The 55,842-nt window shown below is 29.3% G+C and carries 60 protein-coding genes and 1 other RNA gene; 52 read left to right on the forward strand and 9 right to left on the reverse strand.

Annotated features, from left to right (window positions below):
* The first annotated feature begins 615 nt into the window (after positions 1 to 615).
* The 13 genes from LJD34_RS05605 (at position 616) to LJD34_RS05665 (ending at position 11,131) form a co-directional block, all read left to right on the forward strand.
* A complete protein-coding gene (locus LJD34_RS05605; protein WP_317989751.1) occupies positions 616 to 744 on the forward strand; it encodes a glycoside hydrolase family 125 protein in 129 nt (42 codons plus the stop codon).
* A 54-nt stretch (positions 745 to 798) separates the two neighbouring features.
* The gene (locus tag LJD34_RS05610; RefSeq protein ID WP_227359407.1) at positions 799 to 1,254 is read left to right on the forward strand and encodes a glycoside hydrolase family 125 protein; all 456 of its coding nucleotides are present in this window, start codon (positions 799 to 801) and stop codon (positions 1,252 to 1,254) included.
* Between the two features lie 366 nt (positions 1,255 to 1,620).
* Entirely contained in the window at positions 1,621 to 3,093 is a 1,473-nt protein-coding gene (locus LJD34_RS05615; RefSeq protein ID WP_227359388.1) for an anthranilate synthase component I family protein, read from the forward strand.
* Positions 3,077 to 3,655: an anthranilate synthase component II gene (locus LJD34_RS05620; RefSeq protein WP_227359389.1), complete on the forward strand. Its 579-nt coding sequence runs from the start codon at positions 3,077 to 3,079 to the stop codon at positions 3,653 to 3,655. Before LJD34_RS05615 ends, LJD34_RS05620 begins: the two co-directional genes overlap by 17 nt.
* Complete coding sequence (trpD, locus tag LJD34_RS05625; protein WP_227359390.1) at positions 3,648 to 4,655, forward strand: anthranilate phosphoribosyltransferase; 1,008 nt, start codon at positions 3,648 to 3,650, stop codon at positions 4,653 to 4,655. The genes LJD34_RS05620 and trpD overlap by 8 nt, the downstream gene beginning before the upstream one ends.
* A gap of 11 nt (positions 4,656 to 4,666) precedes the next feature.
* Positions 4,667 to 5,458 carry an indole-3-glycerol phosphate synthase TrpC gene (trpC, locus tag LJD34_RS05630; protein ID WP_119363772.1) on the forward strand — a complete coding sequence of 264 codons (792 nt, stop codon included), beginning with the start codon at positions 4,667 to 4,669 and terminating at the stop codon, positions 5,456 to 5,458.
* Positions 5,445 to 6,038, forward strand: coding sequence for a phosphoribosylanthranilate isomerase (locus tag LJD34_RS05635; protein WP_175301621.1), 594 nt, complete (start codon positions 5,445 to 5,447; stop codon positions 6,036 to 6,038). Before trpC ends, LJD34_RS05635 begins: the two co-directional genes overlap by 14 nt.
* Positions 6,028 to 7,209: a tryptophan synthase subunit beta gene (gene trpB, locus LJD34_RS05640; RefSeq protein WP_032090617.1), complete on the forward strand. Its 1,182-nt coding sequence runs from the start codon at positions 6,028 to 6,030 to the stop codon at positions 7,207 to 7,209. The genes LJD34_RS05635 and trpB overlap by 11 nt, the downstream gene beginning before the upstream one ends.
* Positions 7,202 to 7,975, forward strand: coding sequence for a tryptophan synthase subunit alpha (trpA, locus tag LJD34_RS05645; protein ID WP_227359391.1), 774 nt, complete (start codon positions 7,202 to 7,204; stop codon positions 7,973 to 7,975). The genes trpB and trpA overlap by 8 nt, the downstream gene beginning before the upstream one ends.
* 115 nt (positions 7,976 to 8,090) lie before the next feature.
* Positions 8,091 to 8,534: a stage V sporulation protein AC gene (gene spoVAC / locus LJD34_RS05650; protein ID WP_032090615.1), complete on the forward strand. Its 444-nt coding sequence runs from the start codon at positions 8,091 to 8,093 to the stop codon at positions 8,532 to 8,534.
* The gene (locus LJD34_RS05655; RefSeq protein WP_147579459.1) at positions 8,512 to 9,516 is read left to right on the forward strand and encodes a stage V sporulation protein AD; all 1,005 of its coding nucleotides are present in this window, start codon (positions 8,512 to 8,514) and stop codon (positions 9,514 to 9,516) included. The genes spoVAC and LJD34_RS05655 overlap by 23 nt, the downstream gene beginning before the upstream one ends.
* Positions 9,513 to 9,863 carry a stage V sporulation protein AE gene (spoVAE, locus tag LJD34_RS05660; protein ID WP_032090613.1) on the forward strand — a complete coding sequence of 117 codons (351 nt, stop codon included), beginning with the start codon at positions 9,513 to 9,515 and terminating at the stop codon, positions 9,861 to 9,863. The genes LJD34_RS05655 and spoVAE overlap by 4 nt, the downstream gene beginning before the upstream one ends.
* Positions 9,860 to 11,131: a spore germination protein gene (locus tag LJD34_RS05665; protein ID WP_227359392.1), complete on the forward strand. Its 1,272-nt coding sequence runs from the start codon at positions 9,860 to 9,862 to the stop codon at positions 11,129 to 11,131. The genes spoVAE and LJD34_RS05665 overlap by 4 nt, the downstream gene beginning before the upstream one ends.
* A 68-nt stretch (positions 11,132 to 11,199) precedes the next feature.
* On the opposite strand, the gene LJD34_RS05670 is transcribed toward LJD34_RS05665, so the two are convergent.
* Positions 11,200 to 12,021: a hypothetical protein gene (locus LJD34_RS05670; protein ID WP_227359393.1), complete on the reverse strand. Its 822-nt coding sequence runs from the start codon at positions 12,019 to 12,021 to the stop codon at positions 11,200 to 11,202.
* A gap of 93 nt (positions 12,022 to 12,114) precedes the next feature.
* On the opposite strand from LJD34_RS05670, the gene LJD34_RS05675 reads away from it, so the two are divergent.
* The 24 genes from LJD34_RS05675 (at position 12,115) to LJD34_RS05790 (ending at position 30,120) form a co-directional block, all read left to right on the forward strand.
* Positions 12,115 to 12,843, forward strand: a complete 729-nt coding sequence (locus tag LJD34_RS05675) for a segregation and condensation protein A (protein ID WP_032090610.1) — start codon at positions 12,115 to 12,117, stop codon at positions 12,841 to 12,843.
* Positions 12,843 to 13,421: an SMC-Scp complex subunit ScpB gene (gene scpB / locus LJD34_RS05680; RefSeq protein WP_227359394.1), complete on the forward strand. Its 579-nt coding sequence runs from the start codon at positions 12,843 to 12,845 to the stop codon at positions 13,419 to 13,421. The genes LJD34_RS05675 and scpB overlap by 1 nt, the downstream gene beginning before the upstream one ends.
* A complete protein-coding gene (locus tag LJD34_RS05685; protein ID WP_022001848.1) occupies positions 13,408 to 13,923 on the forward strand; it encodes a DUF5662 family protein in 516 nt (171 codons plus the stop codon). The genes scpB and LJD34_RS05685 overlap by 14 nt, the downstream gene beginning before the upstream one ends.
* Positions 13,924 to 13,994: 71 nt before the next feature.
* On the forward strand, positions 13,995 to 14,885 hold the full coding sequence (locus LJD34_RS05690) for a LysR family transcriptional regulator (protein WP_227359395.1): 891 nt from the start codon (positions 13,995 to 13,997) through the stop codon (positions 14,883 to 14,885).
* 131 nt (positions 14,886 to 15,016) lie between these two features.
* The gene (locus LJD34_RS05695) at positions 15,017 to 16,234 is read left to right on the forward strand and encodes an iron-containing alcohol dehydrogenase (RefSeq protein WP_022001846.1); all 1,218 of its coding nucleotides are present in this window, start codon (positions 15,017 to 15,019) and stop codon (positions 16,232 to 16,234) included.
* A gap of 144 nt (positions 16,235 to 16,378) precedes the next feature.
* Complete coding sequence (locus LJD34_RS05700; protein WP_167693747.1) at positions 16,379 to 16,552, forward strand: hypothetical protein; 174 nt, start codon at positions 16,379 to 16,381, stop codon at positions 16,550 to 16,552.
* Positions 16,553 to 16,610: 58 nt separating this feature from the next.
* Positions 16,611 to 17,963, forward strand: a complete 1,353-nt coding sequence (locus tag LJD34_RS05705; RefSeq protein ID WP_147579460.1) for an MATE family efflux transporter — start codon at positions 16,611 to 16,613, stop codon at positions 17,961 to 17,963.
* A gap of 11 nt (positions 17,964 to 17,974) precedes the next feature.
* Complete coding sequence (locus LJD34_RS05710; RefSeq protein WP_022001844.1) at positions 17,975 to 18,394, forward strand: PPC domain-containing DNA-binding protein; 420 nt, start codon at positions 17,975 to 17,977, stop codon at positions 18,392 to 18,394.
* Between the two features lie 11 nt (positions 18,395 to 18,405).
* Complete coding sequence (locus LJD34_RS05715) at positions 18,406 to 19,326, forward strand: aldo/keto reductase (protein WP_032090605.1); 921 nt, start codon at positions 18,406 to 18,408, stop codon at positions 19,324 to 19,326.
* A gap of 95 nt (positions 19,327 to 19,421) precedes the next feature.
* On the forward strand, positions 19,422 to 20,567 hold the full coding sequence (locus LJD34_RS05720) for a DUF2812 domain-containing protein (RefSeq protein ID WP_227359396.1): 1,146 nt from the start codon (positions 19,422 to 19,424) through the stop codon (positions 20,565 to 20,567).
* Between the two features lie 154 nt (positions 20,568 to 20,721).
* The gene (locus LJD34_RS05725; protein WP_227359397.1) at positions 20,722 to 21,114 is read left to right on the forward strand and encodes a hypothetical protein; all 393 of its coding nucleotides are present in this window, start codon (positions 20,722 to 20,724) and stop codon (positions 21,112 to 21,114) included.
* Positions 21,115 to 21,193: 79 nt separating this feature from the next.
* Entirely contained in the window at positions 21,194 to 21,475 is a 282-nt protein-coding gene (locus LJD34_RS05730) for a hypothetical protein (RefSeq protein ID WP_227359398.1), read from the forward strand.
* Between the two features lie 78 nt (positions 21,476 to 21,553).
* Positions 21,554 to 22,471: a calcium/sodium antiporter gene (locus LJD34_RS05735; protein ID WP_227359399.1), complete on the forward strand. Its 918-nt coding sequence runs from the start codon at positions 21,554 to 21,556 to the stop codon at positions 22,469 to 22,471.
* 37 nt (positions 22,472 to 22,508) lie between these two features.
* Positions 22,509 to 23,507, forward strand: coding sequence for a D-alanyl-D-alanine carboxypeptidase family protein (locus tag LJD34_RS05740; RefSeq protein WP_227359400.1), 999 nt, complete (start codon positions 22,509 to 22,511; stop codon positions 23,505 to 23,507).
* Positions 23,500 to 24,054 carry a hypothetical protein gene (locus LJD34_RS05745; RefSeq protein ID WP_147579465.1) on the forward strand — a complete coding sequence of 185 codons (555 nt, stop codon included), beginning with the start codon at positions 23,500 to 23,502 and terminating at the stop codon, positions 24,052 to 24,054. Before LJD34_RS05740 ends, LJD34_RS05745 begins: the two co-directional genes overlap by 8 nt.
* Entirely contained in the window at positions 24,047 to 24,550 is a 504-nt protein-coding gene (locus LJD34_RS05750) for a hypothetical protein (RefSeq protein WP_052010927.1), read from the forward strand. The genes LJD34_RS05745 and LJD34_RS05750 overlap by 8 nt, the downstream gene beginning before the upstream one ends.
* Positions 24,551 to 24,585: 35 nt before the next feature.
* A complete protein-coding gene (spoIVA, locus tag LJD34_RS05755; RefSeq protein ID WP_022001834.1) occupies positions 24,586 to 26,058 on the forward strand; it encodes a stage IV sporulation protein A in 1,473 nt (490 codons plus the stop codon).
* 90 nt (positions 26,059 to 26,148) lie between these two features.
* Positions 26,149 to 26,421 carry an HU family DNA-binding protein gene (locus tag LJD34_RS05760; protein WP_022001833.1) on the forward strand — a complete coding sequence of 91 codons (273 nt, stop codon included), beginning with the start codon at positions 26,149 to 26,151 and terminating at the stop codon, positions 26,419 to 26,421.
* 59 nt (positions 26,422 to 26,480) lie between these two features.
* Positions 26,481 to 27,194, forward strand: a complete 714-nt coding sequence (locus LJD34_RS05765) for a zinc metallopeptidase (RefSeq protein WP_022001832.1) — start codon at positions 26,481 to 26,483, stop codon at positions 27,192 to 27,194.
* A gap of 62 nt (positions 27,195 to 27,256) precedes the next feature.
* A complete protein-coding gene (locus LJD34_RS05770) occupies positions 27,257 to 27,739 on the forward strand; it encodes a hypothetical protein (protein ID WP_032090598.1) in 483 nt (160 codons plus the stop codon).
* 6 nt (positions 27,740 to 27,745) lie between these two features.
* Positions 27,746 to 28,333: a DnaD domain-containing protein gene (locus LJD34_RS05775; RefSeq protein WP_175301856.1), complete on the forward strand. Its 588-nt coding sequence runs from the start codon at positions 27,746 to 27,748 to the stop codon at positions 28,331 to 28,333.
* Entirely contained in the window at positions 28,326 to 28,967 is a 642-nt protein-coding gene (nth, locus tag LJD34_RS05780) for an endonuclease III (RefSeq protein ID WP_032090596.1), read from the forward strand. The genes LJD34_RS05775 and nth overlap by 8 nt, the downstream gene beginning before the upstream one ends.
* Before the next feature lie 2 nt (positions 28,968 to 28,969).
* Positions 28,970 to 29,608 (forward strand): lactate utilization protein, encoded by a 639-nt coding sequence (locus tag LJD34_RS05785; protein ID WP_227359401.1) that lies wholly within the window; start codon positions 28,970 to 28,972, stop codon positions 29,606 to 29,608.
* 11 nt (positions 29,609 to 29,619) lie between these two features.
* On the forward strand, positions 29,620 to 30,120 hold the full coding sequence (locus LJD34_RS05790; protein WP_022001827.1) for a hypothetical protein: 501 nt from the start codon (positions 29,620 to 29,622) through the stop codon (positions 30,118 to 30,120).
* A gap of 29 nt (positions 30,121 to 30,149) precedes the next feature.
* Here the strand turns inward: LJD34_RS05790 and LJD34_RS05795 are convergent, their stop codons facing one another.
* From LJD34_RS05795 to recU, 5 genes are all read right to left on the reverse strand, one after another.
* Positions 30,150 to 31,601, reverse strand: coding sequence for a C69 family dipeptidase (locus tag LJD34_RS05795; protein ID WP_022001826.1), 1,452 nt, complete (start codon positions 31,599 to 31,601; stop codon positions 30,150 to 30,152).
* Positions 31,602 to 31,656: 55 nt separating this feature from the next.
* Positions 31,657 to 33,258, reverse strand: a complete 1,602-nt coding sequence (locus LJD34_RS05800; RefSeq protein ID WP_022001825.1) for a sensor domain-containing diguanylate cyclase — start codon at positions 33,256 to 33,258, stop codon at positions 31,657 to 31,659.
* Between the two features lie 77 nt (positions 33,259 to 33,335).
* The gene (locus tag LJD34_RS05805) at positions 33,336 to 35,993 is read right to left on the reverse strand and encodes a transglycosylase domain-containing protein (RefSeq protein WP_022001824.1); all 2,658 of its coding nucleotides are present in this window, start codon (positions 35,991 to 35,993) and stop codon (positions 33,336 to 33,338) included.
* Between the two features lie 93 nt (positions 35,994 to 36,086).
* On the reverse strand, positions 36,087 to 38,354 hold the full coding sequence (locus LJD34_RS05810; protein ID WP_022001823.1) for a transglycosylase domain-containing protein: 2,268 nt from the start codon (positions 38,352 to 38,354) through the stop codon (positions 36,087 to 36,089).
* On the reverse strand, positions 38,351 to 38,938 hold the full coding sequence (gene recU / locus LJD34_RS05815; protein WP_022001822.1) for a Holliday junction resolvase RecU: 588 nt from the start codon (positions 38,936 to 38,938) through the stop codon (positions 38,351 to 38,353). Before recU ends, LJD34_RS05810 begins: the two co-directional genes overlap by 4 nt.
* Positions 38,939 to 39,077: 139 nt before the next feature.
* Here recU and LJD34_RS05820 point away from each other — a divergent pair, with 139 nt between their 5' ends.
* The 10 genes from LJD34_RS05820 (at position 39,078) to LJD34_RS05865 (ending at position 48,202) form a co-directional block, all read left to right on the forward strand.
* Positions 39,078 to 39,410 carry a DivIVA domain-containing protein gene (locus LJD34_RS05820; RefSeq protein WP_022001821.1) on the forward strand — a complete coding sequence of 111 codons (333 nt, stop codon included), beginning with the start codon at positions 39,078 to 39,080 and terminating at the stop codon, positions 39,408 to 39,410.
* A gap of 2 nt (positions 39,411 to 39,412) precedes the next feature.
* An RNA gene (gene rnpB, locus LJD34_RS05825) (RNase P RNA component class B) lies at positions 39,413 to 39,737 on the forward strand.
* A 57-nt stretch (positions 39,738 to 39,794) separates the two neighbouring features.
* Entirely contained in the window at positions 39,795 to 41,198 is a 1,404-nt protein-coding gene (locus LJD34_RS05830) for a TrkH family potassium uptake protein (RefSeq protein ID WP_119363748.1), read from the forward strand.
* Between the two features lie 4 nt (positions 41,199 to 41,202).
* Positions 41,203 to 41,862, forward strand: coding sequence for a potassium channel family protein (locus LJD34_RS05835; RefSeq protein WP_022001819.1), 660 nt, complete (start codon positions 41,203 to 41,205; stop codon positions 41,860 to 41,862).
* Between the two features lie 9 nt (positions 41,863 to 41,871).
* Positions 41,872 to 42,411, forward strand: a complete 540-nt coding sequence (locus tag LJD34_RS05840; protein WP_032090589.1) for a TetR/AcrR family transcriptional regulator C-terminal domain-containing protein — start codon at positions 41,872 to 41,874, stop codon at positions 42,409 to 42,411.
* A 227-nt stretch (positions 42,412 to 42,638) separates the two neighbouring features.
* Entirely contained in the window at positions 42,639 to 43,979 is a 1,341-nt protein-coding gene (locus LJD34_RS05845) for a dicarboxylate/amino acid:cation symporter (RefSeq protein WP_227359402.1), read from the forward strand.
* A 493-nt stretch (positions 43,980 to 44,472) separates the two neighbouring features.
* Positions 44,473 to 44,775, forward strand: coding sequence for a hypothetical protein (locus tag LJD34_RS05850; RefSeq protein WP_347942949.1), 303 nt, complete (start codon positions 44,473 to 44,475; stop codon positions 44,773 to 44,775).
* A gap of 3 nt (positions 44,776 to 44,778) precedes the next feature.
* Positions 44,779 to 44,964 carry a DUF4351 domain-containing protein gene (locus LJD34_RS16750; protein WP_227359409.1) on the forward strand — a complete coding sequence of 62 codons (186 nt, stop codon included), beginning with the start codon at positions 44,779 to 44,781 and terminating at the stop codon, positions 44,962 to 44,964.
* A 133-nt stretch (positions 44,965 to 45,097) separates the two neighbouring features.
* On the forward strand, positions 45,098 to 46,735 hold the full coding sequence (locus LJD34_RS05860; protein ID WP_147579478.1) for a SulP family inorganic anion transporter: 1,638 nt from the start codon (positions 45,098 to 45,100) through the stop codon (positions 46,733 to 46,735).
* 132 nt (positions 46,736 to 46,867) lie between these two features.
* Positions 46,868 to 48,202, forward strand: coding sequence for an MATE family efflux transporter (locus LJD34_RS05865; protein ID WP_175302114.1), 1,335 nt, complete (start codon positions 46,868 to 46,870; stop codon positions 48,200 to 48,202).
* Between the two features lie 306 nt (positions 48,203 to 48,508).
* Here the strand turns inward: LJD34_RS05865 and LJD34_RS05870 are convergent, their stop codons facing one another.
* Entirely contained in the window at positions 48,509 to 49,177 is a 669-nt protein-coding gene (locus LJD34_RS05870; RefSeq protein ID WP_227359403.1) for a type II secretion system protein, read from the reverse strand.
* A 236-nt stretch (positions 49,178 to 49,413) separates the two neighbouring features.
* Between LJD34_RS05870 and LJD34_RS05875 the strand changes: the two genes are divergently transcribed.
* Entirely contained in the window at positions 49,414 to 50,598 is a 1,185-nt protein-coding gene (locus LJD34_RS05875) for a DNA/RNA non-specific endonuclease (protein ID WP_227359404.1), read from the forward strand.
* 776 nt (positions 50,599 to 51,374) lie between these two features.
* On the opposite strand, the gene LJD34_RS05880 is transcribed toward LJD34_RS05875, so the two are convergent.
* Positions 51,375 to 52,031, reverse strand: a complete 657-nt coding sequence (locus LJD34_RS05880; protein WP_227359405.1) for a hypothetical protein — start codon at positions 52,029 to 52,031, stop codon at positions 51,375 to 51,377.
* A gap of 114 nt (positions 52,032 to 52,145) precedes the next feature.
* Positions 52,146 to 52,589, reverse strand: a complete 444-nt coding sequence (locus LJD34_RS05885) for a dUTP diphosphatase (protein ID WP_022002981.1) — start codon at positions 52,587 to 52,589, stop codon at positions 52,146 to 52,148.
* Positions 52,590 to 52,695: 106 nt separating this feature from the next.
* Here LJD34_RS05885 and rfbD point away from each other — a divergent pair, with 106 nt between their 5' ends.
* From rfbD to LJD34_RS05905, 4 genes are all read left to right on the forward strand, one after another.
* The gene (gene rfbD / locus LJD34_RS05890) at positions 52,696 to 53,553 is read left to right on the forward strand and encodes a dTDP-4-dehydrorhamnose reductase (RefSeq protein WP_119363739.1); all 858 of its coding nucleotides are present in this window, start codon (positions 52,696 to 52,698) and stop codon (positions 53,551 to 53,553) included.
* Positions 53,543 to 54,814 carry a dicarboxylate/amino acid:cation symporter gene (locus tag LJD34_RS05895; protein ID WP_022002979.1) on the forward strand — a complete coding sequence of 424 codons (1,272 nt, stop codon included), beginning with the start codon at positions 53,543 to 53,545 and terminating at the stop codon, positions 54,812 to 54,814. The genes rfbD and LJD34_RS05895 overlap by 11 nt, the downstream gene beginning before the upstream one ends.
* A gap of 84 nt (positions 54,815 to 54,898) precedes the next feature.
* Positions 54,899 to 55,663 (forward strand): ROK family protein, encoded by a 765-nt coding sequence (locus LJD34_RS05900; RefSeq protein ID WP_227359406.1) that lies wholly within the window; start codon positions 54,899 to 54,901, stop codon positions 55,661 to 55,663.
* A gap of 67 nt (positions 55,664 to 55,730) precedes the next feature.
* A partial coding sequence (locus LJD34_RS05905; protein ID WP_227359410.1) for a transposase occupies positions 55,731 to 55,842 on the forward strand: 112 nt, incomplete at its 3' end.

The raw sequence follows: 55,842 nt of genomic DNA on the forward strand, positions 1-55,842 counted from the left end.
AATAAAATTGATTTTTAAAAAGAAAAAAATATAATAAGTTTCGTAGACAAGTCATGAACAGGTTTTTCTTCCTTAAATATTTTTTTGACAACAACATTCTAAATTTGTACATAGACTTGAAGTTAAGACCGAATGGTCTTTTTTTATTTCTATATGAAATAATTGTAGAAATAAATACCATACTTATTATTTATATATCCTAAAAAATAGCGATAAAAACTACTTTTTTTAAATTTTAGGAGATGTAATCGCTTTTATTTTTTAAATTATGACAATAAAATTGATTTTTAAAAAGAAAAAAATATAATAAGTTTTGTAGACAAGTCATGAACAGGTTTTTCTTCCTTAAATATTTTTTTGACAACAACATTCTAAATTTGTACATAGACTTGAAGTTAAGACCGAATGGTCTTTTTTTATTTTATAAAATAAAATTTGATTGAATAAAGAAAAGGATGATGTTTTACCAATAATTTAAAATATATATTTTTTTTATTTCATTATATAATAAGAAAAAGAGGAGAAAATTAATAGGACAATACAAATAGAAAAAGTATTAAAAGAGGCAGATTATGTTTTAAAAGGCAATCCCCAATTATTAAAAATGTTTAAACAATTGAAACAACTTTAAAAAAGATGAATGATGATGAAACTTTTATCATTACAGGAGACATTCCCGCCATGTGGTTAAGAGATTCTTCAGCTCAAGTGAATCACTATTTACCTTTTGTAGCTCAAGATTAAGAATTATCAGATCTAATTGCTGGACTTATTAATAAATAAGTTCAATGTTATGGAATTTATTTACATCCTCAGTTTGGAAAAATATACGCTTATGAAACGGATGGCTTCGGTAATTATTGTTTGATGGATGATGCTAACGTACCATCTTTACTTTCTATGCCTTATTTAGGCTATTGTAAAAAGGAGGATACACTTTATCAACATACACGATCATTTATTTTAAGTCATCATAATCCTTATTATTATCAAGGAACCTGTGCAAGTGGTATCGGTAGTCCACATACTTCTAAAAATTATATTTGGCATATTGCTTTATCAATGCAAGGATTAACAGGGACTAAAGAAGAAGCTAAAAAAATGATTAATTTGATTTTAGAAACAAGTAATAATGAAGGATTATGTCATGAGGGATTTAATAAGGATGAACCAAGTGAATATACAAGATTTTGGTTTGCATGGGCTAATTCATTGTTTGCAGAATTGGTATATCAAACATATTTTGTAAAATAAAAGGATATGCCTAAGTGTACAAAAAATAAAACATTATTTAATAATGTTGACTTTATTTTTAAAACCGATTTATAATACATACAATAAGTGAAACCGATGAAGTGGAGATAAAAATAGAACGTGCACTTATAGAGAGTTTGGATGGTGGAAGCAAACAGAACGCAGTCTATTAAATGGACCACTGAGGGCAAAAGGAAAGGCATTAGCTGAGTATTTTTTGACGTAAGGCTTACGTAAGTAGTCATAGATGTGATAGCATCTAGTAAAGTGCATGAGTGTATCATGAATCAAGGTGGCACCGCGGACACAACCGTCCTTGAAAGTTTAACTTTCAAGACGGTTTTTTTAATTATTAGGGGGAATTATATGTATTATCCAAGTTTAGAAATGTTAGAAGAAATGGATCTTAGTCAGTCTGATTTAGTTCCAATAAAAAAAGAAATCTATAGTGATATGATTACACCTATAGAATTAATGAGAAAATTAAAACAATATTCTAAACATGTTTATATGTTAGAAAGTCATGAAGATAAAAATAAATGGGGAAGATATACTTTTATAGGATTTGATCCTAAAAGCGAAATTACTTGTTATAACAAGATGATGAAAGTGGATGATAAGATTTTTAAAGTGACACATCCCAAAGAATATATTAGAAAAGTTTTAAATGAACATCGTAGTTTAAAATTAGAGGGTTTTCCTACTTTTACAGGAGGCTTAGTTGGTTATTTTAGTTTTGATTATTTCAAATATAGCGAACCTTCAATTATTAAAAATCAAAAAGATAATGGTTTTAATGATGTTGATTTAATGTTATTTGATAAAGTTATTTGTTTTGATCATTTTAAGCAAAAGTTGATTTTAATTGTTAATATTGGAACAAATGATTTACAAAAGAATTATAAAAAAGGAATCAAAGAATTAGATGAATTAGATTATATTATTAGAAAACATGTTAAAACACTTGTTCAACCATTAAAATTATTAGAAGATTTTAAACCAGTTCTCTCTAAAGAAGAATATTGTCAAATGGTTGAAAAAGGTATTGATTATATTAAAGAAGGTGAGATCTTCCAAGTTGTTTTATCAAATAGACTTTATGCAAAAGCAACAGGTTCATTATTTGATAGCTATCGTGTTTTAAGAACAACGAATCCATCACCTTATATGTTCTATTTTGCAAGTGATAATATTGAAGTAGCTGGAGCTTCTCCAGAAACTTTAATTAAATTGGAGGAAACAAAGTTAACAACTTTTCCAATTGCTGGAACGAGAAAAAGAGGAAAAGATGATCAAGAAGATCAACAATTAATAGATGATTTATTAAAAGATGAAAAAGAATTAGCTGAACATAATATGCTCGTTGATTTAGGAAGAAATGATTTAGGAAGAATTTCTAAATTCAATAGTGTACATGTGGTATCTTATATGGATATCTTAAAGTTTTCAAAAGTTATCCATATAGCAAGTGTTGTTAGCAGTGAAATTAAAGAAGAATATGGTGCTTTAGATGCAGTTGATGCTTTACTTCCTGCAGGTACTTTATCAGGAGCACCAAAGATCAGGGCATGTCAAATCATTAATCAATTAGAACAAAATAAAAGAGGTATTTATGGAGGAGCGATTGGTTATTTAGATTTTACAGGAAATATGGATCTATGTATTGGTATTCGTTTAGTTTATAAAAGAAATAATGAAATTTCTATTTGTAGTGGTGCAGGAATTGTTTATGACAGTGTTCCTGAAAATGAATATCAAGAATGTTTAAATAAAGCAGGTGCGGTTGTTGAAGCAATCAAGATGGCAGATGGAGGTATTGATTATGATTCTACTCATTGATAATTATGATAGTTTTGCTTATAACCTTTATCAATTGATAGGTTCAATCGATGAAGATATCAAGGTTATAAGAAATGATGAAATGACAGTTGAAGAAATAGAAGAACTTCAGCCATCATGTATTATTATTTCACCAGGTCCAGGGAAACCGAGTGAAGCGGGTATTATTGAAGAAGTTGTTCAAAAATGTTATACGAAATATCCTATTTTGGGAGTTTGTTTAGGGCATCAAGCAATTGTTGAAGCTTTTGGAGGAACAGTAAGTTATGCTCAAAGCGTCATGCATGGAAAGTCTTCAATAATTAAAGTAGATACTACAAATCCAATTTTTAAGGGAATCGGGGAAAAGACAGCAGTGGCTAGATATCATAGCTTAGCTACTAAAAAAGAAAATTTACCAGAATGTTTGAAGATTATAGGGGAAAGCGATGATGGTGAAATCATGGCAATCAGTCATAAAAACTATCCTGTTTATGGGTTACAGTTTCATCCGGAGTCGATTTTAACAAAAGAAGGTAAAAAAATAGTTGAAAATTTTTTAAAGGAGATACAAAATGATTAGGGAAGCAATTATTAAATTATCAAAAAAAGAAGATTTAACATATCAAGAAGCTTATGAATGTATGAATGAGATCATGGATGATCAAGCTTCTGATATTCAAAAAGCTGCTTATTTAACAGCACTTTCATTAAAAGGTGAAACAATTAATGAAATAACTGCAAGTGCTAAAGGAATGAGAGAACATTGTGTGAAGTTATTGAATAATCAAGATGTTCTTGAAATTGTAGGAACTGGAGGAGATGGATCAAATTCTTTCAATATTTCTACAACTTCATCTATTGTGATTGCTAGTGGTGGTGTTAAAGTTGCTAAGCATGGAAATCGTGCAGCAAGTTCAAAAAGTGGCGCAGCAGATTGTTTAGAAGCTCTTGGAGTGGATATTACAATCAATGAAAAAAGAAGTAAGGAATTATTAAACGATATTAATATTTGTTTCTTATTTGCTCAAAACTATCATTTAGCGATGAAATATGTTGCACCAGTAAGAAAAGAACTAGGTATTCGTACAGTCTTTAATATTTTAGGACCACTTACGAATCCAGCAGGAGCGACTTATCAAGTAATGGGAGTTTATGATGGATCATTAGTTGAACCACTTGCTCAAGTTTTAAGTAATTTAGGGGTTAAAAGAGCTATGGTGGTTTATGGAAGAGATGGTTTAGATGAAATCTCAGCATCTAATGAAACTTTTGTTTGTGAAATTAATGAGAATCAATTTAAAACATATACAATTTCACCTGAACAATTTGGTTTACAAAGATGTTTAAAAGATGAACTTGTTGGAGGAACTCCAAAAGAAAACGCTCAAATTACACGAGATGTTTTAAATGGTAAACAAGGTGGACCTAGAACAGCTGTCTTAATGAATGCGGGGGCAGGTTTATATATTGGTGGTAAAGTTGATTCTTTACAAGCAGGAATTGATTTAGCAGCAAAGTTGATTGATAGTGGAAAGGCAAATGAAAAACTAGAAGAGTTTATAAAAGAATCAAACAAATAGGAGCGTATATTATGATTTTAGAAGATATTGTTGAAAGTACAAAAGAACGTGTTGAAACAAATAAAAAACGTCATTCAATTTATGAATTAAAAGAAAAAGCCTTTGCAATGCCTATTGACCAAAGTTTTCCTTTTAAAAAAGCTTTAGAAAAAGATGGAATGTCTTATATTTTAGAAGTTAAAAGACATTCACCATCAAAAGGACAAATTGTTTCCACTTTTGATTTTAAAGCAATTGCGAAAGAATATGAAATGATTGGAGCAGATGCTATTTCAGTAGTAACTGAACCTGATTATTTTAAAGGGGATGATGATTTTTTAAGAGAAATCAAACGTATTGTGAAAATCCCTGTTTTAAGAAAAGATTTTGTTGTAGATGAATATATGGTTTATGAAGCTAAAATCTTAGGAGCAGATGCAATTTTATTAATTGCAGGTGTTTTAGATGAAATTACATTAATGCGTTGTGTTAATTTAGCACATAATTTAGGTATGTCAGCAATTGTTGAAACACACAGTTCAATGCAAGTAAAAAAAGCGTTGCGTGTAGGCGCTAAAATTATTGGTGTAAATAACAGAGATTTAAGAGATTTCAGTGTTGATTTAAATACAACATTAAAATTAAGAGATATGGTCGATGATGATGTTATCTTTGTCTCTGAAAGTGGTATTAAAACAAGAAAAGATATTGAATTATTAGAAAAACATCATGTAAATGCTGTCTTAATTGGTGAAGCTATGATGAAAAGCCACGATAAAAGACATACATTAGAAGTTTTAAAAGGTATTGATGAAGAAGATTAAAATTTGTGGTTTAAAAAGAAGCGAAGATGTTGATTATGTAAATACATATCAACCTGATTATGTTGGCTTTGTTTTTGCGGGAAAAAAAAGAAAGATTACTTATGATCAGGCAAAAGAATTAAAAAAAGGTCTTTTATCTTCGATTCAAGTTGTAGGTGTTTTTGTAAATGAGGATATTTCTTTTGTTGAAAAATTAGTTAAAAATGATGTTATTGATCTAGTACAATTGCATGGTCAAGAAACAAATGAATATATAAAGATTTTAAAACAAAAAATAGATGTTCCAATTATTAAAGCAATTCAAATTAAAAATGATGATTCTTTCAATGTAGACTATGACGTTGATTATTATCTTTTCGATCATGGTTCTGGAGGAACTGGGGAAAGTTTTGATTGGTCTATGTTGAAAGAAGTCAATAAGTCTGTATTTTTGGCAGGGGGAATCAATCTTTCTAATATTGATGAAGCTTTAAAACTGAATGTTTATGGATTAGATGTTTCAAGTGGTGTTGAAACAGATGGCTTTAAAGATAGGGAAAAAATTAAGGAAATCGTAAGGAGAGTTAGAAATGAAAGGTAGATATGGAATACATGGGGGACAGTACATACCTGAAACTTTAATGAGTGAAATTCATAAAATTGAAGAGGCTTATGAATTTTATAAAAATGATCAAGCATTTAATGATGAACTTAATACATTATTAAAAGAATATGCTGGTAGACCATCTTTATTATATTATGCGAAAAAGATGACAGAAGATTTAGGTGGCGCTAAAATCTATTTAAAAAGAGAAGATTTAAACCATACAGGTTCTCATAAAATCAACAATGTATTAGGACAAGCTTTAATGGCTAAAAAAATGGGAAAAACAAGAATTATTGCTGAAACTGGTGCTGGACAACATGGTGTAGCTACAGCCACAGCAGCAGCCTTGCTTGGACTTGAATGTGAAATTTTTATGGGAAAAGAAGATACAGATCGTCAAGCTTTAAATGTTTATCGTATGGAACTTTTAGGAGCTAAAGTACATCCTGTAACTACAGGGACAATGACTTTAAAAGATGCGGTCAATGAAGCAATGAGAGAATGGACAAAACGTGTGGATGATACGATGTATGTTTTAGGTTCTGTGATGGGACCTCATCCATTTCCAATGATGGTGAGAGATTTCCAAAGTGTGATTTCTAAAGAAGCAAGAGAACAAATTCTTGAATATGAAGGTAAACTTCCTACAGCTGTGATGGCTTGTGTTGGTGGTGGAAGTAATGCGATGGGAATGTTCTATAATTTTATCAATGATAAAGATGTAAAACTTATTGGTTGTGAAGCCGCTGGTAAAGGTGTCGATACAGCTTTAACAGCAGCAACAATTGCGACAGGATCATTAGGTGTCTTCCATGGAATGAAATCTTACTTCTGTCAAGATAAATACGGTCAAATTGCACCTGTTTATTCTATTTCAGCCGGTTTAGATTACCCAGGTATTGGACCTGAACATGCTTATTTACATGATACAAAACGTGCGCAATATGTACCAGTTACAGATGATGAAGCAGTGGATGCTTTTGAATACATTGCAAAAACTGAAGGAATTATTTGTGCCATTGAAAGTGCACATGCGATTGCACATGCAATCAAAATAGCACCAACTATGAAAAAAGATGATATTTTAATTGTCTGTCTTTCAGGTAGAGGAGATAAGGATGTTGCAGCGATTGCAAGATATAGGGGGAAAGAAATCTATGAATAGAATATATAAAGTTTTTGAAAATAAAAAAGCCTTCATTGGTTTTTTAACAGCAGGAGATCCTGTAATAGATAAAACAGTAGACTATATTTTAGATATGGAACAAGCAGGGGCTAGTTTGATTGAAATTGGTATTCCCTTTTCTGATCCAATTGCTGAAGGACCAACCATTCAAGAAGCAAATGTACGTGCTTTAAAAAACAAAGTTACAACAGATGATGTTTTTGAAATGGTTAAAAAAGTAAGAGAAAAAAGTGATATTCCTTTATGTTTTATGACTTATTTAAATGTTGTTTTCCATTACGGTTATGATGAATTCTTTAAAAAATGTCAAGAAGTTGGCATTGATGGTATTATTCTTCCAGATTTACCTTATGAAGAAAACCAAGAAGTCAAAGATGTTTGTTATAATTATGATGTTACTTTAATTTCAATGATTGCCCCAACAAGTAAAGATCGTGTTGAAATGATTGCAAAAGAAGCAAAAGGATTTATCTATCTTGTATCGTCAATGGGTGTTACAGGGACAAGAGATAATACTTCATTTGCTAATAATCTTGAAGAAATTATTGAACATATTCGTCAAGTAACAAATACACCAGTAGCTATTGGTTTTGGTATTAATAAACCAGAACAAGTAAAAGAGTTTAAACAATATGCTGATGGTGTCATTGTTGGTAGTGCAATTGTTAATATTATTAAAGAACATGGAAGTCAAGCAGATGAACCTTTAAAAGAATATATTCAATCACTTACAAATGAACTATAAAAGTGCAAGCTAAGTCTTGCCTTTTTATTTTGTTAGTTATATCGAATATCGATAATTTAATTAAAATGTTTATATTCATTGTTTTTGTCTATCCTAAAAATGTGGAGGTAAATCTATGAATATAAAAAAATATAATGAAATTGCAGATAAAAATAAACCACAAAAGCAAGTATTAAAACATACAGCAAGTGCTTTTTTAGTGGGTGGAGTGATTGGTATGATAGGAGAATTTTTTTTAAATCTTTACAAAGAATTATTTTCTTTTAGTGAAAAGGAAGCCACCCCTATTATGTTGATTACTCTTATTTTAATTGCAGCAATACTAACGGGTTTAGGAATCTATGACCGTTTAGGTGATTTTGCAGGGGCAGGTTCTTTTATTCCTATTACAGGTTTTTCAAATGCGATGACTTCAAGTGCAATGGAGGCAAGAAGTGAAGGTTTCGTGACGGGAATAGGGGCTAATATTTTTAAACTTGGTGGAGCGGTGATTACTTTTGGAATTGTTGCTTCATTTGTATTAGGAGGAATTCGTTATGTCATCACCTATTTCTGGTAGTAGTTTTGTTTTTCAAGATGTTTATATTCAAAGTGTTGGGACAACAGCAGGAATTGTTGAACATCAAGGGCCTTTAGGACATTATTTTGATAAACATTATCCTAATCATTATCATCATCATGCAAGTTATGAACAGGCAGAAATTGAAATGCTGAAAGATGCTATCCTTATTTGTTTAAAAAAAGGAAAAGTAAAGAAAGAAGAAATTGATTTATATTTTGGAGGAGACTTAAATAATCAAATTACAGCGTGTTATTATTACGCTAATCATTTACATCGACCTTTTATTGGCTTATATAGTGCATGTAGTACGATTGGACTTGCTCTAGCAAATGCTTCAATTATGATTGAAAATCATAATATTCATAGTGCTATGGCTTGTACAGTTTCTCATAATGCCACAGCAGAAAGACAATTTAGATATCCTTTAGAATATGGTATACAAAGAAAAGAAACGATGACTTTTACGGCTACAGGAAGTGTCGCTGTCTTTTTATCAAATAAACCAAGTCAAATAAGAATTGAATCTATTACTTTAGGAAAAGTCATCGACTTCGATCAATATGACGCTAATGATATGGGGCGTGCCATGGCACCAGCAGCTTTAGATACCTATTTACAACATATGAAAGATCTAAAGAGAGATGGTACTTATTATGATTTAATTTTAACCGGAGATCTTTCTCGTTATGGAAAAACAATTATGAAAGATCTTTTAAAAGAAGAAAATCAAAAGTATAACGAGTATGATGATTGTGGTTGTTTACTTTATGATGTTACTCAAAATGTCTATCAAGGAGGAAGTGGTCCTGTTTGTAATGGACTTGTTAGTTTTGGCTATATTTATCAGATGATGTTAAAAGGAAAGTATCAACGTGTGCTTGTTCTAGCAACAGGGGCTTTGTTAAATCCGGTGATGACAAATCAAAAATTATCGATTCCTTGTGTTTGTCATGGCTATGTATTGGAGGTTGTCAAATGAATTACGTCTTATCCTTTTTGTTTTGTGGGTTTGTGTGCGCTGTTGCTCAACTAATTTATGAATATACTAAATTAACGCCAGGACATATTACATGTAGTTTTGTTGTACTAGGAGCACTGTTAGATTTATTTCATATTTATGATCGATTGATTAAAATTTTTCATGCAGGGGCAATGCTTCCCATTACGAGTTTTGGCCATTCTTTAATGCATGGGGCCATGGCAATGACAAAAGAATACGGGGTCTTTGGTCTAGCAATGGGAATGTTTGATTTAACAGCAGCAGGAATTTCTTCGGCCATTTTATTTGCGTTTATTATTGCTCTTTTCTTTAAACCAAAATCATGAAAAACCCTTCGTTTGATTTAAATGTTAGATATTTAGATTTTGATGGTCGAAAAATTGAAATTGATTATATTTCTAGTTTGTGTTCTGATGAATTGATTGCTTATTTAGTTGAAGGAATTACAAATGCAAAAGGAAAAACTTTAAAAGATTGTTTAAATAATGGAGATGTCAAAGAAGAATTAAATAAAGAAAATTACGAATATGCGATGCTTACAGGTTGTGCAATCGTTAAAGATATAGATAAAAGTAAAGTCTATGTTTTAGATACAAGACATTTTCCTACACGTTCAATCGAAGAACCAGATACAGAAAAATCGGTTAGAGGAAGTAAAGATGGATTTAATGAAAATCTATTAAATTGTGCAGGTTTGATTAGAAGACGTATTCGTACATTAGATTTAGTAATGGAAAAAGTTACGGTAGGTAAAAAAAATAAATTAGATATTTGTTTATGTTATTTAAAAAGTGAAATAGATCAAACCATGTTAAAAAGTATTAAAGAAAGACTTAATGAAATAAAAAATGATGATTTAATTATGACAGATCGTGCTTTGGAAGAATTGATTTTTGACCAAAGTTATAATCCTTTTCCCCTTGTAAGATACAGTGAAAGACCAGATGTGGTTTCTACACACATTCATCATGGTTATCTTGCCATTATATGCGATACTTCAAGTTCTGTTATGATGTTACCTACAACTTTGTTTGAAATTCTAGAACATGTTGAAGAACATCGACAAACACCTATTATTGGTACTTTTATTCGTTTAATTCGTTTTAGTGCTGTATTTCTTTCGATTTATTTGGTTCCTTTATGGATGTTGATTGTAAATCAAGGAAGTGTCAGTCTAAAAAAATTATTTTCAATTATTTTAGTTGAACTGGCAGTAGAGCTTTTAAGAATTGCAACCATTCATACGCCCAATTCTATTTCAAATACGATGGGGATGATTGCTGCTATTTTACTAGGAGAATTTGCGATTGAACTCGGTTTTTTTTCAGGAGAGATTCTTTTATTTGTATCTATTGGAGATGTTTGTGGTTTTGCCACACCTAATTATGAATTATCTTTAACCAATAAATATGTAAAAATATTTATGATTCTATTTTCGGGATTATTTGGTTGGCTAGGCTTTATTGCTTATCAAGTTATTTTATATATGTATTTAATATCATTAAAACCTTTTGGCTTTTCCTATCTTTATCCATTAATTCCTTTTAATGGAAAAGATTTACTCCAATTCATTATTAGAGAACCTAAGAAATAAAAATTTTATTAAATTAATCAAATGATTATAGTTTATCAAAAAACAGAGGTTAAATATGAACCTCTGTTTTAAAATAAAGTAAAAATAATTAAACTACATGTAGCAATAGCAACAGCTGGTGGATCGATATGTGTACCACAATCTGTATTGAGCACCATCCCAAAAATTAATCCAATAAAATGAGCAATGATACCAAAAAGAACAGCAATCAAAATATTACCTGTTTGTGCCATTGCATAACCTACAACAAGAGTTGTATGGTGTGTAGCAGGGAAAGCAGGGTCACTTAAAGCAAAGATAAGTGTTAAAGCACTAATGGAAAAACCAATTGTATAAAGACCTGTTTCTTTTGCAAAATAAGCCATAACTGTTGATACAGCTAAACCAATTAAAAATTGAAATCCCCAAAATGAAGGAGATGCTTTTTCTAAGAAATCTAAATTCTTTTCATTATATGTATCTTCTTGATTGAATAAGATTCTTCCTAAAACTCCTACAAGAATAACCGAAACTGCTCCGGTATCTACCGGAAATGAAAAATAATTTTCAAAAGCAAAAATCAAATAACCTAAAACCCCACCGATAGCACCTACGAGTAAAACCTTTGGATCATTGGTAAAAGCAAGTGATCTAGAAGTTTCAACGCCTCTTATTTCATGTTTTGTTCCTGCATAGGCAGTTGCAAGTCCTGCAGCGTTAAAGATAATACATGGTAAAAATAAATTATTTGATAAAGCTTCATTTAAAAATGTGGTATTAACACCAACATGTTCTAATAAAAATATAAGGAGACCGACAAAACCTGTACAAATAAAGGTTTGTGTTCCACCAATTAGTGTTCCTAAAATTCCTGCAAAAAAAGCTAATATAATTGATGATAATGAAAACATTTTATAACCCCTTTCAGGCGTATTATATAGGAAATAATCAACATAATAAATACAAAATATAAATTTATGTTATAATACCTAAGAGGTGAAACAATGGAATATCAAGTTATATTAGATGATTTTCAAGGCCCTTTAGATTTATTGTTACATTTAATTAAAGAAAAAGAGATGGATCTACAAACACTTGAATTATCAGTTATTACAGATCAATATTTACAATATATACATATGATGGAATCATCACAACTTGAAGTGATGTCTGAATATTTAGTCATGGCTGCACAGCTTATTGAAATGAAAAGTAAAATGCTTTTACCTAAAGAAAAAGTACAAATTGAAGATGAGTATCAAGAAGATCCAAGAGAAGCACTCATTAGAAGACTTATTGAATATAAAAGATATAAAGATGTTTTAGACGAGATTCAAGAAAAATATGAAAAAAGACAATCTATGTTGATTAAACCCTCTAATAATATGGAAGAATATGTCATTGATACTTCAACAATGATTCCAAAGGGGTTAGAAGTATATGATTTAATGAAGGCTATGCAAAAAATGTATCAAAGAAAAATGTTATCACGACCATTAGATACACATATTTCTAAAAAAGATATTTCCATTGAACAAAGAAGTGATCAAATTAGAAATTATTTTAAAGTAAGAGTTAATAAAAGGGTAAAATTAGATGAATTATTTGATAGAGGAGATCGTTATTATTTTATCGTGACATTTTTATCGATTTTAGTTTTAGCTAATGATAAAGAAGTTGAAATTATCCAAGAAGGATTGTTTGATGATATTTATGTAGAGGGGAAAGAGTAATGGAAGATTATAATAATATTATAGAAGGTATCCTTTATCTAAATGGTGATGAAGGTATTGATATAAAAGAATTATCACTGATTTTAGAAATTTCTAAAAAAGAAGCTGTGGAAGCTATGGATCATTTTATAGAAGCTTATTCAAAAAGAGGCTTTGATGGCCTACAAGTTGTTGATTTTGGTGGTAAATATAAACTTGCAACGAATCCTCAATATTTTCCTTATTATCAAAAAATGGTAGAACAATCAAAAACAACACTTTCTCAAGCAGCTTTAGAAACACTCGCTATTATTGCTTATAATCAACCAATTACTCGTGCTAAAGTTGAAGATATTAGAGGAGTTGGTTGTGATGGCATGATTAGAAAACTCATTGCTAAAGCACTTATTAAAGAAGTAGGCAGAGAAGAAAGTCCAGGACTTCCTATTTTATATGGGGTAACGAATGAATTCATGGATGCTTTTTCACTGGCTTCTTTAGATGAACTTCCTGAATTAGGGGATATTGTAGAAACTGAAAGTGATGAAGATATATTTGCGACAAGATATCAAGAAGGTGATTTAAGTGAAACTGATTAATCATTTGAAAACAATTAATAAACATAAATACTATGTGACAATGCTTTGTTTTAAATGTGGTTTATATAAACAAGGATTACTACATGATTTATCAAAATATTCGCCAACTGAACTAAAAACAGGCGCTAAATATTGGGTAGGGACGCGTTCACCTAATTCAATTGAAAGAGAAACGATTGGTTATTCTACTGCCTGGTTACACCATAAAGGAAGAAATAAACATCATTGGGAATATTGGGTTGATTTTTCAAGAGAAGGGGTTGTTCCTGCCAAAATGCCTACAAGGTATGTTGTGGAAATGTTTTGTGATCGAGTAGCAGCAACAATGGTTTACCGTGGAGAAAATTTTGATGTATCGGCTCCTTTAGATTATTATAATAAGACACATGGTTATTATGTCATTCATCAAGAAACAGATGCAATGATTAAAGATATGTTAGTTCATTTATCTAAAAGTAATTTAGAAGAAACAATTGATTATATTAAAGAAACTTATTTATAAATTCTATGTTTTGCATAGAATTTTTTTATAGAAATGATATAATAGTTATATTATATTTAAGGAGCTTGAAGATGAATTTTTTACATTTAAAATATTTAATAGAAGTTGAAAAATATGAATCTATTTCTAAAGCAGCACAGCATCTCTATATTAATCAACCACGTTTATCTAAAATTATTAAAGAAATAGAAGAAGAAGCTAATATAAAAATCTTTGAAAGACATAATAAAGGGGTTGTTCCAACAACTAAAGGAAGAGAATTTTTATCACAGGCTAAAAAAATTGTTCAAGAAGTAGATTATTTAAAAAATATGTATCAGGATGATCCTCATAAATTGAATTTAGATATTTGTGTTCCTCGTTCAAGTTACATCTCAGAAGCTTTTATTGAATATTTAAAAATGGATAATAATATGAAAAAGGAATTGAATCTAAATTATCGAGAAACGAATTCATTTGATACGATTCAAAATGTTTATGATGGAGAAAATAATTTAGGAATTGTACGTTTTCCTTTAAGAGATCAAGATTATTATTTCAATATTTTAAATTTAAAAGAATTGACTTATGAAAAACTATTTACTTTTGATTATCAAATACTTATTTCAAAAGATAATCCTCTTAAAGATAAAGAAATAAGTATTAAAGATTTAAAGAAACAAATTGAATTAAAACACGGAGATATACATATTCAAGATGGAAAACAAGAACATCATAAACAAATGAATATCTATGAAAGAGGAATTCAATTTGAACTTTTAAATGAAATTCCTGAAACTTATATGTGGGTAGCTCCTATTCCTAAAAAGCTTTTAAAACAAAATGATTTTGTTTTAAAAGCATGTAAAGATAAGAAAATACCATATGTTGATTATTTAATTTATCGAAAAGGATATGTTTTATCAAAAGAAGATCAAAATTTTATAGAATGTTTGAAAAATGTAATCGAACAAGTGAAGTGAAAAAATGCACATGTAATGTGAAAAAAATAACTTGATATATAAAAAAAGGCATATCACTATGCCTTTTTAGTATCTAACCAAAAATAAATGTAAGTGCTATCATTAGAGATAGGAAAAGAGGAGAATAAGTTATGCAAAGATTTACATTACCTAGAGATTTATATCATGGAAAAGGTGCTTTAGAAGCCCTTAAAACATTAGAAGGAAAAAAAGCTATTGTATGTGTTGGTGGAGGATCAATGAAACGTAATGGTTTTTTAGATCGTGCTGTTAACTATTTACAAGAAGCTGGAATGGAAGTTAAATTATTTGAAGGTATTGAACCAGATCCATCAGTTGAAACTGTTATGAAAGGTGCAGCTGTTATGGAAGAATTTAATCCAGATTGGATTGTTGCCATGGGTGGAGGTTCACCAATTGATGCAGCAAAAGCTATGTGGATTAAATATGAATATCCAGATATCACATTTGAAGATATGTGCAAAGTATTTGGTATTCCAAAATTACGTAAAAAAGCTCATTTCTGTGCTATCCCATCTACTAGTGGTACAGCAACAGAAGTTACTGCTTTCTCAATTATTACAGACTATAATAAAGGAATTAAATATCCTATCGCTGACTTTGAAATTACACCAGATGTTGCTATTGTTGATCCTGATTTAGCTGAAACAATGCCAGTTAAATTAGTTGCTCATACTGGTATGGATGCAATGACTCATGCTATTGAAGCATATGTTTCTACAGCAAACTGTAATTATACAGATCCACTTGCTATTCATGCAATTGAATTAATTCAAGCTAACTTAGTAAAATCATATAATGGAGATATGGCAGCAAGAGATACAATGCATGATGCTCAATGTTTAGCTGGTCAATCATTCTCTAACGCTTTATTAGGTATCGTTCACTCAATGGCACATAAAACAGGTGCTGCTTTCGTTGATCAAGGTGGACATATTATTCATGGTGCAGCTAATGCAATGTATTTACCAAAAGTTATTGCTTTCAACGCAAAAGATCCAACAGCTAAAAAACGTTATGGTGTCATCGCTGATTACATGCATTTAGGTGGAGCAGATGATGATGAAAAAGTTGCTTTATTAATTAAATATTTAAGAGGTATGAATGATGAATTAAATATTCCTCATGGAATCAATAAATATGGTGCAGATGGTATGCCAGCTGAAACTGGATTTGTTCCAGAAGATATCTTCTTAGCACGTGTTGATGAAATTGCTGATAATGCAATTGCTGATGCATGTACAGGATCAAACCCACGTATTCCAAACCATGATGAAATGGTTGCTTTATTAAAAGCTTGCTACTATGATACAGAAGTAGATTTCTAATAGAATAAATGAGGTCCTAAATAGAGGACCTCTTTTTTATGTATATATACTATAAATACGTTTTTTAGGTGTTTAATTCATACTTATGAAAACAATATTTCTTTTATTTATCTATAATAAAGATAGATAAAGGGGGTAGCTATTATGAAGTATGCAATATTAGATGGAAAATTAACTCATATTTCTAAAGTGAAAAAAGGAACAATTGCCAGAGTTTTTGGATACAGTGATGATTTAGTAATAGCTGTAGGTGGTAGGGAAAGAAAATATTGGAAATATTTAGATGTGAAACGTACAAGAATGTATCAAGAATTATAGGAATAACATTGTTTATTCCTTTTTTTGTTTGTATAATAGAATTATTGGAGGTTATAGGATGAAATATGGAAATGAGATAAAAAATATATGTCATCTTGCATGGCCTGCTATTATTCAAGAAGCAATGAATACGGTAGTGACTTATGTAGATACAGCGATGGTTGGTTCTATGGGAGCAACAGCTTCTGCAGCAGTTGGTTTAACATCTACTGTTACTTGGTTGTTAGGAAGTATTTCGGTTGCCTTTGGAGTGGGTGTCTTAGCCGTATGTGCTCAATCAGATGGCGCTAAAGATTATAAAAAAGTACAGATTGCGGGTCAACAAGCCTTATTTATTTCTTTTATTATAGGATTGATAACAACTATTATTAGTATCATAATTGCTCCATTTTTACCTGGTTGGCTCAATGGTGCCAAAGAAATAAGGCATGATGCTTTTTTATATTTTTTAATTGTATCAGCACCATTTATATTTAGAACATTTATTATTATTCTCTCTTCAACTTTAAGAGCTGTTAAAGATATGAAAACACCAATGATGATCAATGTTTATATGAATATAATCAATATCATTTTAAATTTCTTTTTAATTTATCCGACAAGAAAGATATTTGGTATAACTGTTTATGGAGCTGGTTTATCTGTAGCCGGAGCAGCGATAGCTTCAGCTATTTCTTATATTGTTGGAGGAATTTTGATGTTTAGACATTATTATCAAAATAAAATCTTTGATTTTAAACATACAGGATTTCATTTTCATAAACCAGTATGTTTAGAATGTTTAAAAATTTCTATTCCTGTTGTTATGGAAAGAAGTGTTATTTGTTTAGGACATGTTACTTTTGCTTCGTTGATTGCTAAATTAGGAGTTGTTTCTTTGGCAACACATTCGATAGCAATTCAAGCAGAACAAGCGTTTTATGCACCGGGGTATGGTTTCCAATCAGCAGCAAGTACACTCGTAGGAAATGCTGTTGGTGAAAAAGATGAATCTAAAGTTAAAAGAATGACGTATCTTACATGTGCAATTACTTTAAGTATCATGGCTATTGCTGGTGTTTTATTATTCATAAATGCTCAAAATATTATGTCGATTTTTACTCCTGATCAAAAAGTTATCGCTTTAGGAACTAGGGTATTAAGGATTGTTTCTATTAGTGAACCAATCTATGGTATCTTGATTATTTTAGAAGGAACTTTTAATGGAATGGGGGATACCAAAGCACCATTTGTATTTTCTTTGATTACGATGTGGGGAATAAGGATTTTTGGTTCAATGCTCATGATCAATGTCTTTTCATTTGGACTTGAAAGTGTTTGGATCATGATGGTTTTAGATAATATTTCTAGATGTTTATTATTATCAACACGTTTTTTGAAAGGAAAATGGAAATATCGGGTTTATCAATAGGAGGAAAGAAAATGAAATATAAAAAATTTGAAAATACAATTATCGCAAGAATTGATAAGGGTGAAGATATTGTTGAACAAGTTAAAAATATTGCTTTAAAAGAAAATATCAAACTTGCAAGTATTCAAGCTTTAGGTGCAATTAATGATTTTACAGTCGGTGTTTTTAAAACAAAGGAAAAGAAATATTATGCTAATGAATTTAAAGGTGATTATGAAATTGTATCTCTTACGGGAACTATTAATACAATGAATGGTGAATATTATAGTCATATGCATCTATCTGCTGGAAATGATCAAGGAGAAGTTTTTGGTGGTCATTTAAATAAAGCAATTGTTTCAGCAACATGTGAAATGGTTATTCAAGTCATCAATGGACAAGTAGATCGTTACTTTGATGAAGAAATTGGTTTAAATTTATTAAAATTATAAAGGAGCTATCTATGGAATATTTAACATTACCACAAACGGATTTAAAGGTATCAAAGATTGCTTTAGGATGTATGAGAATTGCTGATAAAAGCATTGAAGAAGTGGAAGAACTTGTCAAAACTGCTCTAGAATCAGGAATTAATTTTTTTGATCATGCAGATATTTATGGTGGAGGAAAATCAGAAGAATTATTTGGTGAAGTATTAAAAAGACATCCTGAATATAGAAAACAGATGATTATTCAAACAAAGTGTGGTATTGTTCCTGGAAAAAGATATGATTTTTCTAAGGAACATATCTTAAAATGTGTCAATGAATCATTAGAAAGATTACATACAGATTATGTAGATATTCTTTTGCTTCATAGACCAGATGCTTTATGTGATCCTCAAGAAGTTGCTGAAACTTTTAATGAATTATATGAAGCTGGAAAAGTTCATTATTTTGGTGTTTCTAATCACACACCTTTACAAATAGAATTATTAAAGAAATATTTAAAATATCCAATTATTATTAATCAATTACAATTATCAATCGTTCATTCAGTAATGATTGATTCAGGATTAAATATGAATATGAAAGAAGCATTTGCGCAAGATAAAGATGGTGGTGTTTTAGATTATTGTCGTTTAAATGATATTACGATCCAACCATGGAGTTCAATCCAAGCTTCTTGGGCGGAAGGAACTTTTATTGATCATCCAAATTATCAAAAATTAAATGATGTTATGCAACAATTAGCTCATAAATATCAAGTAACTAAACCAGCAATAGCGATTGCTTGGTTACTTCGTCATCCTGCACATATGCAACCAATCGTAGGGACAACATCCTCTCAACATTTAAAAGAAACAATTAAAGCATGTGATTTTACGCTTACAAGACAAGAATGGTATGATCTCTATCTTGCAAGTGAAAAACCACTACCATAGAAAGTTGCTTAGGCAACTTTTTATATACTTTATAATAAAAATAATATTTGTTGAATGAATATAATATATTGATATAATAAAGATGGGTGATGTTTATGAAATATAAAAGAATATCTACAAAAGATTATTTAGTAAATGAAGATCAATTTATTGATTTATTAGAAAATAAAGCTTTAGAAGGATGGTATTTAAAAAATATAAGTCTAAATTTTTTAACATTTGAAAAAAGAACACCACAAAGAAAGCATTATAAAATATATTATAAACAAATAAATAAAGATATAAAAGAAGCAGGATGCCGTATTATTGTTAATTATTTTGGGTTACAAGTAGTAGAAGTTGAAGATCTTTTTGCTCAACCTTTAAAACAAGATGTAGGTGATAAAAAAGAAATCTTATCAACGATCTATAATTTTACAACTCATTATTTTTTAATGATCATGGCCATTGTTTTATTAATTGCTTATCAACCTTTTAAAATACATGGGTTGCCAAGTTTACCTTATTTGACTTTTTATTTTGGTACTTATTTATTTTATACTGCTGTAAGTCTTATAAGCTTCTCTTTGTTCTTTTTTGGCTTATGTAATCTATCACATTTAAAAAAAGAAATGAAAAATAAGCCCTTTTATTTAGAAAATATTTTTAATACTTTATCTAAAATAAATCTTTATGTTGGGATTATTTTGATTTTATTAGATTTATTAAAACAAAATGGTTTCAAATCATTTCTGATTTTACTTATTTCTTGGTTAATTGGTTATCTTGGACATCTTTATAAAGAAAAACATCAAAAATCTAATGCGATTGTTTATCTTTGTGTTATTGCTACAATTGCTTTAAGTTTGTATGACCATCCAGCAGATGGCGATCCTTATAGCGCTATTGAACCTGTCCAAAGCTTGCAACAACCTTATAGCTATGAAGATGGTGGAATGTTATATCAAGGATATTCTATTGAAGGGGATCATGGAATGATGGAAGGCTATTATAAAGGATATACGTCAGCTATTTCAAAAGGTATTTTTGAATATCAAGTAGAAAATATTTTTAAAAATAAAATAGCTTATAAAAAAATTATTCAGCAATACCCTCTGATAACTCAAAAAGATAGTGATTTATGTTTTAAATATAAACAAAAATATGTTGTATTAAAGGGTCAAGAAGTTTTTTATATCAATAACAAAGAAGGATTACCACTTTCTAAATATATTAAATATTATCAACGATTAAAGATCTAAGAATTTCTTAGATCTTTTTTGTATTAAAATAATAAAAATAATATTGATATATAAATAATATAATAATATAATAAAAGTAAGGAAAAGATAAATTACATCTCTAGGCAAATAAAGTATTTATTAGAATACATGTAGAAAGGAATGTGAGATTTATATGAAGATAATAGATAAAGTATGGGTCTTTGATTATTTAATGGAAATTTTTATGATCATGACCATGGTTTGTGGTCAAAGCTTACTTACGAATTCTTTAAATTCTTTAGGATATATTAGTATTCATATTAGTTTTATTATTTATTGTTTATTTTATTTTTTACCTATTTTATATTTTATTGCCTTATGGAATAGTGATGCCATAGATTATCGAAAAAATATAATTTTACTTATTATCTTATTTATCTTTAATAAATTATTTCATGGAAATCAAGTTCAACTTTCTTTTCCATTACCTGCTATAGATTTTTATGTAGTTATTTGTTTAATTATAACGATAGTATTTTATATAAGGAGAAAAAATGATGAAAGTAAAACTCATTTTAAGTCTTGATCAACTAGAAAAAGCATATAAGGAATATAAAAAAGCCTTTCGTTTTTCTGGGTTATTCTTTGGTATTCATTAAGAAATAATGGAAGATAAAGATTTTGAAAAATATTTATATTTTTCAAGTGATAAAGTTGAATGTTATGATATAGAAAAACATCAGCTTTTTGAAATAGACTATGATGATTTTTATGAAGTTGATCTATCTTTAAAACAAAAGGTAGTTTGTATGTTAGTAACAACAAGAAATCAACAATATTCTTTTGAATGTAAACAAGATGCACGTTTTTTACAAATAATTGATCTTTTTGAACAAAAGAAAATAAGATATATAGATAGAAGTCATTTTATTTCAATCAAGCGATAATCATTGAAAGAAGGGAAATTTACCCTTCTTTTTCATTTAATGAATAAATCTTAATAGAATGAAAACAGGAGGGATAAAATGATTTATTCGCTTATTGTACTAACAGCAGGCTTTTTTGTTTTAGTGAAAGGAGCGGATTGGTTTGTAGATGGAGCATCTTCACTGGCAAGTATTTTTCATGTTTCTCAATTAGTTATTGGATTGACGATTTGTGCGATGGGAACCAGTTTGCCAGAGGCAGCTGTTTCATTAGTAGCAGGGTTAAAAGGAAATTCAGGAATTACCATTGGGAATGTTGTTGGAAGTAATATTTTAAATATTTTGATTGTTTTAGGAATGAGCGCTTTGATTACAAAAATAAAGATTGAAAAATCAACATTGTTCATTGAAATTCCTTATATGTTGCTTTCAAGTCTTGTTTTACTTGTTATGGGAAAAAGTCAACAAGTTGTATCATTTCAAGAAGGACTTATTTTAATAGGTATGTTTATCATTTATTTACTTTATTTGTTTTGGCTGTCACAAAAAGAAAGTGAGGAGGAAGTTTCTACACAATACTCTTTTATAGGATGTGTGTTGTTGATTGGTTTAGGCATCTTTTTTGTTATGATTGGTAGTCAACTGGTTGTTAAAGCAGCCACTCAAATAGCTTATTGGTTACATTTTTCTCAAAGATTCATCGGTTTAACGATTGTTGCTTTTGGAACATCATTGCCTGAATTAGTAACCTCTTTACAGGCAGCTAGAAAAGATCATGTGGGTATTGCGATTGGAAATATTGTCGGAAGTAATATTTTTAATATTTTATTTATTGCTGGAGGTGTTTCTTTAATTTGTCCAGTACCTTTTGAAAGTAAATTTATTATAGATATGTTTGTAGCTATAGGAAGTGGTTGTTTATTATGGCTTTTAACGATTTATCGACATGAATTAAATAGAATAGGTGGTCTTTTGATGTTACTTTCCTATGTAGTGTATTTAATCTATTTGTGTTAAATGGAAAGAAGAAACATAGAATGATATAGGTGATATAATGAAATTATTGATTAGTTTTTTGATGATTTTTCAAATGATTTGTACCAATGTCGAGTTTTATGGTAAGAGTTATATTGTATATGATAGTTTAAATCAATATGTTGTAGAAGGCAGAAATATAGATTATTTACAAAGTGTTGCTTCAATTTCTAAAATTATGACTGCCATCGTTGTTATTGAAAATAGTCGCTTAGATAAAAAGATTACAGTTGATGAAACGATTAATAAAGCTTATGGGAGTTGTGTCTATATACATATAAAAGATCAAATTACGATTCAAGATCTTTTATATGGTTTAATGCTTCGAAGTGGGAATGACTGTGCTTTAATGCTGGCTAAAAGTGTTGGTGGAAGTGTTGATCGTTTTGTGGAAATGATGAATGAAAAAGCTAGAGATATAGGAATGAAACAGACACATTTTTCGAATCCTTCAGGTTTAGATGAAGAAGATGAAGGAAATTTATCAACAGTTAAAGAAATGGCGATACTTTATCGTTATTGTTGCCAAAACCCTCTTTTTAATCAAATTGTTAAAACAAAAGAGTATAAAAGACTAGATGGAAAAGGTTATTGGCATAATAAAAATCGTCTTTTAAAAGAATACCCTTATTGTGTTGGTGGTAAAACAGGTTATACCAAAAAAGCCAAAAGAACATTGATTACACGAGCTATAAAAAAACAAGTTGATTTAATTATTGTTACTTTTAATTGTGGAAATGATTTTGAGTTTCATCAAAAAAAGTATGAGGAATGTTTTAAAAATTATGAAAAACTTGTGTTGTTTGATAAAGGGGTTAGAAATATTAAAGGAAACTGGTACTTGTTTGAAAATGATTTGTTGATGTCAAAAGAAAAGGATGAAAGTGTAAGTTATTTGATTCATAATGAAGAAATGTTTATTTATAGAAATCAAACGTATATTAAAAAAATTAAATTAAAGAGATATCGGTTTAGAGATTTTTATTTAATGATCTTAAAGGATCTAGTTTATGAATAAGATCTTTCATTATGGAATTATTCTTTTTATTATTGTTGGTTTGATTTTTAATAAACAAGAAGCCATGTTAAAAGCTCTTTTACAAACACCTTTTGATGTCTTTGAACTTTGTAAAACACTTATTTTAAGTATTTGTTTATGGAATGGTTTGTTAAAAATCATTCAGGCTTCAAATATGGTGAATCATTTAAATTTTCTATTTAAACCACTATTACGTTGGATCTATGGACGATGTATTCAAGATGAACAAATCTATCAAGCACTATCTTCAAATTTGATTGCTAATCTATTAGGACTTGGAACACTTGCTACAATGAGTGGTTTACAAGCAATTTCTAAATTAAAAGAAAAGAATTATCCTCTTCAAATAAAAATACTCGTAGTAATCAATACGGCAGGCTTTTCTATTTTACCAACTACCATGATGACAATTAGACAAAATTATCATAGTCAAAATATTTTAGCTTTTTATCCTTATAGTTTATTTATTGGTTTTTCAATTACAATTATAGGAATTGTTATTATTAAGGTGATTGAACATGTCTAATTTAATTCTACTTATTATTTTATGGAGTTTTTTAGAATGTGCTTATAAAAAAATACCTATTTATGAAGAATTTATTACAGGAGTCAAAGAAGGAATGCATTATTTAATGATTCTTTTTCCTTCTTTAATGCTTCTTACTTTATGGGTCAATCTTTTTTTAAGTAGTGGTTTTATCTCTTTAATAGGTACTTTCTTTATTCGATTTTTTTCAATTCCCCTTGATTTATTATTAATGGCTTTTACAAGACCAATAAGTAGTCAAACTTCTCTTATTATTTTAAAAAGAATTTATGATCATTATGGAATAGATCATCTTTATAGTTTAATGGGATCAATTTTACAAACTGGAAGTGATACAACTTTATATGTTGTCTCTTTATATTATGGAAGTATTCATTTAAAGAAGTATAGCTATACATTATGGTTAGGCTTTTTCTTAGATTTTCTTTCATTTGTTTTTATGCTTTGTTTTTATTATTTAGGAATGATTTCGTAAGTTTTTAATATATTGGAATAAAAGGAGTTATGATAATGGAAACGAAACAAATTCTTAAAGATATTGGTAAAAGATGTCAAGGTGATATTTATTTAGGAATTGTTGGACCTGTAAGAAGTGGAAAATCGACTTTTATTAAAAGATTTATGGAAATGGCGGTTATTCCTTATATTGAAGATCCTGATGTAAAGATAAGAACGATCGATGAACTTCCACAATCAGGAAAAGGCAAAATGATTATGACTGTAGAACCTAAGTTTATACCGAATCAAGCCGTCAAGATAGATTTACAAGATGATTTTAAAATCAATGTACGTTTAGTTGATTGTGTAGGATATGTGATTGAAGGGGCAAGTGGTTATCAAGATGACAGTGGGATACGTCTTGTTAAAACACCATGGTATAATGAAAGTATACCTTTTGATCAAGCAGCTAAAATTGGAACAAAAAAGGTTATTCAAGATCATTCAACGATTGGAATCGTTGTTACTAGTGATGGTAGTTTTCTAGATATTGATGAACAAAGTTATCACAGTGCAACAAAAGAAATCATTCAAGAGTTGCAAGATATAGGGAAACCATTTATTGTGATTGTCAATAGTAAAGATCCTTCAAGTTCAAAGTGTCAAAATGTTGTTGAAAGTTATCAAAAAGAATACGATGTACCAATCATTGCTATTGATACAACCAACATGTTAGAAACTCAAATCGTGCATCTTTTACAAGAAGCACTTAATGAATTTGGAATTCATGAAGTGAAAATTGAAGTTCCACGTTATATTGCAATGTTAAATCAAAAACATTGGTTAAAACAAACATTAGATGAAGCACTAAAAAATTCATTAGTAGAAATCAAAAAAATAAAAGATGTCAAACATCTTACAGAAGGTATTGAATCGTATGACTTTGTTAAAAGAGCTTATTTAAAAAGTGTCGATACATCTCATTCTTCAGCGACGATTCGCATTGAAGAAAGAAATGGTTTATATGATGAATTACTAACAAATATTGTTGGTTATGAAGTAGATCGTTCTTCTATTCTTGCCTTGTTACAAGAATTGATGACTATCAAGGATGAATATGATGGTATTTCGAATGCCCTTAGTATGGTAAGACAAACAGGTTATGGTTATGCGATTCCTCGTTTAGAAGAAATAGAATTATCAAAACCAGAAATTATTAAACAAGGTTCTAGATATGGAATGAAGTTAAAAAGTAAAGCAGCAACCACTTATATGATTAAAATTGATATTGAAAGTACATTTGAACCAATTATTGGTTCAAAGCAACAAGCGGAAAGCTTTATTGATTATTTAAATCATAATGGAAATGATAAGGAAGCTATTTTTTCATGTGATGTTTTTGGCAGAAAATTAGGTGATTTAATAGAAGAAGGGATGTATTATAAATTGAATATGATTCCAGAAAATGCAAGTTTAAAAATACATGATATATTGTCAAAAATTGTAAATAAAGGTAAATCAAATGTGATAGCAATTGTTTTATAATTTTTTAAAAAAGTTCTTTAAAAATCTCTTGAAACAACATTTTTTAGATGCTATACTAACCTAGTATTTTTATTATTGCGGGGTGTGAAAATGAATAAGAAAGAATTAGTTGAATCAGTTTCAATAGAACGTAATTTAACAAAAAAAGAAGCAGAACTACTTGTAGATACTGTGTTTAATACGATTACTAGAAGCGTTGTTGAAGGAGATAAGGTACTTATTTCTGGATTTGGTACTTTTAAAGTCAATGATCGTAAAGCTAGAAAAGGAATTTCTCCTAAAACTCAAGAAGAAATGATTATTCCTGCTAGTAAAACAGTGACATTTAAACCTAGTAACAGATTAAAAGATGCTATGAATTAAGCATCTTTTTCATTTTCTGTTCATAATAGAAGTGTAAACTATAAATCGAGGTGAATAAAATGTTTAATTATTACTATTATACAAATTCTTATTATATGTTAGGGAATATACTTGTTCTAGTTGGTGTTGCTTTGATGGCACTTGCACAAATGAAAGTTTCAAGTGCTTATAATAAATATTCAAAGGTTCAAAATAGCAGACATTTAACGGGCTATGATGTGGCGCGAGAAATTCTTGATCAACATGGTTTGTCTTCTGTTCAAATCTTTGAAGTTCAAGGACGTTTAAGCGATCACTATAATCCAAGTAACCAAACATTACATCTATCTCGTGATATTTATCATGGGACAAGTATTGCTTCACTTGCGGTAGCTGCTCACGAATGTGGACATGCACTTCAACATCAAGAAGGTTATAGACCATTGACATTTAGAAATGCTATCGTTCCTGTATGTAACTTTTCTTATAATTTAGGATGGGTTGCTATTATGATTGGTCTTTTTATGGGAAGAACATCTATTGCTTGGATTGGTGTTTTACTTACAAGCTTAATGTTGTTATTTCAAATTGTTACCCTTCCAGTTGAATTTGATGCATCTTCTAGAGCTTTGAGTATTTTAAATGATCGTTATTTAGTTCAAGATGAATATTTTGGAGCTAAAAAAATGTTAACAGCTGCAGCGCTAACCTATGTTGCAGGAATGTTATCGACCCTTCTTTCATTGCTTAGAATTGTCTTAGTTGTTTTAGGAAATGATCGAGGAAGAGACTAAGCCAAAAGGCTTTTTCTTTTTGTTTAAAAAGGTTATAATAAGGTGGCATGGAGGAATAATGTATGAAAGCTTTTTTTAGAAAACATCGTTTTAAAATCGTGTTAACATTTTTAGTTATTGTTTTTGTATATATATGTTTTTACATGCTTTGGGTACATGTTCCTTACACAAAGCATAAAAATGATTTAGTAAGTATACAAGAAGAAATATGTAGTCAATACCATTATGACTATGATGACTATTTTAATGCTTATCAAAATAAGAAAATAAATTATATTGTTAAAGTGAAAAATAAAAAGAAAACAATGTATGTTGTATGTAATAAAAAATTAAAAAAGGTGGATACTTTTGAAGGTAAAACTATTTCTAAAAAAGAAGTGAAGAATGCTTTTGTTCAAAAATATCAAGTAAATCCAACAAAAGTAGAGATAGGATATGAAAATGATCAATTTGTTTATTGTTTAACTTATAAAGGAAAGGATACTTTATTATATGCGTTTTATTCTTTAGATAATGGAGAATTTTTGAAAGCATATAAATTATAAAAAGATATGATTAAATATTTAAAAGATTTAGAATGTATAAATTTAGAAAGATTATTACTTTTAAGAGGGAAAGAACTCTCTTTGACAGATGAAGAATGTCATATATTACTATTGATTGATACTTTTGTTACGTTGCACAAAAAAATGATTACACCTTCATTATTATTAAAATATTCATCACTTACTCCTCATGAAATGGATCATATTTTAGATTCTCTTTTAAAGAAAAAATGGATTTTTAATAAAAATGGAGCGATATGTTTAAATCATTTTGAAGAAAAACTTTTAGAAAATAAAGAAGCTCCAGTAGAAGAAAAAATGAATATGGTTGATATTTTTGAAGAACAATTTGGTAGACCATTAACACCGATGGAATTTGATAGTATTAAAGAGTGGGTTCAAAGCGGTTATAGTGAAGAAATAATTTTAAAAGCTTTAAAAGAAGCTGTTAAAAGTCAAGTTTTAACTTTAAGATATATTGAAGGTATTTTAATTAATTGGGCTCAAAATGGAGTTAAAGAAAGATATATTGATGAAAAACCACAAGAAAGAAAAGTAAAAGAAAGTCATTATCATTGGTGGGAAGATGAATAAAGAAAAAACAAACAAAGTATTAGATTACTTTGAAGAACTCTTTCCTGATGCTCATTGTGAACTCAATCATCAAAATGTCTTTGAACTTTTAGTAGCCGTCATGCTTTCAGCACAAACAACTGATAAAAAAGTCAATCAAGTGACAGCTTCACTTTTTAAAAAGTATCCTACTGTTGAATCTTTTGCTTTAGCATCTTTAGAAGATTTACAAGATGATATTAAAATTATTGGGCTCTATAGAAATAAAGCTAAAAATTTAAAGAAAATGGCACAGGTTTTGCTTGAAGAATACAATGGTGAAGTGCCAAAAACAAGAAAAGAGTTAGAAAGTTTACCAGGAGTAGGGAGAAAAACAACGAATGTTGTTTTATCTGTTGGTTTTGATGAACCTGCATTTGCTGTAGATACACATGTTGAACGGATTTCTAAAAGATTAGGCTTTGCTAAAAAAGATGATACAGTAAATGATGTTGAAAGAAAGGTTTGTCGTTCTATTCCTAGAGATAGATGGAATAAAGCACATCATCAGTTCATATTCTTTGGTAGATATTTTTGTAAAGCACAAAATCCAAATTGTAAAGAATGTCATTTATATGATATGTGTAAAGATAAAATAAAAGAAGTGAGAAAATAAGCATGGATCAAAATATTCAAAAAATATTAGAAATAAAAAATAAAAAAATGCAAAAAGCATTTAATCAAAATCATATTGAATTACTTTTTTTAGATAACAAACAAGAATTATTAAATTATTTAGATTCTTTACTTAAAGATGATCAAACAGTAGGTGTTGGTGGTTCAATGACTTTATTTGAAACAGGAGTTATTAATTATTTAAGAAATAAACCTGTTCGTTTTTTAGATCGTTATCAAGAAGGTCTTTCTAGAGATGAAATTGAAGATGTTTTTCATCAATCATTACTCGCTGATGTTTATTTAACAAGTTCAAATGCAATCGATAGAAATGGAAATCTTTATAATATTGATGGAAATGGGAATCGAGTAGCAGCAATGATTTATGGTCCTAAAAAAGTGATTGTGATTGTTGGCATGATTAAGATTTTTGATGATGAAGATTCAGCTATTCAACATATTAAAAACATATCATGTCCAGCCAATGCATTACGTTTACATAAGAACACACCATGTGTTCAAGTTGGAAAATGCGTAGATTGTCAAAGTGACGATCGTATATGTAGTGCTTATGTGAAGATTGCAAGGCAACCGTTAAGTAGAATGACGGTGCTTGTTATAAATGAAGAATTAGGATATTAGGGGGTAATACTATGTTTGAAAAAGTAAATATTCAAGATTTAAAGTTTAATCCTTTTGATGAAATTAGTAATCATTGGGTACTTATTTCAGCTAAAAAAGATGGAGTTGTTAATACAATGACAGCAAGTTGGGGACAACTTGGACATTTATGGGGTAAAAATGTAATGACTGTTTATATTCGACCTCAAAGATATACGAAAGAATTTGTAGATGCCGGAGATTATTTTACTGTTACTCTATTTGATGGTTATAAAAAGGAATTAGGTGTTTTAGGTTCTAAATCTGGTAGAGATGGCGATAAAATTGCTGAAGTTTCTTTTGATATAGAAGAAGTAGAAAATCAACCAACTTTTAAACAAGGTAAAATGGTTTTTGTATGTAAGAAAATTTATAGTGATATGATTGATCCTAAACAATTTATTGATTCATCTTTAGATGAAAGATGGTATCCACAAAAAGATTATCATCAAAGATATATTGGTGAAATTATTGCTGTTTATGAAAATAAATAAAAGTTAAAAGAGGTTCGAATGAACCTCTTTTATGCGTCTGAACGTTCAAATTTATTTTTCATTGAAAGACTTAATTCGTTTAAAACAAGTGAAATTGTTTTATTTGTTTCTTCTTTTAACATATCAGCTATTTCTTGATTGGCTTGATGTTTAAGTTGAAGTTGTTTGTTTAAATCGTTTTCTTTTTGTAAAAGTTCATCATAGATGTTTATTAAGTGATGCCCTTTAGCCATAACATTTTTTTGATAACGTTCGATATGAATAGATGATTTCTTATAGGAAGCATCTGCCATAGCAGCAATTAAACGACTTGACCAATAGAAATTATCTGTAGAGACAGTTTCTGTTGTATTAGATAAATAATCTGGTGTTTGTGTAATATTTCCATAGAAAGGAACTATAGTATTAAATACGTTAGATGCATAAGCAATCCATTCTATTGCTTGATAGGCTGGTGATACATGATTTCTAAGTTGGATAATAGATAAGAAATCATTTCTATTGATACCAATAGGACGATACATTCCTTTTTTTGATAAATCTCCATATGTTTTATAAGGGTCAAAATCAGTTCCTTGGAAATGTAAAGATAAAACATATTTAACATCTTCTACTGTAATTTTCTTTTCTGGTACTTGTGACCATGGAATATCATCATCAAATGGTTGATGATTAAATGTATGTGGATTAAAATATCTTTCAATATCATAAGTACGTGGTGTATTGTAAATATGATCAGAATCATCATGACTTCCAAATGTGTCACGAGCATTAAATTTAGAATTTAAAGAAAGATCTAGATGATATTTTTCTATGAATTCTTTCATATCTGAAGAACACATATGATTTTTCTTGGAAGTAAGTGCATCTTCTAAATCAAAATTATCAATACCAAATTGATTAGGCATAGCTACATAGTGATCATCTGGAACTTTTTTAGCTATCCAATGATGTCCACCAATTGTTTCTAACCACCATATTTCATTTTGATCTTGAAAAGCAATTCCATTCATTTCATAGGTACCATATTTCTCTAATAGTTGACCTAATCTTTCAACACCTTCACGGGCACTATGAATATAAGGTAAAACAATATAAACAATATCTTCTTCTCCAATTCCACCAGGAATATTGTTTTCTTGATCATATTCTACTAATGGATCAGCCCCTAATACTCTTGGATTTGAGGTAATTGTTTCTGTTGCTGTCATCGCAATATTTTCTTCATTAATACCGCTGGCAGCCCAAATTCCTTTTCCTTTAACCGCATTAGGCATTGCTGTATAAGACATAGGATGATCTGGTAAATCAATTTCTAAATGTGAAATAACTGTTTTATATTTTCTTTTTTGTTCTTTTGAAGAAATGACAATAAATTTTTTAGGTGTAAAACCATTAGCTCCAGAATCATCATTTCTAGCAATCATTGTAGAACCATCATAGGATGCATTTTTTCCTACTAATAATGTTGTACAAGACATAAAATTCCCCCTTTATGTTTTTATATTATAATACAAAAAAAGGGAAATGCATCCCTTATGATTGATATTTAATGGTAAATTGACTTCTACCATTTCTTTTAGAATGATAAAGAGCCTCATCAGCTTCTTTAAAAGCTTCATCAAAAGTTAATGATGTATTAAATGCATAAATACCCATACTCATAGAAAAACGAAGACGATTATGAGATAAAGTAATTTCATCTAAATGATTCATTAATTCTTTACATAAATAATTTAAATCATTTTGAATATTTTTCACAAAGATAACAAATTCATCTCCACCCATTCTAATTACAATATCATCTTGATTTGTATAAAACAATAAATACTTAGCTAGTGAAATTAATAATTCATTTCCTGATAAATGACCATAAGTATCATTAACTTCTTTAAAATGATCAATATCTAAAACAATTAAAGCATTTTTTTGACCAGGATGATGCTTAATATATTCATTAACAATATATTTTCCAGCTTCTAAATTATATAAATGAGTAAGAGAATCTCTTTGAGCTCTTTGTTTTAAAGTATTTTGTTCATGCCAACGATGAGTAATATCTGAAGCTGTTGCTAGTATGATTTCAGGTTCATCATTTGAATTATAAATAGTAGTAGCATCTAATGATTTAACATAATAATCTTTTGAATTTCTTTGATGTTCTCTAAAAATAATTGGTCCTTTACTTTTTTGAGTAAATAAATCAACTATTTTTTGTTTATCTTCTTCAAAGACAGTAGACTTTGAAGAAGTAACATAATCTAAATAATGATCATAAACTCTTTTTTTAGATTGATCTAAAATATCAATAATCATACGATCTTCATGAATATGATATTCTAATATAGAAATAGAATTATCTTTTAATGCCATTTGATATTTTTCTTTTTCAATTAATGAATTTAATTCTCTATTTTTAATAGGCGTAATATCACTTATGCAACTTTGAACAAGCACATCTTTTTGTAAATTAAAAATAAATTGTCCTTGATCATAGACCCATAAATAACTATGATCTTTTCTTCTAATACGATACTCTAATTGATGTCTTTCAAGAGAAGAGACGTCTTTTGAAAGTGTTTCAATGACATGATAAACATCATTTTTATGAATACAATTAATCCACTGATTTTGTACATCGTTTAAAAATTCTTCTTTACTATGATATAAAAGTAGATTTAATAAATGGTCATTTACATCGATAATTGTTAGATTTTTATCTAATTTAAAAGAACATATAGGTAATGAAAAAGATTCTTCTTTTTCATGAGATATGTTATTTCCTATAGAAGTATGAAGAAGTTCTATTTGATTATTTTTAAGTACAATACTATAAAAATATTGAGTTGTTGCTTGATATTCTTCCATATGAAGAATAAAACTACCTTCAATTACACATACTGAATCATTTTGATAAATAATATTTGTATTAAATTCATCAATAAAGAATGTAAATTGATTAGATTTGTATTGCTTTAAATGATTAATAATATCATCATATGTTAATACACCTTCTGTATTTAAACCCATGGCTTTGATATTTTTAGATAAATAGGGTAGTAATTGTTCAATATCTTGATTATTAAAAATCATTTCTAGAATATTTTTTGTATATGTTTCATAATTTTCAATAGCCATTTTCTTTTTCCTCGCTATCTTATTATAACATTATCTAAAATAAAAACCATTCATTTAAACAAATGAATGGTTTTTCGTTAAGATACTGTAAAATGAATGGTTTTTTCAACAGATGCTGAACCATTAGATTCTAAGAATTTAATAGAATATGAACGTCCATGACTTAAATTAGAAAATGTAGCGCTATGATGGTTAACAGATGAAAGTACATTTCCATTTTGATCATATAAAGCAATTGTCACACTATGACCTTGACCTTGAACTGAAATGGTTGCTTGAATAGAGGTTGATGAAATGGTTGCCCCATCATTTATTTGACCACTATCACAAGAAAGTGATGCATTTACTGTTGATAAATTAATAGATAAATCTTTTTCTATTTGATTAGATGTACGTTCTGGTGCTCTTTCATAACTATAGAAACCAATTACTTTTACATTTTGATTGACTGTATAGTTCAGTGTTCCACTTGAAGTAGAGAAGTTTTCTCGATGAAGTTCTTGACCATTTTGATCTTGAACGACAACTGTATAAACAACTTTACCAAATGTTTTCGTTGAATCATTAGCATTTTCATCAGTAACGGCGTTTTCAGGATTATATGGAGCAAAGTTAAAGGTAATACTTTGACCACTTAAACTTACATCAAATGAAGAAAGTCCAGCTAAATTAAAGACATCACTATCAACGCTTTGAGTAGGGGCAGTTCCTTTTTTAAACCAAGCTTGAATAATCATATCTTCGCTCATTCCTTCACTTGGTGAAACATATGGATAAATACCTTTGACCATCGCTGCTTGTTCAACATCATCTGGTTGATCAGGATAAGATTTTTGACTTCCTTTACTTTGTAAATGATTTAAAAGTGTTTGAACAACTTTACCAGGATAAGCTTTATATTGACTCGTTGTTTTACCTTTATCAATACCTTCTTTACCAAATCCCATCCATACAGAACAGATATAGTCAGATGTATAAGCTGACATCCATAAATCACGGCTTTTACCTGCCATTCCATTTTTAGCCGTACTAGACCAGTTAGAAGTACCTGTTTTAGCACCTACATTTTCAATACCACTGACATACGCATAATTACCACTACCATTTTTTGTATAATCAAGCATGACTTGTCTTACCATAAAAGCACTTGCTTTTGAATAAGCACTTTGTTTTGCATTATTTTGGATTTCTTCATCGATATTAAAGGTTTCTCCAGTTTGTACAACCTCTACATAATTGATTGTATGACTTTCTGTGTAAAGACCATTATTAGAAATAGTAGCGTAAGCTCCTGCCATTTCAAGTGGGGAAATACCATAAGACCAACCACCAATGGCACTTGCTAGACCAATATTTTCTTTATTCATTGAAATACCAATAGATTCCATCGCTTCTTGGATTTTATCACTACCAATTTTTTGTTGAACTTCATCAAATGTTTTAATAGCTGGTATATTCCATGAATTTTCAAGAGCGTTTTCAACTGTTACTAAGCCATGGAACTGACGATCCCAGTTTTTAAATTTACCATTATAGTAATCATCATCATTAATTGAATGTCCTGTAGACCAATCAAGATTTTCAAAAGCAAGTCCATAATCCAAGAACGGTTTAACAGATGAACCAGGTTGTTGTTTTTGTGTAGCATAATTATAATTACCAAAGTTATAATTACGTCCACCAATGACAGCGACAATACGACCATCTTGGCTTGATTGAACAGCACCACCCATACGCATATCTTCATCACTATAATCATATTTTTCACCATTACCAATAGCAGCAGCAAGTGCTTGGGTTTCACTATTACAATATGTATAGATATTCATTTGTGTTTTTAAAGGATCTAATCCTGTTCTTTTCTTTACTTCATCTGTTACGATATCTACATAAGCTGCATTAACGGAACTGTTTGTAATTTTAGATGAGCATAACATGTTTTCAACCTTCACATTTTTGGCGTCATCACATTCTTTTTGAGTGATATAACCATGCTTCACCATAAGATTTAAAATTGTATTACGTCTTTCCGTAGCGTTATTTAAACAATAATAAGGATCATAGTTGTATGGTGAATTTAAACTTCCTGCAAGCATAGCTGCTTCTGGTAGAGTCAATTCACTAACATCTTTATCAAAATAATAACGAGAAGCAGAAGAAATACCAATTGAACGTGTACTTCTACCAAAATAGATCTTATTTAAATAAAGTGTTAAAATTTCCTCTTTGCTTAAAGCTTTATCCGCTTGGATAGCAAGAATAATTTCACTAAACTTTCTCGTATATGTTTTTTCAGCATTAGGGAAGTAAGTTTTTTTAATCAATTGTTGGGTGATTGTAGAACCTCCACCTCTAATACCTCCGGCTACTAAATTAGACATAGCTGCTTTAGCAATACGTGGTAAGTCAAAACCATTATGTTCAAAGAAACGAGAATCTTCAGCAGCAACAACAGCATCAACAAGAACTTGTGGAAGATCTTCATAGGTGATATTTTCTCTTGTTCCATTTTCTTCACTACCATAAGTATAAAGAACTTGTCCTTGATCATCGTACATCACACTTGCACCGGATGATAAAAGTTTCTTTGCATCAAAGGTTTCTGTATCTTTATAGACACCATAGGCTAGAACACTCACACCACCAATTAAAGCAACTAAGATACATATAGTAAGAGCGATAAATACTTTCTTTTTATTTATTTTCTTTTGAGTTTTATTTTTTTTCGAAGACATAAGATACCTCCATATTTTTCTTATACAAGTATACCTTATTTTGTATATTAAAAGCAAATTTTAGCCAAAAATAAAAGCCAACATTGTTGACTTTTATTGATTCGTATTTGGATTTGGTTGACTACTTTCACCACTTGAGCTACTACTATTACCACCAGAAGAACCACCGCTTGTATTACCTCCAGTAGTACCACTAGAAGTACCACTATTATCTGTTGAGGTTCCATTATTAGAAGAACCATTATTTTCAGTATTTGTATTTGAATTGTTGTTTTGATTGTTTGAATTGTTATTAGTTTCAGAAGATTGATTTTCATTTGTATTGGTTTGATTTTCTTCTGTTTGTGTTTCTTCAGTTGTTTCTTCGCTTATTGCAGCATGTCCTTCATGCTTAGTTCCTTTTTTATAATAATCATCTCCATCTTTTACAACAGTAGAAGGTTGTGAAGGATATGATTTATCTCCTTTTTTACTTTGTAGATGCTTTAATAAAGTTTGTACTACTTTACCAGGATAAGCTTTATAACGACTGGTTGTTTTTCCTTTTTCAATACCTTCTTGACCAAATCCCATCCATACAGAACAAATATAATTAGAATTATAAGCAGTCATCCATAAATCACGACTCTTACCAGCCATGCCTTTTTTAGCACTGCTGCCCCAGTTAGAAGTACCTGTTTTAGCACCGACATTAGAAAGACCAGATAAGTATGCATAGTTACCACTACCATTTTTAGTATAATCTAACATCACTTGTCTTACCATATAAGCACTAGCTTTGGAATAGTCACTTTGTTTAGCATTGTTTTGAATTTCTTTATCAATCTCATATCTTTCACCAGTTTGAACAACTTCAATATAATTGATTGTATGACTTTCAGTATATAAGCCATTATTAGAAATCGTTGCATAGGCACTTGCCATTTCAACTGGAGAAATTCCTTTATTCCATCCACCAATAGCATAAGATAAATTGGTTACATTACTTTCACTGGACATATCAATACCAATTGATTCCATTGCGGAAGTAACGCCTGATTTACCGATTTCTTTAGTCACTTCTTCATAAGTTTTAATGGCTGGGATATTCCAAGAATTTTCTAGAGCACTTGTAAGTGTAACAGTTCCATGGAATTTTCTATCCCAGTTTTTAGGAGTAAATTTACCTTTAGAATAAGGTGTATCCTCTAATGTTTTACCAGTACACCAATCTAAGTTTTCAAAAGCTAAACCATAATCTAAAAACGGTTTTACAGAAGAACCGGGTTGTTGCTTACTTGTTGCATAGCTGTAATTTCCAAAGTTATAATTACGACCACCAATAACAGCGACGATACGACCATCTTGACTTGATTGAACAGATCCACCCATACGCATATCTTCATCACTATAACTATATTTTTCACCATTACCTAAAGCACTCGCAAGTGTTTGAGTATCAACATCACAATAAGTATAGATATTCATTTGGGTTTTTAAAGGATCAAGTTTTGTTCTTTTTTTAACTTCAGCTGTTACCATATCAACATAAGCAGCAAGTGTGTTATTATTGGTTGTAGGTGAAGCACAAAGTGTATTTTCAATCTTTGTATTAACTGCTTCGTCATATTCACTTTGAGTAATATAACCATGTTTAACCATGAGTTTTAAAATAGTATTACGTCTTTTTGTAGCGTTATTTAAACAATAATAAGGATCATAGTTATAAGGTGAATTTAAGCTACCTGCAAGCATGGCTGCTTCTGGAAGTGTTAATTCACTTACATCCTTATTAAAATAATATTTTGTAGCAGCAGCAATCCCAATTGAGCTTGTACTTCTACCAAAATAAATCTTATTTAAATAAAGAGTTAAGATTTCTTCTTTACTTAAAGCTTTATCTGCTTGAATAGCAAGAATAATTTCACTAAATTTACGTGAGTAAGTTCTTTGAGCATCAGGGAAATAAGTCTTTTTAATCAACTGTTGAGTAATGGTAGAACCACCACCTGTAATATCTCCCGCTTTTAAGTTAGATAATGCCGCTTTAACAATACGTGGTAAATCAAAACCATTATGTTCAAAGAAACGAGAATCTTCAGCAGCTACAATGGCATCTACTAAAACTTGTGGTAAGTCATCATAGGTCACATTTTTTCGTGTACCGTTTTCTTGACTACCATAAGTGTACATAATATCACCATTACTGTCATACATGACACTTGCTCCAGAGGATAACAGTTTTTTAGAATCAAAAGTAGCTGTATCCTTATATACACTATAACCAAATATACATGCAAAAACTAAGATTAAACAAAGAATAAGCATTGTTACTACTTGAATGATTTTTTTTGAATTTAATTTTTTTGTTTGTCTTTTCATTTAAATACCTCACAATAATATTGATCAATAATTTCTAAATAATGAAGACGAGGAAGAAATCCTTGCCTTATCAAATGACCTTTTTCTTTTATTGTTTCATAACGAAGGGATTTACGATCGTTTTTTCTATATGCTTCTACCATAAAAGAAGCATCTAAGAGATAAACTTCATTCACTTTTGTAAAGGCGATAATTAAAAAAGCAATTCCTCCATGATGAATGACTTTATCGAGATGATTAATTTGATGTAAAGAAATGTTCGTAAAGGGAAAAGATAATGTTTTTGTTTCTTTTGCTTCAAAATCAATATATTTTCCTTTATAAATACCATTATAATCTGTTGTTGAAGGGGTTCTAAAATAAGCTTCTACTATTTTTGCTGAACTTCTTTCTGGATAAGAAACCTTGACAATTTGAATAGGGGTAGGTTTTTTATGAATAACTGCAATATCATGTGATAAATAATATTCATTTGTTAAGTTAATATCTTCTTCTAAGTTCATTCCACGGTGAGCAGTATTATGTTTACCTTCAATCATAGATGTATAATGATTATTTTTTTTCTTATTTGGATAATTAACCATAGAAACTCCTTTTTATTTGCATATATATGGGTATTATAACACATATTTTTTTTGTGATAACAACTCTTTGATAAGAAATCATATTTTATCTTGAAAAAAGGAAATAAATTGGTACAATGAGGTAAAGGAGTTGAAAAGCATGGAATATAAAGTCGTATTAAGTCCAAAAAAAATTGTCAGTAAAGAATTTAAAGTTGATTTTAAAGGGTACAATGCGGATGAGGTTGATCACTTCTTGGATCAAGTTGTAAAAGATTATGAAGCTTTTGCTGGACTATTGAATAATTCTTATGATAGAATAGAACAGCTTGAAAGACGTCTTGCTGATCAAAAAGCTATGATAGCTCGATTAGAAAGAGAAAAAGCTTTACAAGATGATAACTTAAGAGCATTAGAAGATAATGTTTCTTCCAATGTAGATATCTTAAAAAGATTATCATTATTAGAAAAAGCAGTATTTCAAAATAAATAACAAATGACAGATAATCGCTGCTTCATTGAAGTAGAGGAAAGTCCAGGCTGCCACAATCTGCGATGATTGTAGTGTTTGTGCCTCACGAATCAATAAGTGAGGGTAGTGTAAACTAACGACAGAAGGAAAACCTAAGGGCAACTATGGTAGAACTTCATAAATGGCTCCACAGAGACAATTCCATAGGAAACTATGGCTGAAAAGAGGAAAGCTCCGCAAGGCAGAAACCCAAATTTGGTAGGGGAACCTTTAAAACGAAATTGAACGGGATAGAGGACGTGTAAACGTAGATAAATGATTATCTAATACAGAACTTGGCTTATTATCATTTGTTTTAAATTGGCATGGAAACATGTCTTTTTTTAATAGAACCGAGGGGAAAATATGCAAAGAAAAACACTTCATAAACAATATAAAAAACTAGGTATATCAGCAGTTAGAAGAATTGGCTTTAGCTTTTTTGCGGTTATTTTAATAGGGTCAATTTTATTAAGTTTACCAATGAGTCATAGTGTTCATTCAACAAGTAGTTATTTAGATCATCTATTTGTTGCAACTTCAGCAACCTGTGTAACAGGCTTAGTGACTCATGTAACAGCTAGTGAATATACGCTTTTTGGACAAATAGTCATTATTTTATTGATTCAAATAGGTGGGTTAGGATTTTTAACACTGATGTCGATGTTCTTTGTTCTTTTAAAAAGAAAACTAACCTACGCTAATAAGATTGTCATGCAGGAAGCTTTAAATAGAAATTCATTAAATGAAACAGGTATTTATATTAAAAGAGTTATTAAATATACAGTTTGTTTTGAACTTATTGGAGCAATTTGTCTTGCTTTTGTTTTTATTCCACAATTTGGAATCCTTAAAGGAATTTATTATAGTTTATTTCATGCAATTTCAGCATTTTGTAATGCTGGATTTGATATTTTAGGAAATAATTCAATGGTTCCTTATGTAGGCAATGTTTGGATCAATTTAGTTATTTGTGGTTTGATTATTGCTGGTGGTTTAGGTTTTGTTGTGTGGATCGATTTACGTTTATCTTTGATTCATTATAGAGAACATTTTAAGTATTTTAAAATGAAAAGGTATTTAGAATCTTTATCTTTACATACAAAGATTGCATTGATTTCTACATTTGTTTTAATTTTTGGAGGAATGACCGTTATTTTCATATTAGAATTTCAAAATCCGCTAACATTAAAATCTTTACCATTTTCACAAAAGATACTCGCAAGTTTTTTTCAATCAGTAACACTTAGAACAGCTGGATTTGCGACAGTAGATATGGCTTCTTTACATCAAGCAACGAAGTTTTTTATGTCTATTATTATGTTTATCGGTGGTTCTCCTGCAGGAACTGCTGGTGGTGTTAAAACGGTAACTTTTGTTATTGGATTGTTATACGTCCGTGCATTAATGCGTGGTGATGAAAATATTCATGTTTTTAAAAGAACAATTGATGATCAAATTGTTAAAAGAGCATTAACAATTATGTTGATTAGTTTTGCGATTGCTTTAACAGGTTTATTTATTTTATCAATAAGTGAGCAGGCAGATTTTATTGATCTACTTTTTGAAGTTTTTTCTGCTTTTGCGACAGTAGGATTAACAGCGGGTATTACACCAACACTGACATTTGTTGGAAAAATTGTTATAATTATTTTGATGTATATAGGACGTATTGGTCCTATTACTATGGTTTTGATTTTTGTAAGAAAATATAACGCTAAGAAAGGAAAAGATGTGAACTATATAAAAGAACATATCTTAATAGGATAATGAGATGGAAAAACAATTTGTTGTATTAGGGCTTGGAATTTTTGGCTCTACACTTGTTAAGACACTTTCTCAATATGGTAGAGAAGTCATTGCAATTGATAAAAATCCTGAAAATGTACAAAGAGTGGCTGATTTTGCGACAAAAGCAGTTATTGGTGATGTCACAGATTTTCAATTTTTATCAGATTTAGGATTAGATGATATGGATGTAGGAATTGTTGCTATTGGAGATCGATTAGAAGATAGTATTTTAGCTACAATGAATCTAAAAGAACTGGGAGTACCTTATGTTATTGTTAAAGCTAAAAACAAACGTTTTAAAGTTGTTTTAGAAAAAATAGGTGCTGATTATGTTGTCCGTCCTGAAAAAGAAATGGGAGAAAAAGTAGCAAGAACATTACTTCGAAAAAATATTAAAGATTTAATTGAATTAGATGAAGAAAATTGTATTGTTGAAATGAAAGTACCTCAAGCATGGGTAGGAAAAACATTATCACAACTAGATTTAAGAAAACTTTATAGTATCAATGTTTTAGGTAAACGAAATCCTCATACACATAAGTTAGAAGTTCCTGTAGATCCTAATTTAGAAATAGAATTAAATGATACTTTCCTTGTTTTAGCACAAACTGATGAAATAGAAAAATATGATTATTTATTATAGAGGTTTATTATGAAAAACGAAGAAACTTTATTTTTGTTTGCTAAAGCAATCAAAAGCTTAATAAAAAAACAGCCTTTAGATAAAATTACTGTAACAGATATTGTTTCAACAGCAGGAAAAACCAGACAAACATTTTATCGACATTTTCAAGATAAATATGATTTAGTTAATTGGTATTTTGAAAAATTAGTTTTAAAATCATTTGAAGAAATGAATCAAGGTGGTTCGTTACAAGAAGCACTTAATTTAAAGTTTGCTTTTATTGAACAAGAACATGCTTTCTTTAAAGAAGCTTTTAAATCAAATGATTATAATAATTTAATTCATTATGATTTTTGCTGTATCTATGATTTTTATAAAAATTATATTTATAAAAATACAGGAAAGACATTATCTTCAGATATAGATTTTTTATTAAATATGTATTGTCGAGGTTCTGTAGATATGACAGTAGAATGGGTCTTAAATGATATACCTATCAAAAAAGAAGAAATAGTTAGCTATTTAATAGAAGCTATTCCTGATAAACTAAAAGAATATATGAAATAATTGGTCATACTGACCAATTATTTTTTTTGGACAATCTGTCCAATATAAAAACCTCCTTCATATAACATGATAATGGAGAAGATTAGAAAAGAGAAATGATGGTGACATTTTCACTGAATTTTATCGTGACAAAATCGCTGGGTCTTAACATTTTTTATAAAAGGGATTGTATTTTAAAAAAAATAATGTATAATGTTGGCAATTTGGGAATTTTTAGGAGGATGGTTATGAAAGAAAATAGTGGAAAGCAGTTAGCTAAGAAAATGTTGATTGCATTAGTATGTGGTTTAATTGCTGGATTTAGTTGTATTTTATTGAGAGAACACTTAAATTCAAGTGGTCAAGGAGACTTGTGGCAAACGATTAATAATATCTTTTTCCAAGATATTACAGCAGAAGGTGCTACAAGTGCTATCGGAATTTTCTATATTATAGGTCAATTATTTGTTAATGCATTACAGTTAATTATAGTACCAATGGTTTTTGTTTCTATTACACTTACTATTTGTACAATTACTGATACTAAGAAATTAGGTAGAATTTCTTCTAAAACAATTTTAACTTTCTTTACGACAACAATATGTGCTTTGATTTTTGCTGGTATTGTAAGTACAATTATCTATCATTTAGGGTTATTTAATTCAGTAGACGCAGGAAAGATTACTGTTCAACAAGGAACAACAGGATCTAATCCATTAAATATTATTGTATCAATTATTCCAAACAATTTTGTAAGTGCCTTTACAACAAATGGGAATGTCCTAGCAATTGTATTTTTAGCAGTAGTTACTGGACTTGCTATGAATACCATTGAAGAACAAACAAAAACATTAAAAAAAGTATTTGAAGAAGTTTCAAAAGTTATTAGTTTATTTCTAACGTTTGTAATTAATAAATTTGCACCATATGCAATCTTCTGTTTACTTACAAGAACATTTGCTATTTATGGAATTGATTCATTAAAACCGGCTTTAGCTTATGTAGTAACAGTTACTATTGCTTTATTTGCTTATTTATTTATCGCTTATCCAATTTATTTAATGACAATGGCTAGGGTTAATCCTAAACCATTTATGAAAAAAGCTGTTAAAGTTGCTTTATTTGGATTTTCAACATCTTCATCTGCAGCAACACTACCATTAAATAGAAAAACAACAGTAGAAGAATTAGGGGTACATGATCAAATTGCTTCGTTTGTTTTACCTCTAGGTATGACAGTTAACATGGATGGAACAGCAATTATGCAAGTTATTGCAGCCATGTTTGTAGCTGTTAGTTCAGGTTATAAAGTAACTTTTATGTCAATGGCTATTATTGCTATTTTAGCTTTAATTGCTTCTATTGGAACACCTGCTGCACCTGGTGCAGGAGCTGTTATCCTCTTTACAATTTTAACAGGTATGGGTTATACAAATGATGCCGCTTTACTTGCTTATTCATTGATTCTTGCAATCAATAGACCAATTGAAATGCTTGTAACTTCCCTCAATGTTACAGGAGATGCAGCAACCTCTGTAATCGTTGCTAAAAAAGAAAAAATGCTTGATGAAGAAATTTATCATAGCTAAAAAATTATATAGTTAAGATGAAACTGCAGATAGTATGCAGTTTCTTTTTTGGGACTATCCGACCATTGAAAGAAGGAAAAGAGAAAGATAAAATAATAAAAAAGAAATATTTGTGAATTAAATGTGAAACAAATATGAGACGAATTATCTTTAAACATATGATGCAATTAAATCAAGAAAGCTCCTTACATCAATATTAAAAAAAGAGATAAAAAGCGATGATGACTAACTATAAAACACTCATGTAAGGAGGTAAAAAAATGAGTCAAATAAGAAATGCAAGTGATACAACCTGTAAACAGTTATTAAGAGACGGGGAATGTTTTGCAGATCTATGCAATGCTCTCTATTTTCATGGTAGATAGGTCATCAAACCAGAAAATCTGATATCACAGGAAAATGATGTCTCAACATTGATAGGTAAAGAACCCTTACCAATGGAAACAAAAGATACCGAGATATCGTCAGAAAAGCAAGTATCAATGGGGATTATATGATCATTGGTGTAGAGCATCAAAGTAGTTTAGATAAAAATATGATTATTCGTATACTCAACTATGATGCACAGCTTTATATCAATCAGGTAGAAAGAGGAAAAGAAGTGGTAGAGCTTAGTCAAAGCATGCTTGAAGGAGACTATGAAAAGTTAGGGACAAACCGTATGATCAGTGTAGAAAATTATAAGATGGCATCCATCTTGACACATACGGACATTAAAGAAGAAGACTTACCAGAAGGAAATGAAATCAACATGTGTAAGGCAATGGATCAATTATTTCAAAGATTCGAAAATTAAGGAATTGAAAAAGGTCGACAAGAAGAAAAACGAAATACTTTAAAAGAACAACTTAAAGTAAAACTAGGAACTATATCAAGTCCTTTAGAAGAAAGACTTACAACAACATCGCTAGAAAAATTAAATGTTCTTACATTAAATATTTTTAACATCAATAGTGAAGAAGATGTTTTAAAAATCATTCATTAATGAAAATAGGTTATAACGAATCAAATCGCTATAACCTATTTATTATTATAATTTTAATAGGATTATTTCTACATAAACTTAACAAAAGACAGTTTGATGTGTATAATGACACGGGGTAAAAAAGGGGGATTTTATGTTTAAAGATTATATAAGAGACTTGAAAAATGAGTTTAAAGGTTATAACATGCAAACTCTTTTACAAGATATCTTAGCAGGTTTAACAGTAGCTGCTGTTGCTTTACCACTTGCCTTAGCGTTTGGTGTAAGTAGTGGGGCTGATGCAGGTGCTGGGTTAATTACTGCGATTATTGCTGGTTTAGTGATTGGTGTTTTATCGGGAGCAAGTTACCAAATCTCTGGACCAACAGGTGCTATGTCAGCTATTTTAATTGGACTTTCAACAACATATGGTTTACAAGGTGTCTTCATCGCAAGCTTTTTATCTGGATGTATGTTGATTATTGCTTCATTATTTAAGTTTGGAAAAATTGTTTCTTTTATTCCAACTAGTGTTATTACTGGTTTTACAAGTGGAATTGCAATCATTATTGCCTTAGGGCAAATTGATAATTTCTTTGGGACAACATCTGTTGGTTCAAGTGCTTTAGAAAAACTGTTTTCATATTTAAAATTAGGTTTTCCAGTATCATTACCAACTGTTTTCTTTGGAATTTTAGTTGTTGTGATTATGCTTATTTGGCCTAAAAAATGGGGAGAATATTGTCCTTCATCATTAGCAGGGATTATTATTGCTTTAATTTGTCAATTATGTTTAAATTTACCGGTTCATGAAGTAGGGACTATTCCAAGTACTTTGTTTCCAGAAGCAAGATTATCCTTTTCTTCATTACATTTAAGTACAATTACACAATTGATGCTACCTGCTTTAAGTATTGCTGCACTTGGAATGATTGAATCACTTTTATGTGGAGCAAGTGCTGGTAAAATGAAAAATGAAAAATTAAATGCTGATCGTGAATTAATGGCACAGGGTATTGGAAATATGTTGATTCCATTATTTGGTGGCGTTCCTGCAACAGCTGCGATTGCTAGGACATCTGTAGCTATTAAAGCAGGTGGAAAAACAAGATTAGTCAGTGTATTCCATTCAATTGTTATTTTGATTTCGATGTTTTTACTTGGTTCACTTATGTCACGTATACCTTTATCTGCACTTGCTGGTGTTTTAATGGTTACTGCTTGGCGTATGAACGATTGGCAAGAAATTAAAACATTATTTCATAATAGAGTTAAAACAAATATTTCACAATATTTAATTACAATGTGTGCGACTGTTGTTTTTGATTTAACTGTTGCGATTGTTATTGGAGTCATGGTTTCAATTATCTTATTTGTTTTAAATAATTCTCATTTACATATAGAAGTACGTGATATTGATAAAGATCGTGTAGGAAAAGATTTAAAACATCATCATAAAAAAACAAGAATTATGTATTTAAGTGGACCTATTTTCTTTGGAACACAAGAACAAATGACACATGTTTTAGATGAATTAGATGATTCATTAGAAGCTATTGTTTTTTCAATGAGAGGTGTTCCTTCTATTGATGATTCAGGGATTCATGAATTCTTTGATATCGTTGATCGTTTAAAAGCACAAAACTGTATCATTAAATTCAGTGGTGTTCAAGAAGAAGTGATGATTCAATTTAAACGTAATCATTTTGATGAATATGTTGGTAAAGAAAGTTTCTGTTGGGATGCTATTATGGCTTTAGAAGCTTTGGATCAAGAATTAATTTCTGCTTAAAACAATTGACAAAGATAAAGATATTTATTAATATAGACATGCAAATTGAATATTGCTTAGGTAAGCTATAGATTTCTCTATTTCTGATCATAAATAGACATCTATAGCTTTTTTTATGGAAAGGAGACTTATATGGAAAATAGAAACCCAATGGAATACAAGCCTGTATTTCCTTTATTAATGTCAATGGCGATTCCGCCAATGATTTCAATGTTGATTCAATCATTATATAATATTATAGATAGTATCTTTGTTTCTCAACTTGGAGAAGAAGCTTTAACAGCAGTATCATTGATTTTCCCTTTACAAAATTTATCATTAGCTATTTCTTGTGGAATAGGGATTGCGATGAATGCCTTTATTGCAAGACATTTAGGAGCTAAAGATGATAATAAGGCATCTTATTATGCAACTCAAGGAATTGTGATGTCACTTGCACATTCTTTATTATTTTTAATTATTGGTTTATTTTTTATTCGACCATTTTTAAATATGTTTACAACAAATCAAAATGTAATTAACTATGGAATGCAATATGGAATGATTGTTGTCTCATTAGTTATTGGTCAATTTATTCATCTAGCTATTGAAAAGATGTTTCAAGCAACTGGAAACATGATGATGCCCATGATCATGCAAATCTTTGGAGCTGTTATTAATATTATTTTAGATCCAATCTTAATTTTTGGTTATTTTGGATTACCTGCTTTTGGTGTTGCTGGAGCAGCTATTGCGACAGTAATTGGTCAATTTTCAGCAGCTTCTTTAGCATTTGTCTTATTTAAAAAATACAATACACATCTTCATATTTCATTTAAGAAATTCAGAGTAGATTTTCATGTTATTTCTCAACTTTATAGTATAGCTATTCCTTCAAGTGTGATGATGTGCTTACCATCTGTTCTTGTTTCTTTATTAAATGGTATACTTTCATCTATTTCACAAAGTGCAGTTGCTTTCTTCGGGGTTTATTATAAGTTACAAACATTTATTTATATGCCAACATCAGGAATTGTACAAGGGATGAGACCTTTGATGAGTTATAATTATGGGGCTAAGTTAAAAGAAAGAATGCATCAAATTTTAAAAGTATCTGGTTTGGTCATTGCTGCTATTTTAGGAGCAGGAACATTATTATTCTTTATAGTTCCAAATGTTTTACTTTCTTTATTTAATGCAAGTAGTGGTATGTTAGAAATAGGAGAAACAGGGCTTAGAATTTTATCTTTAAGTTTTATTGTTTCATCTTTTGGAGTTTTAATGTCAGGTGTTTTTGAAGCTCTAGGTTTAGGAAAATATTCTTTAATAGTTTCTTTACTTAGACAATTATTGATTACAGTACCATTAGCATACATTTTATTAAATATCATGGGGATTGAAGGTATTTGGTTATCATTTGTTATTGCTGAAGCAATTGCAAGTATTGTAGCTTATATCTTATATCATAAAAAATTTAAAACCATATAAAAAAGAGGCTGTTACGAAATTAAATAATTAATTTCATACAGCCTTTTCTTTTGTAAAATAAAAATATATTAAAAATAAGAATTTTAAATATCTATATAATAAAATTATTTTACTATAAGAAGCAATTGTTTCTAATTACAATAATTCCTCAAACGTTATCGTTGAGAAATTAATTAGTAGGAAATAAATATCATTGGTAAGATATCAATATCCTATTTTTTAGTTAGAATTTATAACAAAAAAAGATGTTACGATTTTAAATTATTTCGTAACATCCCCTTTTTTACATAAAAATTATTTTTTATACTATTTCTTTTCTATTGATTTTATTGATTTACCACCTTTAACACAATTTAATTTTCCATTATAAATAGTAACCATATAATTATCTCTCGCAAAATTTATAGCTTCTATCTTACCTTGTTGGTTATAGAATATATTAATAGCAAATCCATTGGTTTTACTAGGATTATAATCGTTAAGGGATTGACCGTTGAGGCAGTCAGTTGGTACTTTGTATTTATAAATAGCTGAATTTTTATTTTCACTTTGTAAAAAATGTAATACATTTTTTACAATTTCTTTATCAATATATGATGCGCCAGAATAGCTATCACTAAGATACTTGTCAGGCTCTTTTTGTCCATGACTCATTAAAGAATCAGACACTCTTCCAACTTGATTGTTTGTTGTTTTTTTATAAGGAAAATCTGCAGGTAATGTGTAGTTATATTTAAAAATTGATTGTTTTTTAAATTCATCTTCATCTGTTGCATAGCATTTTGTAGCAGCAATTTGCGCTGCTTCATAAATCCCATGTGCTTCTTGTATAATACCTGCTTTTTTTGCTTCATCTACATATCCTAAAACGGATGGAATAGCCACAGCAGCTAAAATTGCAAGAATGACAAGAACAACTATTATTTCAACAAGCGTAAAACCATGTTTATTTCTAATTTTTTTAGTATCTATCATTTCTTTTCTCCTAATTATTTGATTAAGTAAGATAATATTTTTATTACTATTTTAATATGTTAATCTTTATTTAGCAATGATTAAAAGTAGATTGCCATGATACTTTTTGTATTTGATCATGTTTTCTATTTTTTATATTTTATCCAATAAAACCTTGAAATAGGTTTCTATTTAAAAAAAATAGAAAAGAAAAAATATAAATTTATGATATACTTGTACTCCAAGGAGGAACTATGATGAAAAAACTCTATTTATTATTACTTTCATTATTGATGACATTTACTTTAACAGGATGTAATCAACAAGTAGAAAAAGCATCTTCTAAGCAAAGTGTAACACTTTCTTTAGAACAAACAAGTAGTCAGGATGTAGATGTTTATGTTGATCAAGATCAAATTGATACTTTAAAAAGTCAAGGTGCAGGAACTTATGAGTTAAAGTTAACTAAAGGAAATCATGAGTTAAAAGTTGTACAAGATGGTGAAGAAACTCAAAAATCGTTTTATGTAGACTCTAAAGAAACCTTACATTATCAAATTACAAATATAGAAAACCAATTACAAATAGAAACAGATCAGGTTTCTTTTGATGAAAATAATGTTCAAGATATTTTAAATCAAATAGAAGAATATAGTGGACAACCATATATTGAAATCAATAACAATACTCCTACTTTTAAAGAAAATGAATATACTACAAAAACATATATTCAATTAAATGATTTGGATGAATATGGACGTACTCAAAAAGATCAAGCTTGTTTAGGTCCTGAAACACTTCCAACAAATAAAAGGGAATCTATTGGAATGGTTAAACCGTCAGGATGGAAAACACAAAGATATGATGATTTGATTTCTACAAAATATTTATATAATCGTTGTCATCAAATTGGTTTTGCTTTAAGTGGTTTAAATGCTGAAGAAAGAAATTTAATGACGGGAACACGTTATTTTAATGTTACAGGTATGTTGCCTTTTGAAGAAGAGGTTAGAGATTATATTAAAAATACGAATCATCATGTTTTATATGAAGCCATTCCTGTATATAAAGATGATGAATTAGTAGCAAGAGGCTTGATTTTACAAGCAGCTTCTGTCGAAGATGAAACGATTCGTTTTTGTGTTTATATTTATAATGTACAACCGGGTGTTACTATTGATTATCAAAATGGAACTTCAAGAAAAGCCAAAGAAGGAGAACCAACTTATGGCATCAAAGAAACAAAAGATCCATTTGATTATCATAATAAGTCAAGTAATAAAAGTAAAAAGTATGTTATTAATATAAAAAATAAAAAATATCATGATCCAAATTGTTCAAGTGTTTCAAAAATGAGCGAACAAAATAAAGAAGTAGTTACTTCAACTTCAAAAAAATTACAACAACAAGGATACAGTCCTTGTGGCATCTGTCAAAAATAAAAAAATGTTGCGGTTATCGCAACACTTTTTTATAAATTGTAAAATTACGTAATAAATTAAACATTTAAAATAAGCGGTTACAAGTGATTATCATGTTCAAAGAGGATGTTTATTATATTATTTTCAATTATTATTTTCAGCCTATGATGCAGGGGATAATTTATTAGATGTTATTAGTAATGCTGGTTACAAAGCAGGGCATGAAGGCTATGAAAGTATTTCATTACAAGCTATGGGATTAAAATAAATTGCAGGTATTAGAGGAGGACCTCAACAAGAAACACCAGAGCTTTCCACACTTACTGATATTGAAATCACAGAAGAAACATCTTATAAAAAAAGTGATGATCTTCAATTAAGTGTTACAGGTATTTATACAACATCTGATAATGAAACATATAAAAGAGATATAACTGATGAAGTAGAAATTAAAGGGTATGATGCGACTCAAATAGGAAAGCAAAACGTTATAGTTGCTTATACAGAACATGATATTTTTTTAGAAAAAGAAATTGAAGTATTTGTTGTAGAAGAAACTGTTAAAAAAGATGAAACAGTTACAACACCTACTACAGAAGATAAAGTAACGAATAAAATAAATAATAATAAAAAATCTCAAAAAACAACAGCTGTAAAAACAGGAGATAGTACATCTATAGGTACTTATTCATTATTTGCGTTTTTAAGTGTTTTACTAACAGTTATGTTAAAAAAATATAGATTTGAATAAACATAATAAAAAAACGATTTGAAATAATACATCAAATCGTTTTTGTTTAATGATGGGTATTATATAATTCATTAACAGCTTCAGCATAGAGTGCTCTTGATTTTTTATTAGGGTTTGTGTTGAAGTTCTTTTTATCTAAGTAGATTTTTCGTAATTCATTAGTTAATTTATTCTTTTTTATATATGCCTCTTTTTTAGATAATAAATATCCTTTACATTGCATTTGCCAACTGTATTCGTGTGTGTTTTTATTAAAACGTATATATTCTTGTTGATAATCATTAATTGTATTTACGATTGCAAAATCGCAACTATATTTTATTTTTGTACCTTTTAAATTAGTGATGCTTCTCCAATATGGATTTTCTTTGTATACTTTTATAGTAAATACACGAGTACTATCTTGACAAGGAAAATGATAGTTAGATCTAAGAACTTTATTAAATGTATTCATAAGTATCTCTTTTAATTCTTTAGCACTGTAGTATTCATCAAAATCATTTACTTCAATATTGATATCAAAGTCATATCCTTTATTTGTTTTCGGATCATAAGTAATCATATTTCGGCTAGAACTTCCTATAAACTTATAATCAAATGTAAATTGTTCTCTAAGTTCATCTTGAACTTGATTTATTATTTTGATTAATTCTTTTTTTACTGGCATGTATTTTGATTTAGAAACATATTCAAAATGGTTCATATTTTATTCCTCCTATTTTTTATGCCATTTAAAACAAAAAGTTTTAAATCATTATATTATAAATCTAAATATAAACATATGCAATAAAAAAGTGAGATGTTTCCATCTCACAAATTAAATATGATCAATAATTTCATCTAAATCAATACCTAATTGAAATCCTAAAGAGAAATAGTCATCAATTGTATTTTGGTAATCTTGACTAGAATAAGTTGATGAAACATTCATCATTGATTGATAAATTTTTAAAAATAAGTCTTCTAAAGATAAACGATTAGGAATTTCAGTATGATTTTTAATAGTATCAATTCTTAATTCATAACCAATAGACATTAACATTTTTAAACCATCTAAATAATGTTCTAATAGTTCATCGTGATGAATAGCTTCTTCTTTTTCCCAAAAGATAAAACATCTTGAATCCTGACAAACTTCTCCTAAATCATGTAAGAAAGATAATGTTTTTTGCTTAAGTCGAGCGACATTTAAAATTTCATTTTTGTTTACTTGTAATTCTTTATTTACGTAAACTTGATACATTTTAGATAAATCATTCATAAAAATCACCTCAATACTATTATATCACGAAATATGAACTAGGTTTGAATTTGACATCAAATAATCCTCTAGATATAATATTCAAGATTTAAAGGAGGATGAAATTATGCGAAAAATTTGGATATGCGGTGCTAAAGGACAAATTGGACAAGCAATCAATGAAATTATTGATAAACTTGAATTCAAAGTTCTTGATACTGACATAGACGATTTGGATATTACAGACACAGATGAGGTCTTACGTTTTGGGGAAATGAATAGACCAGATATTATTATTAACTGTGCAGGACTCACAAATATAGAGGAATGTGAAAATGATATTTCTAAAGCTTATAAAGTTAATGCTTTAGGTGCTAGAAATTTATCTATTATTGCTAGAAAATTAGAAGCTAAATTGGTTCATATTTCTACAGATGATGTTTTTGATGGGAAAAGTGATCAACCTTATAATGAGTTTGATCAAACAAGACCACAAACAGCTTATGGTAAATCTAAATTAGCTGGAGAACAATATGTTAAAGAATTTACTTATAAGCATTTTATTATTAGAAGTACATGGGTCTATGGTTTGGGAAATAATTTTATTAATGATTTATTAGAAAAAGTAAATAAAGGTGAATCTCTAGCAATTGCCTCTGATCAATTTGGATCACCTACAAGTGCTAAAGAACTTGCACGTTTTATTTTACATTTAATTGATACAAATGAATATGGAACATATCATGCGACAAATAAAGGGGTATGTAGTCGATATGAATTCGCTCATGAGATTTTAAAACTTACAGGAAAAGAAGCTCAAATGAAGGCAGTACCTACTCATTTATCTGATTTTTCTAAAGTTAGACCAGCTTATTGTGTCTTAGATAATTTTATTATGTCAATGACTCCAGTTTACACTTTTCCTTCATGGAAAGAATCTTTAAAAGAATATTTTAAAGAAAGGGGTCTATATAATGAAAAATAAAAAGAAGTTAGGTTTAACAACTTTGATTTTTATAGCACTTATTGCAGGTGCAATTACCGGAATTATTATTAATTATTGTATTCCTAGTAATAAAATCGTTGATGATTTTATTGTTAGTGGTTTATTTTATGTTGTAGGACAAGGATTTATACGTTTAATGCGTATGTTAGTTGTACCACTTGTCTTTTGTTCAATTGTTTGTGGAAGTATGGCAGTAGGAGATACTAAAAAATTAGGAGCTGTAGGACTTAAAACAATGCTTTTTTATCTATGTACGACAGCACTTGCCGTTGTTGTTGCTTTATGTATCGCTAATGTTATTAATCCAGGTATTGGTTTAGATATGTCAGCAATTAAAATCACTTCAAAAGTAACAGAGTCAACACAAGCAACAAGTGTGACAGAAACATTGTTAAATATTATTCCAACAAATATTTTTGAATCACTTGCAAATGGAACAATGTTACAAATTATCTTGTTTGCGCTTATTTTAGGGGTTATTCTTGCAAATATGTCAGATCGTGTAGATATTGTTAAAAACTTTTTTAGTCAATTTAATGATATTATGATGGAAATGACAATGGTTGTTATGAAGTTAGCACCAATAGGTGTTTTCTGTTTGATTTCTAAAACATTTGCAGAAATAGGTTTTGATGTTTTCATCCCATTATTAAAATATATGTTCTGTGTATTACTTGCATTAGGAGTTCAATGTTTTGGGGTTTATATGTCAATGTTAAAGATTTTTTCAGGATTAAATCCAATTATCTTTATTAAAAACTTTTTCCCAGTAATGGCTTTTGCCTTTTCAACATCAACATCCAATGCAACAATTCCAATGAATATTGATACTTTAGCTGAAAAAATGGGTGTTTCTAAAAAGATCTCATCTTTTACAATTCCATTAGGAGCAACAATCAATATGGATGGAACATCCATCATGCAAGGTGTTGCGGTTGTCTTTACAGCTCAAGCCTTTGGAATTCATCTATCTATGATGGATTATGCTACAGTTATTGGAACAGCAACGCTTGCTTCAATAGGAACAGCAGGGGTACCAAGTGTTGGATTAATTACACTTACCATGGTCTTTAATTCCGTTGGTTTACCAGTAGAAGGAATTGCTTTAATTATGGGAATTGACCGTATCTTAGATATGACAAGAACAGCCGTTAATATTACTGGAGATGCAGTATGTACAACAGTTGTTGCTTCAATGAATAAAGCAGTTGATCGAGATATTTATTATGGTAGAAAATAAGGAATGATCGAAAGGTCATTCTTTTTTTATACCTTTTGTACTATAATATCTTTCGACAAAAGTTGATGAAAGTTAGGCGATAGAGTGTCAAAAGTAAATGATTTAAAACAAGAAAACGAAATAAAAATAAGAGAATGCCTTTATGATGGACAAATTTGGACAAAAAATGACTTAGCGTATAAAACAAGTCTTTCATTGGCGACAACTACTAATATTTTACAAGAAATGTTGAAAAGTCATGAAATTGAATATGTAAGTGATTCTAAGTCAACGGGTGGTAGAAAGTCTAAAGAATATCAGTTATATAAGGATTATAAGCATCTGTTAAAAATAGTTTTAAAGAAGAATAAGAAGAGTTATGAATTTATTTTTGAAATCATAGATTTATATGATCAAATTGTTTATCAAAAAAATTATTCTTCTTTAAAAGGAACAGTTGAAGAGTTTTTAAAGATGTTAAAAGATGTATTAAAGAAAGATCAAGAAATTGCTGTCATTTGTTTATCACTGCCAGGGGTTTGTGATCAGGGAATGATTGATTTGTGTGATTTTGAAGATTTTCAAAATAAAAATATATTAGAAATTTTAAAAAAAGAAATCAAACAAAAAATAATCATTGAAAATGATGTCAATTGTGCCAGAATTGGTTTTTATCATCAATATCCACACTATCAAAATAGTGCGTTGATTTATCAACCTGCGATTGATTATGTAGACTGTGGTATGATCGTTCAAGGGAAACTTTATAATGGCTTTAGTCATTTTGCGGGAGAACTTCGATGCTTACCTTTTTATGATCATTTACCAAATGTTGCCGTAAAGCTCCCAGCTTTAGCTGTGGAGATATAAGGCAACTTTTTTAAGCTTTTATCAATAATATATATCATTAGATAGCTTTTGGTAGTATAATATATTCATGAAGTACAAATCGAATAATAATGTGACCTATTCCTGCAAATATCATGTTGTATTCTGTCCAAAATATCGACGTCCCGTTCTTGTAGATGGTGTGGATGATCGCTTAAAGG

This window comes from Faecalibacillus sp. MSK20_93 (genome assembly GCF_020589945.1).
Lineage (GTDB): Bacteria > Bacillota_I > Bacilli_A > Erysipelotrichales > Coprobacillaceae > Faecalibacillus > Faecalibacillus intestinalis.

Excerpts from the sequence above, each read along its gene's own strand:
- LJD34_RS05615 (WP_227359388.1), top strand. The coding sequence starts at position 1,621 with ATGTATTATCCAAGTTTAGAAATGTTAGAAGAAATGGATCTTAGTCAG.
- LJD34_RS05620 (WP_227359389.1), top strand. The coding sequence starts at position 3,077 with ATGATTCTACTCATTGATAATTATGATAGTTTTGCTTATAACCTTTAT.
- trpD (WP_227359390.1), top strand. The coding sequence starts at position 3,648 with ATGATTAGGGAAGCAATTATTAAATTATCAAAAAAAGAAGATTTAACA.
- trpC (WP_119363772.1), top strand. The coding sequence starts at position 4,667 with ATGATTTTAGAAGATATTGTTGAAAGTACAAAAGAACGTGTTGAAACA.
- LJD34_RS05635 (WP_175301621.1), top strand. The coding sequence starts at position 5,445 with ATGAAGAAGATTAAAATTTGTGGTTTAAAAAGAAGCGAAGATGTTGAT.
- trpB (WP_032090617.1), top strand. The coding sequence starts at position 6,028 with ATGAAAGGTAGATATGGAATACATGGGGGACAGTACATACCTGAAACT.
- trpA (WP_227359391.1), top strand. The coding sequence starts at position 7,202 with ATGAATAGAATATATAAAGTTTTTGAAAATAAAAAAGCCTTCATTGGT.
- spoVAC (WP_032090615.1), top strand. The coding sequence starts at position 8,091 with ATGAATATAAAAAAATATAATGAAATTGCAGATAAAAATAAACCACAA.
- LJD34_RS05655 (WP_147579459.1), top strand. The coding sequence starts at position 8,512 with ATGTCATCACCTATTTCTGGTAGTAGTTTTGTTTTTCAAGATGTTTAT.
- spoVAE (WP_032090613.1), top strand. The coding sequence starts at position 9,513 with ATGAATTACGTCTTATCCTTTTTGTTTTGTGGGTTTGTGTGCGCTGTT.
- LJD34_RS05665 (WP_227359392.1), top strand. The coding sequence starts at position 9,860 with ATGAAAAACCCTTCGTTTGATTTAAATGTTAGATATTTAGATTTTGAT.
- LJD34_RS05670 (WP_227359393.1), bottom strand. The coding sequence starts at position 12,021 with ATGTTTTCATTATCATCAATTATATTAGCTTTTTTTGCAGGAATTTTA.
- LJD34_RS05675 (WP_032090610.1), top strand. The coding sequence starts at position 12,115 with ATGGAATATCAAGTTATATTAGATGATTTTCAAGGCCCTTTAGATTTA.
- scpB (WP_227359394.1), top strand. The coding sequence starts at position 12,843 with ATGGAAGATTATAATAATATTATAGAAGGTATCCTTTATCTAAATGGT.
- LJD34_RS05690 (WP_227359395.1), top strand. The coding sequence starts at position 13,995 with ATGAATTTTTTACATTTAAAATATTTAATAGAAGTTGAAAAATATGAA.
- LJD34_RS05695 (WP_022001846.1), top strand. The coding sequence starts at position 15,017 with ATGCAAAGATTTACATTACCTAGAGATTTATATCATGGAAAAGGTGCT.
- LJD34_RS05700 (WP_167693747.1), top strand. The coding sequence starts at position 16,379 with ATGAAGTATGCAATATTAGATGGAAAATTAACTCATATTTCTAAAGTG.
- LJD34_RS05705 (WP_147579460.1), top strand. The coding sequence starts at position 16,611 with ATGAAATATGGAAATGAGATAAAAAATATATGTCATCTTGCATGGCCT.
- LJD34_RS05710 (WP_022001844.1), top strand. The coding sequence starts at position 17,975 with ATGAAATATAAAAAATTTGAAAATACAATTATCGCAAGAATTGATAAG.
- LJD34_RS05715 (WP_032090605.1), top strand. The coding sequence starts at position 18,406 with ATGGAATATTTAACATTACCACAAACGGATTTAAAGGTATCAAAGATT.
- LJD34_RS05720 (WP_227359396.1), top strand. The coding sequence starts at position 19,422 with ATGAAATATAAAAGAATATCTACAAAAGATTATTTAGTAAATGAAGAT.
- LJD34_RS05725 (WP_227359397.1), top strand. The coding sequence starts at position 20,722 with ATGAAGATAATAGATAAAGTATGGGTCTTTGATTATTTAATGGAAATT.
- LJD34_RS05730 (WP_227359398.1), top strand. The coding sequence starts at position 21,194 with ATGGAAGATAAAGATTTTGAAAAATATTTATATTTTTCAAGTGATAAA.
- LJD34_RS05735 (WP_227359399.1), top strand. The coding sequence starts at position 21,554 with ATGATTTATTCGCTTATTGTACTAACAGCAGGCTTTTTTGTTTTAGTG.
- LJD34_RS05740 (WP_227359400.1), top strand. The coding sequence starts at position 22,509 with ATGAAATTATTGATTAGTTTTTTGATGATTTTTCAAATGATTTGTACC.
- LJD34_RS05745 (WP_147579465.1), top strand. The coding sequence starts at position 23,500 with ATGAATAAGATCTTTCATTATGGAATTATTCTTTTTATTATTGTTGGT.
- LJD34_RS05750 (WP_052010927.1), top strand. The coding sequence starts at position 24,047 with ATGTCTAATTTAATTCTACTTATTATTTTATGGAGTTTTTTAGAATGT.
- spoIVA (WP_022001834.1), top strand. The coding sequence starts at position 24,586 with ATGGAAACGAAACAAATTCTTAAAGATATTGGTAAAAGATGTCAAGGT.
- LJD34_RS05760 (WP_022001833.1), top strand. The coding sequence starts at position 26,149 with ATGAATAAGAAAGAATTAGTTGAATCAGTTTCAATAGAACGTAATTTA.
- LJD34_RS05765 (WP_022001832.1), top strand. The coding sequence starts at position 26,481 with ATGTTTAATTATTACTATTATACAAATTCTTATTATATGTTAGGGAAT.
- LJD34_RS05770 (WP_032090598.1), top strand. The coding sequence starts at position 27,257 with ATGAAAGCTTTTTTTAGAAAACATCGTTTTAAAATCGTGTTAACATTT.
- LJD34_RS05775 (WP_175301856.1), top strand. The coding sequence starts at position 27,746 with ATGATTAAATATTTAAAAGATTTAGAATGTATAAATTTAGAAAGATTA.
- nth (WP_032090596.1), top strand. The coding sequence starts at position 28,326 with ATGAATAAAGAAAAAACAAACAAAGTATTAGATTACTTTGAAGAACTC.
- LJD34_RS05785 (WP_227359401.1), top strand. The coding sequence starts at position 28,970 with ATGGATCAAAATATTCAAAAAATATTAGAAATAAAAAATAAAAAAATG.
- LJD34_RS05790 (WP_022001827.1), top strand. The coding sequence starts at position 29,620 with ATGTTTGAAAAAGTAAATATTCAAGATTTAAAGTTTAATCCTTTTGAT.
- LJD34_RS05795 (WP_022001826.1), bottom strand. The coding sequence starts at position 31,601 with ATGTCTTGTACAACATTATTAGTAGGAAAAAATGCATCCTATGATGGT.
- LJD34_RS05800 (WP_022001825.1), bottom strand. The coding sequence starts at position 33,258 with ATGGCTATTGAAAATTATGAAACATATACAAAAAATATTCTAGAAATG.
- LJD34_RS05805 (WP_022001824.1), bottom strand. The coding sequence starts at position 35,993 with ATGTCTTCGAAAAAAAATAAAACTCAAAAGAAAATAAATAAAAAGAAA.
- LJD34_RS05810 (WP_022001823.1), bottom strand. The coding sequence starts at position 38,354 with ATGAAAAGACAAACAAAAAAATTAAATTCAAAAAAAATCATTCAAGTA.
- recU (WP_022001822.1), bottom strand. The coding sequence starts at position 38,938 with ATGGTTAATTATCCAAATAAGAAAAAAAATAATCATTATACATCTATG.
- LJD34_RS05820 (WP_022001821.1), top strand. The coding sequence starts at position 39,078 with ATGGAATATAAAGTCGTATTAAGTCCAAAAAAAATTGTCAGTAAAGAA.
- LJD34_RS05830 (WP_119363748.1), top strand. The coding sequence starts at position 39,795 with ATGCAAAGAAAAACACTTCATAAACAATATAAAAAACTAGGTATATCA.
- LJD34_RS05835 (WP_022001819.1), top strand. The coding sequence starts at position 41,203 with ATGGAAAAACAATTTGTTGTATTAGGGCTTGGAATTTTTGGCTCTACA.
- LJD34_RS05840 (WP_032090589.1), top strand. The coding sequence starts at position 41,872 with ATGAAAAACGAAGAAACTTTATTTTTGTTTGCTAAAGCAATCAAAAGC.
- LJD34_RS05845 (WP_227359402.1), top strand. The coding sequence starts at position 42,639 with ATGAAAGAAAATAGTGGAAAGCAGTTAGCTAAGAAAATGTTGATTGCA.
- LJD34_RS05850 (WP_347942949.1), top strand. The coding sequence starts at position 44,473 with ATGATCATTGGTGTAGAGCATCAAAGTAGTTTAGATAAAAATATGATT.
- LJD34_RS05860 (WP_147579478.1), top strand. The coding sequence starts at position 45,098 with ATGTTTAAAGATTATATAAGAGACTTGAAAAATGAGTTTAAAGGTTAT.
- LJD34_RS05865 (WP_175302114.1), top strand. The coding sequence starts at position 46,868 with ATGGAAAATAGAAACCCAATGGAATACAAGCCTGTATTTCCTTTATTA.
- LJD34_RS05870 (WP_227359403.1), bottom strand. The coding sequence starts at position 49,177 with ATGATAGATACTAAAAAAATTAGAAATAAACATGGTTTTACGCTTGTT.
- LJD34_RS05875 (WP_227359404.1), top strand. The coding sequence starts at position 49,414 with ATGAAAAAACTCTATTTATTATTACTTTCATTATTGATGACATTTACT.
- LJD34_RS05880 (WP_227359405.1), bottom strand. The coding sequence starts at position 52,031 with ATGAACCATTTTGAATATGTTTCTAAATCAAAATACATGCCAGTAAAA.
- LJD34_RS05885 (WP_022002981.1), bottom strand. The coding sequence starts at position 52,589 with ATGAATGATTTATCTAAAATGTATCAAGTTTACGTAAATAAAGAATTA.
- rfbD (WP_119363739.1), top strand. The coding sequence starts at position 52,696 with ATGCGAAAAATTTGGATATGCGGTGCTAAAGGACAAATTGGACAAGCA.
- LJD34_RS05895 (WP_022002979.1), top strand. The coding sequence starts at position 53,543 with ATGAAAAATAAAAAGAAGTTAGGTTTAACAACTTTGATTTTTATAGCA.